Origin of the sequence: Herbidospora galbida (assembly GCF_005233835.1) — a bacterium.
Taxonomy (GTDB): Bacteria; Actinomycetota; Actinomycetes; order Streptosporangiales; family Streptosporangiaceae; genus Herbidospora; species Herbidospora galbida.
The window spans coordinates 57,672-113,805 of sequence record NZ_SZQA01000007.1 but is presented as its reverse complement, the minus strand read 5'-3'; the positions used below and the strand labels follow the sequence as shown (position 1 = coordinate 113,805).

At 71.0% G+C, this 56,134-nt stretch carries 54 protein-coding genes (1 of these 54 running past the window's edge); 20 read left to right on the top strand and 34 right to left on the bottom strand.

What is annotated here, in order from left to right; translation table 11 throughout:
* The 8 genes from FDA94_RS10105 to FDA94_RS10070 all read right to left on the bottom strand — a co-directional run bounded on the left by FDA94_RS10105 (window position 1) and on the right by FDA94_RS10070 (window position 8,918).
* The gene (locus tag FDA94_RS10105) at window positions 1-1,638 is read right to left on the bottom strand and encodes a fucose isomerase (protein ID WP_137246786.1); all 1,638 of its coding nucleotides are present in this window, start codon (window positions 1,636-1,638) and stop codon (window positions 1-3) included.
* Window positions 1,635-3,101, bottom strand: coding sequence for an FGGY-family carbohydrate kinase (locus FDA94_RS10100; RefSeq protein WP_170990873.1), 1,467 nt, complete (start codon window positions 3,099-3,101; stop codon window positions 1,635-1,637). Before FDA94_RS10100 ends, FDA94_RS10105 begins: the two co-directional genes overlap by 4 nt.
* Entirely contained in the window at window positions 3,095-4,057 is a 963-nt protein-coding gene (locus FDA94_RS10095; protein ID WP_137246785.1) for a LacI family DNA-binding transcriptional regulator, read from the bottom strand. Before FDA94_RS10095 ends, FDA94_RS10100 begins: the two co-directional genes overlap by 7 nt.
* Window positions 4,054-4,650 carry a hypothetical protein gene (locus FDA94_RS10090; protein WP_137246784.1) on the bottom strand — a complete coding sequence of 199 codons (597 nt, stop codon included), beginning with the start codon at window positions 4,648-4,650 and terminating at the stop codon, window positions 4,054-4,056. Before FDA94_RS10090 ends, FDA94_RS10095 begins: the two co-directional genes overlap by 4 nt.
* A complete protein-coding gene (locus FDA94_RS10085) occupies window positions 4,650-5,495 on the bottom strand; it encodes a carbohydrate ABC transporter permease (protein ID WP_170990872.1) in 846 nt (281 codons plus the stop codon). The genes FDA94_RS10090 and FDA94_RS10085 overlap by 1 nt, the downstream gene beginning before the upstream one ends.
* On the bottom strand, window positions 5,492-6,394 hold the full coding sequence (locus FDA94_RS10080) for a carbohydrate ABC transporter permease (RefSeq protein WP_137246782.1): 903 nt from the start codon (window positions 6,392-6,394) through the stop codon (window positions 5,492-5,494). Before FDA94_RS10080 ends, FDA94_RS10085 begins: the two co-directional genes overlap by 4 nt.
* Before the next feature lie 56 nt (window positions 6,395-6,450).
* A complete protein-coding gene (locus FDA94_RS10075; protein ID WP_137246781.1) occupies window positions 6,451-7,770 on the bottom strand; it encodes an ABC transporter substrate-binding protein in 1,320 nt (439 codons plus the stop codon).
* Window positions 7,771-7,937: 167 nt separating this feature from the next.
* Window positions 7,938-8,918, bottom strand: coding sequence for a LacI family DNA-binding transcriptional regulator (locus FDA94_RS10070; RefSeq protein ID WP_137246780.1), 981 nt, complete (start codon window positions 8,916-8,918; stop codon window positions 7,938-7,940).
* Between the two features lie 102 nt (window positions 8,919-9,020).
* Between FDA94_RS10070 and FDA94_RS10065 the strand changes: the two genes are divergently transcribed.
* The gene (locus tag FDA94_RS10065; RefSeq protein WP_212735261.1) at window positions 9,021-11,474 is read left to right on the top strand and encodes a GH116 family glycosyl hydrolase; all 2,454 of its coding nucleotides are present in this window, start codon (window positions 9,021-9,023) and stop codon (window positions 11,472-11,474) included.
* Here FDA94_RS10065 and FDA94_RS10060 read toward each other — a convergent pair.
* The 3 genes from FDA94_RS10060 to FDA94_RS10050 are packed head-to-tail and all read right to left on the bottom strand — an operon-like array spanning window position 11,447 to window position 13,623.
* Window positions 11,447-12,055 carry a hypothetical protein gene (locus tag FDA94_RS10060; RefSeq protein ID WP_137246778.1) on the bottom strand — a complete coding sequence of 203 codons (609 nt, stop codon included), beginning with the start codon at window positions 12,053-12,055 and terminating at the stop codon, window positions 11,447-11,449. The two genes, FDA94_RS10065 and FDA94_RS10060, sit on opposite strands and share 28 nt — an antisense overlap.
* On the bottom strand, window positions 12,048-12,596 hold the full coding sequence (locus FDA94_RS10055; RefSeq protein ID WP_137246777.1) for a hypothetical protein: 549 nt from the start codon (window positions 12,594-12,596) through the stop codon (window positions 12,048-12,050). The genes FDA94_RS10060 and FDA94_RS10055 overlap by 8 nt, the downstream gene beginning before the upstream one ends.
* Before the next feature lie 37 nt (window positions 12,597-12,633).
* Window positions 12,634-13,623 carry a serine hydrolase domain-containing protein gene (locus tag FDA94_RS10050; RefSeq protein ID WP_137246776.1) on the bottom strand — a complete coding sequence of 330 codons (990 nt, stop codon included), beginning with the start codon at window positions 13,621-13,623 and terminating at the stop codon, window positions 12,634-12,636.
* A gap of 62 nt (window positions 13,624-13,685) precedes the next feature.
* Here FDA94_RS10050 and FDA94_RS10045 point away from each other — a divergent pair, with 62 nt between their 5' ends.
* Complete coding sequence (locus FDA94_RS10045; protein ID WP_212735260.1) at window positions 13,686-14,138, top strand: MarR family winged helix-turn-helix transcriptional regulator; 453 nt, start codon at window positions 13,686-13,688, stop codon at window positions 14,136-14,138.
* 13 nt (window positions 14,139-14,151) lie between these two features.
* Here the strand turns inward: FDA94_RS10045 and FDA94_RS10040 are convergent, their stop codons facing one another.
* Window positions 14,152-14,757: a helix-turn-helix domain-containing protein gene (locus FDA94_RS10040; RefSeq protein ID WP_137246775.1), complete on the bottom strand. Its 606-nt coding sequence runs from the start codon at window positions 14,755-14,757 to the stop codon at window positions 14,152-14,154.
* 67 nt (window positions 14,758-14,824) lie between these two features.
* Between FDA94_RS10040 and FDA94_RS10035 the strand changes: the two genes are divergently transcribed.
* The 4 genes from FDA94_RS10035 to FDA94_RS10020 all read left to right on the top strand — a co-directional run bounded on the left by FDA94_RS10035 (window position 14,825) and on the right by FDA94_RS10020 (window position 18,255).
* Window positions 14,825-15,751: an NAD(P)/FAD-dependent oxidoreductase gene (locus tag FDA94_RS10035; protein ID WP_212735259.1), complete on the top strand. Its 927-nt coding sequence runs from the start codon at window positions 14,825-14,827 to the stop codon at window positions 15,749-15,751.
* Between the two features lie 32 nt (window positions 15,752-15,783).
* Window positions 15,784-16,572: a class I SAM-dependent methyltransferase gene (locus FDA94_RS10030; RefSeq protein WP_246059707.1), complete on the top strand. Its 789-nt coding sequence runs from the start codon at window positions 15,784-15,786 to the stop codon at window positions 16,570-16,572.
* A 142-nt stretch (window positions 16,573-16,714) separates the two neighbouring features.
* Window positions 16,715-17,185 (top strand): NUDIX domain-containing protein, encoded by a 471-nt coding sequence (locus tag FDA94_RS10025; RefSeq protein ID WP_137246773.1) that lies wholly within the window; start codon window positions 16,715-16,717, stop codon window positions 17,183-17,185.
* Between the two features lie 56 nt (window positions 17,186-17,241).
* Window positions 17,242-18,255: an alpha/beta hydrolase family protein gene (locus FDA94_RS10020; RefSeq protein WP_137246772.1), complete on the top strand. Its 1,014-nt coding sequence runs from the start codon at window positions 17,242-17,244 to the stop codon at window positions 18,253-18,255.
* On the opposite strand, the gene FDA94_RS10015 is transcribed toward FDA94_RS10020, so the two are convergent.
* The 6 genes from FDA94_RS10015 to FDA94_RS09990 all read right to left on the bottom strand — a co-directional run bounded on the left by FDA94_RS10015 (window position 18,210) and on the right by FDA94_RS09990 (window position 21,326).
* Window positions 18,210-18,473 (bottom strand): hypothetical protein, encoded by a 264-nt coding sequence (locus tag FDA94_RS10015; RefSeq protein ID WP_212735258.1) that lies wholly within the window; start codon window positions 18,471-18,473, stop codon window positions 18,210-18,212. The two genes, FDA94_RS10020 and FDA94_RS10015, sit on opposite strands and share 46 nt — an antisense overlap.
* The gene (locus FDA94_RS10010; RefSeq protein ID WP_212735257.1) at window positions 18,470-18,814 is read right to left on the bottom strand and encodes a nuclear transport factor 2 family protein; all 345 of its coding nucleotides are present in this window, start codon (window positions 18,812-18,814) and stop codon (window positions 18,470-18,472) included. Before FDA94_RS10010 ends, FDA94_RS10015 begins: the two co-directional genes overlap by 4 nt.
* Before the next feature lie 167 nt (window positions 18,815-18,981).
* Window positions 18,982-19,530 carry a hypothetical protein gene (locus tag FDA94_RS10005; protein ID WP_137246770.1) on the bottom strand — a complete coding sequence of 183 codons (549 nt, stop codon included), beginning with the start codon at window positions 19,528-19,530 and terminating at the stop codon, window positions 18,982-18,984.
* Window positions 19,527-19,865: a hypothetical protein gene (locus tag FDA94_RS10000; RefSeq protein ID WP_137246769.1), complete on the bottom strand. Its 339-nt coding sequence runs from the start codon at window positions 19,863-19,865 to the stop codon at window positions 19,527-19,529. Before FDA94_RS10000 ends, FDA94_RS10005 begins: the two co-directional genes overlap by 4 nt.
* A 70-nt stretch (window positions 19,866-19,935) precedes the next feature.
* Complete coding sequence (locus FDA94_RS09995; RefSeq protein WP_137246768.1) at window positions 19,936-20,580, bottom strand: phosphonatase-like hydrolase; 645 nt, start codon at window positions 20,578-20,580, stop codon at window positions 19,936-19,938.
* On the bottom strand, window positions 20,577-21,326 hold the full coding sequence (locus FDA94_RS09990) for a GntR family transcriptional regulator (protein ID WP_137246767.1): 750 nt from the start codon (window positions 21,324-21,326) through the stop codon (window positions 20,577-20,579). Before FDA94_RS09990 ends, FDA94_RS09995 begins: the two co-directional genes overlap by 4 nt.
* Before the next feature lie 18 nt (window positions 21,327-21,344).
* On the opposite strand from FDA94_RS09990, the gene FDA94_RS09985 reads away from it, so the two are divergent.
* Window positions 21,345-22,445, top strand: a complete 1,101-nt coding sequence (locus tag FDA94_RS09985) for a TIGR03364 family FAD-dependent oxidoreductase (protein WP_137246766.1) — start codon at window positions 21,345-21,347, stop codon at window positions 22,443-22,445.
* 26 nt (window positions 22,446-22,471) lie between these two features.
* Window positions 22,472-23,620 (top strand): sensor histidine kinase, encoded by a 1,149-nt coding sequence (locus FDA94_RS09980; RefSeq protein WP_137246765.1) that lies wholly within the window; start codon window positions 22,472-22,474, stop codon window positions 23,618-23,620.
* A gap of 47 nt (window positions 23,621-23,667) precedes the next feature.
* On the opposite strand, the gene FDA94_RS09975 is transcribed toward FDA94_RS09980, so the two are convergent.
* The 6 genes from FDA94_RS09975 to FDA94_RS09950 all read right to left on the bottom strand — a co-directional run bounded on the left by FDA94_RS09975 (window position 23,668) and on the right by FDA94_RS09950 (window position 30,612).
* The gene (locus FDA94_RS09975) at window positions 23,668-24,939 is read right to left on the bottom strand and encodes a glycosyltransferase (protein ID WP_137246764.1); all 1,272 of its coding nucleotides are present in this window, start codon (window positions 24,937-24,939) and stop codon (window positions 23,668-23,670) included.
* The gene (locus FDA94_RS09970) at window positions 24,936-27,152 is read right to left on the bottom strand and encodes a glycoside hydrolase domain-containing protein (protein WP_281286556.1); all 2,217 of its coding nucleotides are present in this window, start codon (window positions 27,150-27,152) and stop codon (window positions 24,936-24,938) included. Before FDA94_RS09970 ends, FDA94_RS09975 begins: the two co-directional genes overlap by 4 nt.
* 119 nt (window positions 27,153-27,271) lie before the next feature.
* A complete protein-coding gene (locus tag FDA94_RS09965; RefSeq protein ID WP_137246763.1) occupies window positions 27,272-28,126 on the bottom strand; it encodes an ABC transporter permease in 855 nt (284 codons plus the stop codon).
* A complete protein-coding gene (locus FDA94_RS09960) occupies window positions 28,123-29,016 on the bottom strand; it encodes an ABC transporter ATP-binding protein (protein WP_137246762.1) in 894 nt (297 codons plus the stop codon). Before FDA94_RS09960 ends, FDA94_RS09965 begins: the two co-directional genes overlap by 4 nt.
* Entirely contained in the window at window positions 29,013-30,077 is a 1,065-nt protein-coding gene (locus FDA94_RS09955) for a hypothetical protein (RefSeq protein WP_137246761.1), read from the bottom strand. The genes FDA94_RS09960 and FDA94_RS09955 overlap by 4 nt, the downstream gene beginning before the upstream one ends.
* The gene (locus tag FDA94_RS09950) at window positions 30,061-30,612 is read right to left on the bottom strand and encodes a sigma-70 family RNA polymerase sigma factor (RefSeq protein WP_212735256.1); all 552 of its coding nucleotides are present in this window, start codon (window positions 30,610-30,612) and stop codon (window positions 30,061-30,063) included. Before FDA94_RS09950 ends, FDA94_RS09955 begins: the two co-directional genes overlap by 17 nt.
* 140 nt (window positions 30,613-30,752) lie before the next feature.
* Here FDA94_RS09950 and FDA94_RS09945 point away from each other — a divergent pair, with 140 nt between their 5' ends.
* Window positions 30,753-31,304 carry a hypothetical protein gene (locus FDA94_RS09945; RefSeq protein WP_137246760.1) on the top strand — a complete coding sequence of 184 codons (552 nt, stop codon included), beginning with the start codon at window positions 30,753-30,755 and terminating at the stop codon, window positions 31,302-31,304.
* A 47-nt stretch (window positions 31,305-31,351) separates the two neighbouring features.
* Here the strand turns inward: FDA94_RS09945 and FDA94_RS09940 are convergent, their stop codons facing one another.
* The gene (locus FDA94_RS09940; protein WP_170990871.1) at window positions 31,352-32,023 is read right to left on the bottom strand and encodes a hypothetical protein; all 672 of its coding nucleotides are present in this window, start codon (window positions 32,021-32,023) and stop codon (window positions 31,352-31,354) included.
* A gap of 232 nt (window positions 32,024-32,255) precedes the next feature.
* On the opposite strand from FDA94_RS09940, the gene FDA94_RS41035 reads away from it, so the two are divergent.
* Window positions 32,256-32,390 carry a M15 family metallopeptidase gene (locus FDA94_RS41035; protein WP_281286552.1) on the top strand — a complete coding sequence of 45 codons (135 nt, stop codon included), beginning with the start codon at window positions 32,256-32,258 and terminating at the stop codon, window positions 32,388-32,390.
* 54 nt (window positions 32,391-32,444) lie between these two features.
* On the opposite strand, the gene FDA94_RS09930 is transcribed toward FDA94_RS41035, so the two are convergent.
* From FDA94_RS09930 to FDA94_RS09910, 5 genes are all read right to left on the bottom strand, one after another.
* Window positions 32,445-34,379, bottom strand: a complete 1,935-nt coding sequence (locus tag FDA94_RS09930; protein WP_137246758.1) for a Xaa-Pro dipeptidyl-peptidase — start codon at window positions 34,377-34,379, stop codon at window positions 32,445-32,447.
* Between the two features lie 113 nt (window positions 34,380-34,492).
* Window positions 34,493-35,638, bottom strand: coding sequence for an L-rhamnose isomerase (rhaI, locus tag FDA94_RS09925; RefSeq protein ID WP_246059704.1), 1,146 nt, complete (start codon window positions 35,636-35,638; stop codon window positions 34,493-34,495).
* Window positions 35,639-35,727: 89 nt separating this feature from the next.
* Window positions 35,728-36,879: an ROK family transcriptional regulator gene (locus FDA94_RS09920; RefSeq protein WP_170990870.1), complete on the bottom strand. Its 1,152-nt coding sequence runs from the start codon at window positions 36,877-36,879 to the stop codon at window positions 35,728-35,730.
* A gap of 106 nt (window positions 36,880-36,985) precedes the next feature.
* On the bottom strand, window positions 36,986-38,470 hold the full coding sequence (locus FDA94_RS09915; RefSeq protein ID WP_137246756.1) for a glycoside hydrolase family 36 protein: 1,485 nt from the start codon (window positions 38,468-38,470) through the stop codon (window positions 36,986-36,988).
* A gap of 74 nt (window positions 38,471-38,544) precedes the next feature.
* Entirely contained in the window at window positions 38,545-39,897 is a 1,353-nt protein-coding gene (locus tag FDA94_RS09910; protein ID WP_137246755.1) for an ABC transporter substrate-binding protein, read from the bottom strand.
* A 136-nt stretch (window positions 39,898-40,033) separates the two neighbouring features.
* Between FDA94_RS09910 and FDA94_RS09905 the strand changes: the two genes are divergently transcribed.
* Together FDA94_RS09905 and FDA94_RS09900 are read left to right on the top strand one after the other, a co-directional pair.
* A complete protein-coding gene (locus tag FDA94_RS09905; protein ID WP_137246754.1) occupies window positions 40,034-41,353 on the top strand; it encodes a DUF4832 domain-containing protein in 1,320 nt (439 codons plus the stop codon).
* A gap of 14 nt (window positions 41,354-41,367) precedes the next feature.
* A complete protein-coding gene (locus FDA94_RS09900; RefSeq protein WP_137246753.1) occupies window positions 41,368-42,525 on the top strand; it encodes a Gfo/Idh/MocA family protein in 1,158 nt (385 codons plus the stop codon).
* Here the strand turns inward: FDA94_RS09900 and FDA94_RS09895 are convergent.
* Window positions 42,495-43,358 (bottom strand): carbohydrate ABC transporter permease, encoded by an 864-nt coding sequence (locus tag FDA94_RS09895; protein ID WP_137246752.1) that lies wholly within the window; start codon window positions 43,356-43,358, stop codon window positions 42,495-42,497. The genes FDA94_RS09900 and FDA94_RS09895 overlap by 31 nt on opposite strands.
* A gap of 21 nt (window positions 43,359-43,379) precedes the next feature.
* A complete protein-coding gene (locus FDA94_RS09890; RefSeq protein ID WP_137246751.1) occupies window positions 43,380-44,267 on the bottom strand; it encodes a carbohydrate ABC transporter permease in 888 nt (295 codons plus the stop codon).
* Between the two features lie 213 nt (window positions 44,268-44,480).
* Here FDA94_RS09890 and FDA94_RS41030 point away from each other — a divergent pair, with 213 nt between their 5' ends.
* From FDA94_RS41030 to FDA94_RS09855, 7 genes are read left to right on the top strand one after another with little or no spacing between them, the layout of a single operon-like run.
* Window positions 44,481-46,823 (top strand): DUF4832 domain-containing protein, encoded by a 2,343-nt coding sequence (locus FDA94_RS41030; RefSeq protein WP_137246750.1) that lies wholly within the window; start codon window positions 44,481-44,483, stop codon window positions 46,821-46,823.
* A complete protein-coding gene (locus tag FDA94_RS09880; protein WP_170990869.1) occupies window positions 46,823-48,823 on the top strand; it encodes a DUF4832 domain-containing protein in 2,001 nt (666 codons plus the stop codon). Before FDA94_RS41030 ends, FDA94_RS09880 begins: the two co-directional genes overlap by 1 nt.
* Before the next feature lie 53 nt (window positions 48,824-48,876).
* Complete coding sequence (locus FDA94_RS09875; protein ID WP_137246748.1) at window positions 48,877-50,172, top strand: family 4 glycosyl hydrolase; 1,296 nt, start codon at window positions 48,877-48,879, stop codon at window positions 50,170-50,172.
* Window positions 50,169-50,966 carry a DeoR/GlpR family DNA-binding transcription regulator gene (locus FDA94_RS09870; protein ID WP_137246747.1) on the top strand — a complete coding sequence of 266 codons (798 nt, stop codon included), beginning with the start codon at window positions 50,169-50,171 and terminating at the stop codon, window positions 50,964-50,966. The genes FDA94_RS09875 and FDA94_RS09870 overlap by 4 nt, the downstream gene beginning before the upstream one ends.
* A complete protein-coding gene (locus tag FDA94_RS09865; RefSeq protein WP_137246746.1) occupies window positions 50,963-51,709 on the top strand; it encodes a class I SAM-dependent methyltransferase in 747 nt (248 codons plus the stop codon). Before FDA94_RS09870 ends, FDA94_RS09865 begins: the two co-directional genes overlap by 4 nt.
* 54 nt (window positions 51,710-51,763) lie before the next feature.
* The gene (locus tag FDA94_RS09860) at window positions 51,764-52,441 is read left to right on the top strand and encodes a GNAT family N-acetyltransferase (protein WP_137246745.1); all 678 of its coding nucleotides are present in this window, start codon (window positions 51,764-51,766) and stop codon (window positions 52,439-52,441) included.
* A 1-nt stretch (window position 52,442) separates the two neighbouring features.
* Window positions 52,443-53,402, top strand: coding sequence for a ThiF family adenylyltransferase (locus FDA94_RS09855; protein ID WP_137246744.1), 960 nt, complete (start codon window positions 52,443-52,445; stop codon window positions 53,400-53,402).
* On the opposite strand, the gene chrA is transcribed toward FDA94_RS09855, so the two are convergent.
* Both chrA and mug read right to left on the bottom strand, forming a co-directional pair.
* The gene (gene chrA / locus FDA94_RS09850; RefSeq protein WP_246059702.1) at window positions 53,403-54,542 is read right to left on the bottom strand and encodes a chromate efflux transporter; all 1,140 of its coding nucleotides are present in this window, start codon (window positions 54,540-54,542) and stop codon (window positions 53,403-53,405) included. It lies immediately after the preceding gene.
* A 113-nt stretch (window positions 54,543-54,655) separates the two neighbouring features.
* Window positions 54,656-55,201, bottom strand: a complete 546-nt coding sequence (gene mug, locus FDA94_RS09845; protein ID WP_246059701.1) for a G/U mismatch-specific DNA glycosylase — start codon at window positions 55,199-55,201, stop codon at window positions 54,656-54,658.
* A 96-nt stretch (window positions 55,202-55,297) separates the two neighbouring features.
* Here mug and FDA94_RS09840 point away from each other — a divergent pair, with 96 nt between their 5' ends.
* Window positions 55,298-56,134, top strand: the 5' portion of a protein-coding gene (locus tag FDA94_RS09840) for an alpha/beta fold hydrolase (protein WP_137246743.1). It continues 126 nt past the right edge of the window; only the first 837 of its 963 coding nucleotides appear in the window; it begins with the start codon at window positions 55,298-55,300; the stop codon falls past the right edge of the window.

The following is a 56,134-nucleotide window of genomic DNA, read 5'->3' as shown; positions in this document are numbered from 1 at the left end:
CTAACCCAGGTTCGCGTCTCCGCAGATGTGCACCTTGACGCCCAGTTCCTCGAACAGGGCCGCCTTCGCCACCAGCGCCTTGTCCGCCGTCGCCCCGTCGGGCGCGTACGCCACGTTCAGGTGGTTGGCCTTGTGCCGGGCCATGAACTGGTCGCGGCTCACCCCGTGGAAGACCGCGTGCATGATCGGCCACGCCGGGGTCGTCGCCTGGGAGCGTCGTTCGGTCTCCTCCTCGGGCAGGGAGACCGCCGAGGCGCGGCCCAGGTCGACGTGCAGTTCGCCGTCCTGGATGAAGACGCGGCTCCACACGATCTCGCCCGGCTTGCAGACGCCCTTGATGGTCGAGCCGCCCAGCGGGAAGTAGACCGGGTCCTGCCGCATGCCCACCGCGTCCGCGTAGCCGTTCTCGAAGTGGGACGGCGGGACCGAGCCCGAGATCTCGAAGACCCACACGAACCGGCCGTCGTACTCCTCGCCCCAGCGGACGTCGTGCAGGGTCGTCGCGGGGTCGAGGCCCATGGCGGTCCAGATGCGGTTGGTGACCAGCGCGTCGACGGCGACGCCCTCGTCGGCCTCGTTGAAGTGCGGGAGGGGGGCGTCCTCCCACAGCACGCGGGAGCCGTCGCGGGTGGTCACGGGCGGGCGGGAGGCGTTGTTCAGCAGGCCTTCGGCCAGGTCGGAGGCCGGGGAGAGGTCTTTGAGGCCCTGCTGGTACTGGATGCCGACCGCGTCGAGGCCGTAGTCGTCGCTGATGCGCAGCGCCGCGACGTACATCTTGTACTGCCACCTGAGCTGCGCCTCGGTCAGCTCGGTCGCCTCGTCGGTACCCAGGTCGAAGGTCATGCCCTGCGAGCGGAGCCACGCGCCGACGGCGTCGGCCTCCTCGTCGGGGGTGCGCAGCATCTCGGCCCACAGGGCGCTCTGCGACAGGCGTTCCTTGTAGATGCCGATCGGGTTCAGCAGTTCGTCGTCGATGATCGCGTTGTACATGCCCATGCAGCCCTCGTCGAAGACGCCGATGATCGCCTTGTCGGTGAGGAGCTGGCGGGCCAGGGCGACGCCGAGGTCGCGTTCCACGCTGTCGGGCAGTGTCGGCAGGTCGTGGACGTGGGAGGCGTCGTGCGGGATCGTCCCGGTCTCCACCCAGCTCTTGATGCCTGCCTTGAACCAGTCGTCCTGGAAGTCGACGCTCCAGATCGTCGAGTACGCCACTCCCATCTTCGTCATGCCGGAGTTCAGGCCCAGCAGGCCGACGAGGCCGGGCCAGGTGCCCTCGAAGTTGGCGACCGTCAGGATGGGGCCGCGGTGGGTGCGCAGCCCGGCCAGCACGTGGTGGCTGTACTGCCAGACCGCCTCGGCGACGATGAGCGGGGCGTCCGGCGGGATGGTCTTGAAGACCTCCAGGCCCATCCGCTGGCTGGAGATGAAGCCGTGCCCGGTGACGGGGTCGACGTCATTGGCGCGGACGACCGTCCAGCCGAGTTCGGCGAAGGCTGCCGTCACGTCGGCTTCCATCTGAACCTGGGTCGGCCAGCCCGCCAGGTTGGCCGACAGGCGCAGGTCGCCGCTGGCGATCAGGTACGCCGTCTTCGGCGGCGCGGCGGGGCGTTCCGTGGTGGGGGGGAAGGTGTACATCATGCTCCTCTGGAGGCAAGGCGGCGTTCCCGCGCCGCGAGGGCGTGCGCGACCTCGCGGGTGGCGGGATAGAGGTCGAGGTAGAGGGTGTAGAGCTCGTCGTAGGCCGGGTCCGGCACGGGGGTGACGGTGGCGGCCGGGGGGTTCCAGTCGGCGATGGCGGCGCCGGTGGTGGCGCGGGCCGCCAGGTAGGCGGCGCCGTAGGAGGCGCCGATGGTGGTCGTGGGGATGACCTGTGGCAGGCCGGTGACGTCGCTGACGATGCGGGTCCACAGACCGCCCTGGACGCCGCCGCCGACCGCGACCACCCGCGAGACCTCGGCGCCGGCCCCGCGCAACGCCTCGACGTTGTGCCGGACGCCGAGCGCGGTCGCCTCCAGGGCGGCCCGGTAGAGGTCGCCCCGGGTGTGGCTGAGGGTCAGGCCGGCGATGATCCCGCGGGCGTCGGGGTCCTGGACGGGGGTGCGCTCCCCCGCGAAGTAGGGCAGCATCAGCAGGCCGTGCGCGCCGGGGCCCGAGGCGTCCGCCTCGGCCAGGAGCGCCGGGTAGCCGGCTCCGGTCAGGTCGCTCAGCCAGGAGGTGATCGCGCCCGAGGTGGCCATGCCCCCGGCCAGGTTGTGGGAGCCGGCGTAGGCGCCGACCGTGCCCCACATCGAGGGGGTGCGCAGCGGGCGGTCGACCGTGGCGATGAGGAACATCGTGGTGCCGTACATCAGCATGAGGTCGCCGGGGTCGCAGGCGTCCACGCTGACGGCCTCGGTCCAGGCGTCGATCGAGCCGGTGATCACGGGGGTTCCGGCGGAGACGCCCGCCACATTCGATGTCACCGTTCCGGCGATCTCGTCGGACCAGCGCAGCCTGGGCAGGTCCAGGCCGGGGGCGACGAGCGGGGCCCATTCGGGGTCCCAGCCGGTTCCGTCGAACATCGGGGTGCACTGGCTGGCCGAGTGGTAATCGAGGACGTATTCGCCGGTCAGCCGGTAGAGCAGCCACGACGCCGGCATGAACAGGCGCCGGGCGCGGGCCCAGGTCTCCGGTTCGTGCTTGGCGACCCAGCGCAGTTTCGGGCCGACCGCCTGGGACGACAGCACCGAGCCGCAGCGGTCCAGGATGGCCGAGGAGCCGCCCAGCAGGTCGTCGAGCTCGGCGATCTCCTCCGACGCGCGGGTGTCGACGCCGTAGAGGATCGCCGGGCGCAGCGGGGCGCCGCCGGCGTCGGTCAGCAGGGCGCAGGGGCCCATGCCGCTCACGCCGACCGCCGTGATCTCGCGGCCGGTGGTCAGTTCCTCGGCCAGGGAGACGAATTCGGCCCACCAGATCTCGCCGTCCATCTCCACGTGGCCGGGGTGGGGACGCGCGACCCGGTGGTGGCGTACGGACGAGGCGAGAACGGTTCCCGAATCGTCGACCAGGACGCCCTTGCTCGACGAGGTGCCGATGTCGACACCGAAGAACAACGTCACCATCTCTCCCGGGTGTTCGTGTCGCGCAGGATGACCGTGCGCGCGGGTCCGTCGTCGCCGGCGATGCGGGCCAGCAGCAGGGCCGCCGCCGCTTCGCCGAGGTTGCGGGCGGGCAGGTCGACGACCCGCACGCCGTGCCTTTCGAGCGACGCGTAAGGAAGATCACCGAATACGGCCAGGCCGAATCGGGGCGGTTCGAGCCCGCGTTCGCGCAGGACGTCGAGCGCTCCGGCGGCCATCAGGTTGTTGGCGACCACCACGGCGTCCGGCGGCTCGTGCAGCGCGAGCAGGTCGCGCATGGCGGCCCGGCCGCCGTCGACGCGGTAGTCGGCGTAGCGGAGCAGCCGGTCGCCCGGCCAGGCGGTCGCCTGCCGCCAGCCCTCCATGCGGAGTTGCGCCGTCTCGACCGACTGCGGCCCGGTGATGCAGGCGACCCGGGAGAACCCGGCCGCCAGCAGCGCCTCGGCCGCGACCCGGCCGCCGGCCCGGTTGTCGACGGTGACCGCGTCGACGTCGGGGCGGTGCAGGCTCCGGTCGACGGCCACCACCGGAACCCCGTGCTCGATGAGTTTCTGCACGTCACTGGCTCCGTCGGCGGGCGCGATCAGCACTCCGGCCATGTGCTCGGCGAGGGCGATGTCCATGTACGTCTGCTCGCGCTCCGGGTCGTCGTCGGTGTTGCACAGCACGACCGAGTAGCCCCCGGTGCGGGCCCGGTTCTCCACGCCGCGCGCCAGCGCGGTGAAGAACGGGTTCTCCACGTCGGGGATGATCAGGGCGATGACCTCGGAATCCCGTCCGCGCAGGCGGCGCGCGGCCCGGCTGGGGGTGAAGCTCAGCTCCGCCATGGCCGCCCGCACCTTGCGTTCGGTCTCGGGCGAGACGCGGTTGCCGTTGATGACCCGGCTCACGGTGGCCGCCGACACCCCGGCATGGGCGGCCACCTGATAGATCGTCACCTTCGGGCCGGCCACGTCCGGCCCTGGAGGGTGTCGATCTCGTCGAGCAGGCCGATCGTCTGGGTGGCCGTCACGACCAGCAGCAACGGTACGACGACCACCGCGAGGACGCCGGTGGACGCGGCGGCGGCGAACCCGCCGAGCCAGTGGAGGGCCACGATCGTGAGCGCCCACAGCGGCTTGAACGCCACCAGGATCGCGCCGCCCCTGAGGGCTTTCAGGCCGGGCTTGTCGCGGAGGGTTCCGTAGGCGAGGGCGTACGGCAGCACGACCATCGCCAGCGCGCCCGCGACCACGGTGACACCGGTCAGCACCGCGCACCCGGCGACGAACAGCGCCAGCACCGGATCGAATCGCCGCAGCTCACCCAGCTTGGGCGCCTCACCGCGCGCGACCAGCGCGCAGAACCGGGCGACGGAGGTGAGCGCGAGCGACGGCGGCAGGACGGCCAGCGCGGTCATCCACGAGGGGGCGTCGACCATCCACGAGACGATCAGCGGCACCAGCGCGGCGAGGAGGAACAGCCCCGCCGTGACCGCACGCGGCAGCTCCCGCCAGAACAGCAGGACCGCGGGTTTCAGAAACGCGACCATCAGAGCTTCAGTCCGCTCGACGCGATCGACTGGACGATGTAGCGCTGGGCCGCGATGAAAACGATCAGAACGGGCACGATCGCCATCGCGATACCGGCCGCGATCGTGCCGAGCGACCCGGTCGAGAAGCGCCCGGCCAGCAGCACCAGGCCCACCGGCAGTGTCTGCTTCTCCGTGTCGGAGATCATCACCAGCGGGAGCAGCAGGTCGTTCCACCAGTACGTGAAGCAGAGGATCCCCAGGGTCGCGATCGACGGGCCCGACAACGGCAGGATGATGCGTGCGAACGTGTGGAACCGCGAGGCGCCGTCGATCTTGGCGGCCTCCTCCAGTTCGTACGGCAGCGCCATGAAGTGCTGGCGCAGCAGGAAGATGCCGAACGCGGAGAAGATGCCCGGGAAGATCAGCGCCCACAGCGAGTTGGTCATGCCGATCTTGGACATGACGAGGAACAGCGGCACGATCGTCACCTGGATCGGGATCATCAGCGACCCGATCACCACGGCGAACAGCACGCCCTTGCCCCGGAACCGCAGCCGTGCGAACGCGTAGGCGGCGGTGGAACAGGTGATGAGCTGCGCGATCGTCACGGTCCCCGACACGATGATCGAGTTCAGGAAGAACCGGAAGTACGGCACCTGCTCGGTCACCTTGCCGAAGTTGTCCAGCGTGAGGTTCTCCGCGTGGAAGGTCGGCGGCAGGCGGTAGAGCTCGGCGTCGGAGCCCGAGAAGGCTCCCCGGAAGATCCACAAAAAGGGCGCGGTGATGGCGACGGCCGCGACCACGAGGATCACGAACGTCAGGACGCGCGCGGCGACGTGCCCAACGGTCAGTCGGCTGGTCATTGGTAGTGGGTCCATCTGCGCGAGAACCAGAACTGGATGGCGGTCAGCACGACCAGGACCAGCGCGAACGTGATGCCGATCGCGGAGGCGTAGCCGAGGTCGAAGTCGCCGAAGGCGCGGTCGTAGAGGTATTCGACGATCGTGCGGCTGGAGTCACCCGGGCCGCCCTGGGTGAGCACCCGGGGTTCGGCGAAGATCTGGAAGGAGTTGATGGTGTTGATCACGACGAGGAAGAAGATGGTCGGCGAGAGCAGCGGGAAGGTGATGCGCCAGAACCTCGTCCAGGCGCCCGCGCCGTCGACGATCGCGGCCTCGCGCAGCTGCTTGGGGATCGACTGCAGGCCCGCGATGTAGACGAGGATCGAGAACCCGATCGTCTTCCACGAGTTGACCATGATCACCGAGATCGGCGCCCAGGTGGAGCTGCCGAGCCAGTCGATCCGGTCGAGGCCGGTCAGTCCGAGCAGGTAGTTGACCAGGCCGAGGTCCTTGTTGAGCAGGAACCGCCAGATCAGCGCGACCGCCGAGGCCGACACGACGAACGGGAAGAGGAAGGAGAGCCGGAAGAACGCCCTGATCCAGCGGGGCATCCTGGTCTCCAGCAGCACCGCGAGCAGCAGCCCGAGCACGACGTTGACGGCCAGGATCACCAGGGCCATGTAGGTCGTCGACCCGTAGACCCCGAGCAGCCGCTCGTCGGTGAACAGCCGCTTGAAGTTGTCGAGCCCGGCGAACGTGCCGTCGCTGAGCAGGTTCCAGTCGAAGAAACTCAGGATCAGGACGCCGACGGTCGGAGCCAGCACGAACACCAGGAACGTGAGGATCGACGGGGTGAGGAAGGCCAGCGCCGCGGCCCCGTCTCCACGGGGCCGGGTCGTCGGGTGAGTGTTGGTGGTCACAATGGTCCGCCTTGGGAGGGGAACCGGGTCCGGGTTCAGGGGCCGGACCCGGTCGCTCAGCAGGTGACGATGCCGGTCAGCTCGCCCTGCATGGCCTTCAGTCCGTCGGGGACCGTGGTCTCGCCGGCGAAGATCTGCTGCAGGTGGCGCAGGACGGTCGACTCGAACGTGCTGTACTTGGCCGGGGCCGGGTAGGGCACGAGGGTCTCGAACTTGTCGATGCTGTCGTAGTAGAGGTCGCTGTTGGCGGGCGGCACGCCGACCTGGGAGATCGTGTGGGCCACCGAGCGGCGTGAGGGGATGGAGTCGCCGGGCTTGTCGGGGGTGCCGACGTAGCCCTTCTCGATCTCGTCGCTGACCGTGAACTTCTGGTACTCCCAGGCCAGGTCGGGGTTCTGCGACGACTTCAGGATCGGGTAGCCGGCGCCGCCGAAGACGGTCTTGTACGTGTCGCCCTTCGGGTAGAGCTGGATGTCGAAGCTCTTGAACCCGGCGGGCAGGAAGGTGGCGATCGGCCACCGGCCCGCGCCGAACATGGCGATCTGCCCGTTCTGGAAGCGGGTGAAGACGTCGCTCATCGGCATCGGAGCCGGGGCGACGCCCTCCTTGATCAGGTCGTTGAGGAACGTCACGGCCTTGTTGACCTGCGGGGAGTCGGCGGTGGCCTGGCAGACGTCGTCGCTGGTCAGGTTGCCGCCGGCGTTGGCGACCCACGGCATGATGCCGGGGAAGATCTCGTTGCTGGCCCAGGTGAAGCCGTATTGGTCGTTGGTGCCGTCGCCGTTGGTGTCGGCGCTCAGTTTCTTGGCGGTCGCCTTGAAGTCGTCCCAGGTCCAGTCGGCCTTGGGCGGTTCGACGCCGGCCTTCTTGAAGACGTCGGTGTTGTAGTAGACGACCATGTCGTTCCAGCCGTAGCTCAGGGTGATCACGTCGCCCTTGACGGTGAAGCCGTCGATGAGGCCCTGGGCGATGTCGTCGGTGATGGCCTTGGCCCCGGCGTCCTTCTCCAGGTATTCGTTGATCGGTTTCACGAGCTTGTTGCTGTGGACGAACTGGGCGCCCTCACCGGAGATCACCATCAGGTCGGGCTTCTTGCCCGAGGCGATCAGCGTGGCGACGTTCGCGTAGTAGGTTCCCCAGTTCTCCCCGGTCACGGGGGTGAGGGTGACCTTGACGTCGGGGTGGGCCTTCGTGAAGGCGTCGGCGGTGGCCTTGTTGCCGCTCTCGGCGGCCGGGCCGTAGTTCCAGTAGACGATTTCCAGAGCTTTGGCACCGGTCGACGTCGTTTCCGAGTCGCTTCCGCAACCCGCAAGAGCCGTCGCCGCCAGGGCGGCGGTCGCGCAGGCCAGCGCGACCTTGCGGCGGGGGATGTTCATAGGCCTGCGTCCTTTTTCCTTGGGGCAGATTCACCACGCGAGCCACGACCGGCCTGCGTCAGGTGTGGCGTGCGCCACATGAAAGTGCAAGAAATCGATTTCGTCAAGCACTCCGCGAAACGTACCCCATGAAGCCCCTGATCAGGCAAGTAACGGGATGGTATCGATTACAGCGATAACGGCGGCCGGGCGATCTCGGCCCGCAGCACGACCGTGCGCAGCGGCTGGGTGTCGCCGCCGATGCGCTCCAGCAGCATCGTCGCGGCGGTCCGCCCCAAGTGGCGGGCCGGCAGCCGGACCTGCACCACGCTCGACGGCGGCGGCAGCAGGTAGGGCAGTTCGCCGAGCACGGCGACGCCGAAGTCCTCGGGGTCGATGCCCGCCTCGTGGAGGGCCTGAAGTGCGCCGATGGCCATCAGGTTGTTGGTGGTGACCACGGCGTCGGGCGGCTGGACCAGGTCGAGCAGGGCGTTCATCGCGGCCCGGCCGCCGTCGACGCGGAAGTTGGCGTGCTGCAGGAAGCCGTCGCGCACGAGGGTCTTGCGGGCCGTGACGACCTGCTTCCAGCCCAGGTAACGATCTTCGGTCTCCTCGATCCCGGCCGGGCCCGCGATGCAGGCGATGCGCCGGAAACCGGCCTCCACCAGGGCGGTCGTGGCGGCGATGCCGGCCGCCCGGTTGTCGATCTTCACGGCGTCGACCGGATAGGGCGTGGTGCGGTCGACGGCCACGACGGGCCGGCCGAGGGAGGCGATGGCGCCCAGGTCGACCTCGTCGGAGGCGGGCGAGAGGATCACGCCGGCCATGTGCTCGGAGGCGGCGATCTGCAGGTAGCGCAGCTCTTTGGCCGGGTCGTCGTCGGTGTTGCAGAGCACGACGGAGAACCCCGACTCCTGGGCGCGGTCTTCGACGCCGCGGGCCAGGGCGGTGAAGAACGGGTTCTCGATGTCGGGCACCAGCAGGCAGATGATCTCGGAGCTCTGCTTGCGCAACCGGCGCGCGGTCTTGTTGGGGGTGAAACCGAGCTGCTGGGCGGCGTCGCGGACGAGGCGCTGCTTCTCCTCGGAGACGGTGTTGCCGTTGAAAACCCGGGAAACCGTCGCGGGAGAGACCCCGGCGAGCGCCGCAACCTCGTAAATCGTCGCCATAGCGCCACACCATACCCGCGCTTGACACCCCTGATGAGCTCGTCTAGCGTGCCTGAAATCGATTTCAAGACCAACGAAATCCAACCTGGAAAGGCGGGGGCCGTGAAGCGGTACTCCGGGGAGGCCCGGCGCGCGGTCGCGTTCCCTCTCGGCGGCTTCGGCACCGGACATGTGGCGCTGGCCGGAGACGGGGCCTTGCGGCAGTGGCAGCTCGGCGGGGTGCCCAACCATCGGGGCTTCCTGCCCGACAGCTTCTTCGCGCTGCGGGTCTCCTCGACCGAGCCGCCGGACGACGTGGTGCGCCTGCTGCGGAGCGCCCCGGTGCCGCCGTCGCCCGATCCGGCCCCCAACGTCTCCGACGCCGAGGTGCCCGACCTGGGGGGACTTCCTTCCTGGCCGACGGTGGAGGCCACCGAGTTCCGGGCCGCCTACCCGTTCGCCGAGATCGACTATCTGGACTCCGGGCTCCCGGTGGCGGTGTCGCTGTCGGCGTTCACTCCGTTCGTGCCGCTCGACGCCGACGCGAGTTCGCTGCCGCTGGTGCGCTACCGGTTCACGGTGACCAACACGAGCGCCGAGTTCCGGCACGGGTTCCTGCTCGGGACGCTCCAGAACGGCGTCGGCTGGGACGGCGTGACCCCTGTCGACGGGACCAGGGGCCCCGGTTACGGCGGGAACGTGAATCGCCTGCTCAGAAGGCCGGGGCAGACCGGCGTCCTGATGGACAACCCGACGCTCCGGGAGACCGACGAGGGTTACGGCGAGATGCTGCTGTGGACGGACGCCCCCGCCCTGGCGCTCCCCCGTGCGACCAGCGCCGAGGCGCTGCTGCGTTTCGCGGAGACGGTGAAACTGGTGACGCCGGTGCAGCTCGGGGACTTCTCCGACGCCGCGCTGCGGGCGGCGCTGGCCGACGGGGCCTCACCGATGAGGGCGCCTGCGGGGCCGAGCCCGGCCGGGTTCACCTGGGACGCCGGGCTGGCCGCCGCCTTCGCGCTCGCGCCCGGTGAAACGACGACGATCGACGTCGTGCACGCCTGGTGGTTCCCCAACCGGTTCGCCGACTTCGACCGGTTCGGGCCGACTCCTTCCTATGCGGGAAGCCGGTTCTGGGTGGGCAACCACTACGCGACGCGGTTCGGGGGCGCGGTCGACGTGCTCGACGCCTATCTCGCCGACCGCGATCACCTCGACACGGCCTCCCGGAGCTGGGCGTCGGCGGTCGCCGACAGCGACCTGCCCTCGGTGTTGAAAGACGTGATCTCGGCTCAGGGGACTCTCATCAGGTCGCCGTCGCTGTTCCGGACCGCCGACGGGCGGGCCTACGGGTTCGAGGGGGCGCTGGGGGCGTCCACCCGGAACTGGAACGGGGACGTGGGCGGGTCGTGCCCGCTGAACTGCAACCACGTCTTCAACTACGAGCAGGCGCTGGCCCGGCTGTTCCCCTCGCTCGGGCGGGACATGCGGGAGACCGAGTTCGCCGTCCAGGCCCCCGACGGGTCGATCCCGCATCGGGTCGCGTTGCCGCTCTACCTGCCGCAGTACCACGACGTCGCCATCGGCGGGCCGGTCCGGCCGGCGCTCGACGGGATGCTGGGGGCGGTGCTCAAGACGTACAGGTCGGTTCTGGACGGTTCGGGCCTCGGCTGGCTCCGCGAGCAGTGGCCCGCGCTGCGACGGCTGATGGAGCACGTGACCCGCACCTGGGATCCGGACGGAACCGGCATCCTGCGCGGCGACCAGCCCTGCACCTACGACATCAGCCTGCACGGACCGAACATGTTCGTCGGCGGGCTGTGGCTGGCGGCGCTGCGGGCGATGGAGGAGATGGCCCGGCTCGTGGAACCCGCGCTGGCCGCCGGTTTCGCGACACTGTTCACGCTCGGACGGGACGGCTACGACGCGTTGCTGTGGACGGGCGAGTACTACGGCCAGCCCGACACCGGCGAGGAGCACGACTTCGGCCGGGGCTGCCTGTCCGACCAGCTGCTCGGCCAGTGGTGGGCGCACCAGCTCAACCTGGGCTACATCCTGCCCGCCGACCGGGTCAGGACGGCGCTCGCCTCGATCGTCCGCTACAACCTGAAGACCGGTTTCGAGCCCCACGGCTACCGCTCGTTCGCCGACGGGGCCGAGACCGGACTGGTCGTGTGCACCTGGCCGCACGGCGGCCGGCCCGCCGTGCCCCTGCGCTACTGCGACGAGGTCTGGACCGGCGTGGAGTATCAGGTCGCGGCCGGCTGTCTGTACGAAGGCCTGACGGACGAGGCCTTCCGCATCCTCGACGGCCTCCGGGGACGGTACGACGGGACGCGCCGCAACCCGTTCAACGAGATCGAGTGTGGCGACCACTACGTGCGCGCGATGGCCGGATGGTCGCTGCTCGACGCCTACACGGGTTTCCGGCGCGACCCCGCGACCGGGCAGGTCACGGCCTCACGGCCAGGCAGGTTCCCGGTGGTCGCGGGGACGGCGTGGGGGGTGCTGACCGTGTCTCCGGACGGGGAGGCGTCGGTCGAGGCACTGGGTCAGGGAGCCGCGAGCGGGATCGTGTAGAGCGCCCGGGTGTCCCCCACCCACTCCTGATCGACGGCGCGGCCCGTCACCGCCACGATGAGCCGGAGGTGGACCTCCAGCCAGTAACGCGGCAGGCCCTCCGGCTCGGTCATCGATCCCCAGCGTGAGATCTCCGGCATCTCCGGCAGCGTGATCCGCGCCATGTGGGGCTCGATCCACGACCCGGGTTCGGGCACGAGCAGGTCGCCGAAACCGGGTCTGCGGTCGAGGGTGCCGGTCGTCGCGCCGTCGCCGTGGACGAGCGGGTCGACCCCGCTGTCACGGGTGGTGAAGTGGAGGAAGCGCAGGCCGCTCGCCGTCAGGTTCCCGGTCTCCAGCGGCGGGCCGCTGATGGTGAGGACGTGCACCCAGCCCTCGGCGTGGCGGCCGATCCAGACCCGCTCGGTGAGACTCATCGGCCGGTAGTGGGCCATGGCGGTGGCCAGGTCGCAGTCGTGCCGGGAGCCGGGGTCGGCGCCCAGCACGGCGGCGACCTTCTCCGGGTTGCCGCATTCGACCCAGGTGCCGGAGAACCCGCTGCCCAGGCCCGCCTCGCGGAGCAGGTCCCACTGGTCAGCCATGCGGCCACGCCCCTTCGGGGATCCGGCAGAGCAGGCCCGGCGTGGCGAACCAGTCGTCGTCGATGAACCTGCCGGTCTGGTTCGCGATCGAGGCGAGGTGGAAGTTCATGAATCCGGCGAGTTCGTCGGAGCCGATGTCCCCGGCCCCGTGGTCGGTGGCGAAGTCGAACCACTCCGTCGGCCACTCGTGCCACTCGCCCTGGTGGATGTAGGACTGCTCGTCCTCCCACTCGCCGTTCACGCAACTGAAGTGAAAGCCGAGTCCGTCCATCGGGAGCATCCGGTACAGCGACTGTCCCGACAGGGCGTACAGCTTCACCCAGCCGGGGCGGTGGTCGGAGACCCAGACGAGGTGCTCCTCGCCGAAGGGCTGAAACCAGCGCTTGGCCTGGTTCAGGTCGCAGGCCAGCGTCTCCTCCGCCCTCAGCCCGTCGGCCACGGAACGATAGCCGGGCGCCTCGACCCACGCGCATTCGAACATCTCGGTCAGGCCGCGTTCCTCGAAACACGCCCATTGGTCGAATCTGTTGCGGCCTGACATCGCACTCCCGATTCATCCGAAAAGAACGATCTTGACCCTACCGGTACAGCGCTTCGATGAGCGCGGGCCAGCGCGGATCGGGCCCCGCCGGGGTCAGCAGGGTGCGGCTCGGGGTGAACGCGAAGGCGAAGCCCTCGTCGGGGTCGGCGAAGGCCAGCGCTCCCCCGGAACCGCTGTGCCCGAAGGCGCGCGGGTTCGGGGAGAAGGGCCGGGTCGGGTTGGCGAGCATGAACCCCAGCCCGAACCGCGTCTCCGAACCGAGCACCTCGTCGTGGCCCTCGCTCCGGGGTTCGATCATCTCGGCCAGCTTGGGCGAGGTCAGCAGCTCGCCGTAGAGCGTGGCGAGAGCGCGCGCATGAGCGTGGACGTTGGCGGCCGGGATCTCCGCCGCCCGCCACCGGGCGGTGTTGGGCAGCCCGGGGGTGAGCTGCTCGGCGGGGTTCGCGAACGCCTTCACGGTGAGCTCGGTCGCCGACAGCCGCGGCAGCGGCCCGTGCGACTCGGGCGGCAGCACGTCCCTGACCGGCGTGTTCGCGGCCAGCCCGACACTGAGGCCGTCGATGCCCAGATCCCGGACGAGCTCCCTCACGGTCCGCCCCGTCGCCCGCCGCAGCACCTCGCCGACCAGCCAGCCGAACGTGACGGCGTGGTAGCCGTGCCGCTCCCCCGGCGGCCACCACGGGTGCTCGGCGGCGAGCGCCTCGGTCATGGCCGTCCAGTCGAACAGCGCCCCGTCGGGCAGGTCGCGGCGGACGGCGGGCAGGCCCGCGCGGTGGGAGAGCAGGTCGGCGACCGTGCAGTCGGTGCTGAACTCCGGCCACCATTCGCGCACGGGACGGTCGAGACCGGTCAGATGACGGTGGGCGAGCGCGGCGACCACCCCCTTCCCGACGGAGAAGACGTTCACCACGTCGTCACGGGACCAGTCGCCGGCCCACTCGTCGACGACGAGCTCGCCGTCGCGGTGGACGGCCAGCGCCGCTCCCCCGGGACCTGCGGCGACGATCCGCTTGAAGAGGTCTCTCATGATCTGCCCACTTTCTTCAACCCTGGTTGTGCAACCTTGGTTGAGTATCAGAGGATGCGGGCGTGCCGTCAAGAGATCTCACGCTCCTGTTCACCGCCCTCGCCGCCGCCTGCGACGAACGGGTGCGGGCCCGGATGGCCGAGGCGGGCCATCCGGAGGTGCGCTCGGTGCACGGCTACGTCTTCCAGCACCTGCTCACGGGGCCCGTCCGGATCACCGAGCTGGCCGGGCTGCTGGGGATGACGCCACAGGGGGCGTCCAAGGTCGCGGCCGAGATGGAGCGGATCGGCTACGTCACCCGGCGGGTGTCAGGCGACGACCAGCGGGTCCGCGCCCTCGAACTGACCGCGCGCGGTCGCGAGGCCATCGAGGCAGGCCGCGCGGCCCGCGCGTCGGTGACCGAGGACCTGCTCGCCGGCCTGCCCGATCCCGAAGCTCTCTTCGACGCGCTGGACGCCCTGTCAGAGCAGACGGGAGCGCTGCGCGACCTCATGGCCCGGCGGCTGCGCCCCTGACGACGGCCCCCGCTCACTCGAAGCGGTCTGTTCCCCGGGCCTTCTTCGGCCGCGCCCGCAGGTGCATGCGTTCACCTTGGGTGCCGAACAGGCTCAGGAACTCGACCGGTTCGTCGCCTGCCACCCCGAACCAGTGGGGCACCCGCGTGTCGAACTCCGCCGCCTCACCCGGCTCCAGGATCACGTCATGCTCGCCGAGGATGACGCGCATCCGCCCGTTGAGGATGTAGAGCCATTCGTACCCTTCGTGCGTCTTCAGCTCAGGTTCGGAGCTCCGGTCGCCGGGGGCCAGAATGATCTTGTACGCCTGAATGCCGCCCGCCCGCCTGGTCAGCGGCAACATGGTCAGGCCGTTGCGGAACGTCGGCCGCAGATGGACCCGCGGATCACCGGTCGCCGGGGCGTCGACGAGCTCGTCGAGGGTGACCCCGTGGGCGCGGGCCAGCGGCAGCAGCTGTTCGAGCGTGGGCCGCCGCGCGCCCGACTCGAGCCGCGACAGGGTGCTGACCGAGATCCCGGTCGCCTCCGCGAGCGCCGCCAGGGTGGTCTCCCGCTCCTTGCGCAGCGCCCTCAGCCGGGGGCCGACCGCGTCGAGAGCCTGGCCGATGTCGTCCGTCACATCTGCGAGTTTGCCATATCGGCAAACAAGTTTGCGCATCCGCCGTACTGTCCCGCACAGTGACGGCATGCGAGAAACCTATGACGTAGTGGTGGTCGGCGGCGGCCCGGCCGGGCTCAACGGGGCCCTCATGCTGGCCCGCTCCCGCCGATCGGTCCTGGTCGTCGACGCCGGCGAGCCGCGCAACGCGCCCGCGGAGGCAGTCCACGGCCTGTTCGCCCACGACGGCACCCCGCCGGCCGAACTCCTGGCCAAGGGAAGAGCCGAAGTCGAGCGGTACGGCGGCCACCTCACCACCGGGTCGGTCGTCGGCGTGACACCCGGGTTCACCGTGACCCTGGCCGACGGAAGGCAGGTCGGCGCACGCCGCCTGCTGGTCACGACCGGTCTGACCGACGTGCTCCCCGAGATCGAGGGCCTGCGGGAACGGTGGGGGCGCGACGCCGTCCACTGCCCGTACTGCCACGGCTGGGAGATCCGCGACCGCGCGATCGGCATCCTGGCCACCAGCCCCATGGGCCTCCACCAGGCGATGATGTTCCGCCAGCTCAGCGACGACGTGACCCTCTTCACCGCCGAACCGCCCTCGGCGGAGCAGGCCGCCGAGCTGAGCGCCCGCGGCATCCGGGTGGTGCCCGGCGAGGTCGAGGCACTGGAGATCGCCGACGACCGGATCACGGGTGTCCGCCTGAAGGACGGCACGGTCGTGCCTCTAGACGCCGTGGTGGTCGGTACCCGGCTGAAGGCGCGGGTGGGGTTCCTGGAGCCGCTCGGGCTCAAGGCGGTTCCGCATCCGGGCGGCTTCGGCGAGCACATCCCGGCCGCGCCGGACGGCCAGACCGACGTGCCCGGCGTGTGGGTGGCGGGCAACGTCACCGACCTGATGGCCCAGGTGGGCGCGTCGGCGTCGGCGGGGGCGCTGGCGGGCGCCCGCATCAACGGCGACCTGATCGCGGAGGAGACGCGACAGGCGGTATTGGCGGCGACGTCATGAAAAATCAGGACACCGACCGACCCGAGGCGACCATGAACACCGCAGCACAGCACAACACGGACGGCGAGCACGGACACAAGTCCGGCGAGCAGCGCGCGCATGACCGTGAGAGCAACCAGGAACACGACCACCGGCACGCGCAGGGTCAGCAGCACGGGCATGAGCACAGCAAGAAGCACGACCGCGACGACCGGCGCATGCAAGACCACGGCCACGAGGCCGGTCGCGGGCATGGCGCGCATCCCGATCACGACGAGGTGTTCGATCGGGACTTCTGGGAGAACAAGTACCGGACCTCCGACCCCGCCGCCCTGCGGCACGAGCCCAACCCCTACCTGCTCGACGTCGCCGAATCGCTCACCCCGGGCCGGGTCCTCGACGCCGGATGCGGGCCGGGCGCCGAGGCGGTCTGGCTGGCGCGCCGGGGATGGGAGGTGACGGCGATCGACATCTCCTCGGTGGCCCTCGACCACGCCCGCAACCTCGCGGAGGAGGAAGGTCCCGACGTCGCGGGCAGGATCACCTGGCAGCAGGCCGATCTCACCGCCTGGACCGCCCCCGCCGAGGGATACGACCTGGTCTGCACCAACTACGTCCACGCGCTGGAGGATGTCGTGCCCCAGTTGGCGGCGGCGGTCCGGCCCGGTGGCACGCTGCTGGTCGTCGACCACTTCGACATCCTGGCCGTGCTCGATCCGGCCGAGTGGCGGCCCATCCCGCTGGTGGCGAGCCCGCGCGTGGTCCCCGCGTTCGACGGCACCGAGACGGTCCTCGACGACCGCGTGATGGCAGCGGTCAAGATCGCCCCCGACACGCCCTGACGCCCACGCGGCGCAAGCTCTCGTCCATAAGGGCGGGGGTCGCATGAGCGGTGCCACTCGTCGCCGTTCAGCAGGTGGTCGAGCGTGGAGTGCGGCGCGGCGGCCTCCGGGGGCGGGTGCCGGGGTGGTGTAGAACGGAACGATGGCAGCCTTGAGAAGTCTGGCGGCGACCGTCTGGCGGGCGATCGGGGGCGCGGTGCAGTGGCGCCTGCTCTGGTTGTCGCAGGCGACGTTCATGGTCGGGGTGGTGGGCGTCATCCGTGACGACGACGGGCGGGTCCTGCTGCTGAAACACCGTTTCTGGCCCGAGGGCCGCCAGTGGGGCCTGCCGACCGGCTACGCCAAGCGCGGCGAGACGTTCGAGGACACCGTCGTCCGCGAAGTCATGGAGGAGACGGGGCTGAAGGCCCGGGTCAACCGGCTGGTGCGGGTCGAGAGCGGGTTCCGGTTGCGGGTCGAGATCGCCTACGAGGGCGAACTGCTCGGCGGGACGCTGGCGCTCGACCCGACCGAGATCCTGGAGGCGGGCTGGTTCCCCGCCGAAGCGATGCCCGAGGAACTGATGCCGGGCCACCGTCTTCTGGTCGCGGCGACCTCCGCCGGAAGTCGGTAGCGCCGGTTGACCTTCCGCGCTGACGCCGGGTGGCGGCGGCGCGGAACGGTGGGGCGATGAACATCCTCACCGTCGGCGCGCTGGTGGCCGGCCTCGTCACCGCTCCCACGCCCGCTCTGCCCGCCCCCACCGGACCTCACCCGGTCGGCGCGCTCTCGCTCCATCTCATGGACAAGTCACGCTCAGATCCTTGGGTGCCCGCGTCCGGTCCGCGACAGCTCATGGTGACGGTCTGGTATCCGGCACTGTCCTCGAAGGGCAAGCGGTTCCGGTACGTCACCACGGCCGAATCGGCCAACATCCTGGCCCGTGTCCCGGGGGCAGACGACATCCCGCCCGGAGTGCTGGCCACGACCCGCACCCATGCCCGGTCGGGCGCGCCGATGGTCCGGCGCACCCTGCCCCTCGTGGTGCTGTCGCCCGGCTTCTCCTTCCCCCGGGCCACCCTGACGTCGCTCGGCGAAGACCTGGCCAGCCGCGGTTACCTCGTGGCGGCGGTCGAGCACACCTACGAGTCGGTCGGCACGACCTTCCCCGACGGGCACACGACGACCTGCGTGGTCTGCGAGCGCCAGCAGACGAAGGAACTCGGCGCGCAGGTCTCGGCCGGAAGAGTCAGGGATCTGACGTTCGTCATCGACCAGCTGAAGAAGCGGTTCCGCGTCGGCGGCGTCGCCGTCGCGGGCCACTCGATGGGCGGCAACGCCGCCGTCCACACGCTGGCCGCGCGCCCGTCGATCCGCGCCGCCGTGAACTTCGACGGCAGCCTCCTGCCCGACGCGCCGCCGCTGGACCGGCCGGTCCTGCTGATGGGCGCCGTCCGGATCGACGCGACCTGGCCGCCCGTCCAGGCGAAGCCGAAGACGTGGCTGGAGGTGACGGGCACCGACCACTCGTCGTTCACCGACTACGCGCTGCTCCGGGGGCAGGTGGGCCTGCCGTCCCAGCCGCTCGACGGCACGCGGGCGATCGAGATCACCCGGGCGTACACGGCGTGGTTCCTCGACCGGCACCTGCGCGGCCGTCAGACGCCCGAACCGGAGTTCCCCGAGGTCCGCAGGCGCGCCTGAACCCCGTGATCGGCGAGGACGTCGCGGAGCAGGGCGCGGCAGGCGGCGTCCTCGTCGCGGAAGACGCGCAGGCCGGACTTCTGGCCGCGCTCGCTGTAGTAGACGTGCCAGCCGTCAGAGGCTTCGACGAGACAGTAGCGTTCGTCGAGGTCACGTCCGATGGAGTGGACGTCGATGCCCAGAGACGCGAGATGGGCGGCGAGTTCGGTGGCGGTCATGCGAGGGTCCCCTGGTGATAGCGCGCGACCCAGCCGTCGGCGGTCCGCGTCCAGACGGTCGACCGGCGGCTGACCCGCCCGGCCTGGTCGAGCAGGTAGGTCACGAGCCACGTGTCGCCTTCGAGCCGGCGCGCGGTGAACTCCGTGATCGTCCACGGGTCGTCGTGGGGACGGGAGTGCCGCTCGGCCAGCGTGCTGAGCACGAACTCCCGCGAGTAGAGCCGTCCGGAGGCTCCGACCTCGAAGAAGTCGACGGCCATCATGACCTCGAAGAACGCGCGGTCAGCCCCGGCGGGCGCCCGGTGGAAGATCGGTTCGAGCGCGCGAAGTTCCTCCTCCACCAGATCACCTCAGACCGTAGATCAGCACTTATGACCACGCTAACGGCGACGGGGTGATGCGGGTCGACGCTCCGGGAGCGTGGTTCGTCGGCTGTCTGATCCTGTGGGTGGCTTTCTTTCCCCTCTATCTGACAGCGACGAACCGGAACCCGTTCAGGTGAGCACGGTCAGGAGTTCCTGACCATCCGCTCTCCTCCGAGCGACAGCAGCAGGAACATGTCGAACTCGTGGACGTCGCCCTTGTCCAGCCGGCGGATCGCCTCGACGGCCGTCCTCGCCCTGCTCACATGGCTGAGGGTGGCCGCCCGGACCGCGACGTAGCCGGGGTCGTAGTCCGCGACGTGCCGGAGCGCCTGGAGTTCCCCGAACGAGTCCGAGACCAGGACGAGGTCAGGGTCGACGCGGCCGTTCACGCTGAGCAGCCCCGTCACCGCCTCGGGCGCACTCTTCCTGGCCGCGATCGCTGTCACCCATCGGGCGGTCTGTCGGAAGTTGCCGTGGGCGTACCAGCGGCTGATGGTGTGCCGGTGATCGTCCCGGCCCCTTCCGACCGCGCGCCGCGTGCCCTGGCCGACGAGTTCGTGGAACACGGCGTAGTAGGCGGTCGAGGTGGCCCGCCGCAGATGCGCCGGGCGGGGGCGCCCCGGGCCGACGGACCGGCCCGCGATCTGGTCGGCGAGGTCGAGGTAGTCGTCTGCCCTGATGATCCGCCTCACGCGTCGTCCGTTCCGGCCTCGTCGTCGCCGTCTTCGACGAGGTCCCTCTCGGCCCAGTCCTGCCGGGTGTAGAACCTGGTGAAGACGTAGTGGTCGAGCCCGTGTTCGGCCGCCAGCCTGTTGCTGCTCAGGCTCAGGGCGTGGCACATCATGGGGTCCCAGCCGTCGTCGCCCACGCCGTCCATGACGATGTGGGCCCACAGGCCGTCTTCGCCCTCGGAGTCCACCATGGGCTCCAGCGTGACCTGGGTGATCCCGAGGTCGCCGGGGATCTCCGATGTGCGGATGGCCTCTGCCAAGTCGGTCAGGGTCTCCGTCCACTTGTCTGCGCTCATGAGGCGCATTGTTCTCGTCTGCATACGTCTAGTAGACCAGCTGCGTGGCCTCCTTGTCCTCTGTATGCCGTCAATTGGGCAGCACGAGATCCGGGATCTGCGCCACCCCCGCCAACAGGTGGGTGTGCGCGGCCGCACCCAGACCGGCCGCGTCCTGCGCCCCCGTCAGCACGCCAACCACGATCGCGGCCCCCGCGTTGGCGCCCGCCTCCAGGTCTCTGACCGTGTCGCCGGCGATGAGGACTCTGCGGACGTCGGTCACCCCCGTCGCCTCCATCGCGCGGAAGATCATGTAAGGGGCGGGGCGGCCCGCCGGGACGTCATCCACGCAGATCACCGCGTCGAAGAAGCCGGTCCAGCCCACCGACTCCAGCAGGCCCGTCGTCACCTCGCGGTCGAAGCCCGTCGTCAGGGCCACCTTCACTCCCCCGGCCCGCAGCCGGGTCACCGCTTCCGCCACTCCGGGCAGCGGATAGGGCGGCTTGGACGCGTACAGGGCCGCCAGCCTCGCGCGAAAGTCCCGGTAGGCCGCCTCCGAGGGCTCGCCCAGCAGGGCCGCGATGGCCTCGCGTTTGCCGGCGCCCATCCAGCGGTGCACCTCCTCCGTCGTGGGGGTGGCGCCGGCGGTGCGGACGGCGGCCTCCAGGGCCTCGTACACGCAGCCGTGTTCCTCGATGGTCGTTCCGGCGACGTCCAGGACGACGAGTTCGATCATGACACCTGTCCTCGGGTGCGCAGCAGGGCCGGTCTGGCCTGCTGGGAGTTCTCGATCGTGAAGGAGACGACGTCGGGCCGGTAGCGGTCGTCGGAGTACTCGATCGGCTCACCGGCGGCCGACGTGGTGTGGCGGCGTTCGCGGAGCAGGGCCGTCCCGGGAGGGATGTCGAGCAGGTCCGCGTCGACGGGGTCGGCGCCGACGGCGTCGATGACGTGGCGGGCGCGGGCCAGGTCGACGCCCTGGGCGGTCAGGAAGGCGAAGATCGAGCCCGAGTCGCAGTCGTGGTCGAACAGCAGGCGGCCGACCGGCCAGACGAACGTGGTGCGTTCGACCATCACCGGCACGCCGTCGAGCAGGCGCAGCCGCAGCAGTTCGACGACCGGGTCGCCCTCGGGCAGCGACAGCGCCCCGGCCGTCTCGGGTGAGGCGGCGCGGCGGGCGATCTCCAGGGTGCGCTGGCCCGGAGTGCGGCCCAGCTCCCGGGCCCAGCGGGAGAAGGACAGGAACGTCTCGAACGGCTGGCTGACCGCCGTCGAGCGGACCACCGGCGGTTTGCCCTGGCCGCCGCCGATCAGGCCCTCCGCGCGCAGGGCGGCCAGCGCCTGCCGGACGGGGGCCCGCGACGCGCCCCACTGCTCGCACAGCTGCGACTCCGACGGCAGCGCCGCGCCGATCGGCAGGTCGTTGCCGGCGATGCGGCGGCGGAGGTCGGCCGCGATGCGCTGGTGCAGGGGCTCGTCCATGTGGCTACCCTACTTGTTATGACAAGTCGGGTGGACCTGGTGGTCGTGGGCGCGGGCATCGTGGGGCTGGCGCACGCGGTGGAGGCGGTGCGCCGGGGGCTGTCGGTCGCCGTCGTCGAACGGGACGGGCACGCGACCGGCGCGTCGGTCCGCAACTTCGGCCACGGGTGCGTGACCGCGCAGGCCGGGGCGGCGCTCGACTACGCGCTGGAGGCCCGGTCCACCTGGGTGCGGCTGGCCCGCGAGGCCGGGTTCTGGCTGCGCGAGTCGGGCACGGTGCTGGTCGCGCGGCACGACGACGAGACGGCCGTGCTGGAGGAGTTCGCCCGCGAGCGCGGCGACCAGGTCGTGCCGCTCACTTCCCGGGAGGTGGCCGACCGGACCGGGATCCGGAGCCTCGGCGGGGCGTGGTTCCCCATGGACGTCCGGGTCGACCCCCGCGAGGCCGCGCCCGCCGTCGCCCGGTGGCTGGCCGGACAGGGAGTGAGCTTCCACTGGGAGACCGCCGTCCACACGGTCGAGCCCGGTCGGGTCGGCACCTCACGGGGACCGCTGGAGGCCGGCGCCGTGGTGGTCTGCGTCGGGCACGACGTCGACCGGCACTTCCCCGGGCTCTCTTCCCTGTACGGCCTGCGCCGCTGCGCCCTCCACATGCTGCGGGTCGCCGACCCCTGCCAGAGGGAGATCGCTCCGGCGGTGCTGACCGGGTTCTCGATGCTCCGCTACGACGGCTTCGCGGCGCTGCCGGGCCTGAAGGCGGTCCGGGCCCGGCTGGAGGCCGAGAGCGCGCCGCTCGTGGACGCGGGCCTGAACCTGATGTTCACCCAGCGGCCCGGCGGCGATCTCACCATCGGCGACACCCACCACTACGCGACGACGCTCGACCCCTTCAACGCCGAGGAGCTCGACCGCCTCGTGCTCCGCGAGACGGCCCGCCTGCTCGGAGTGCCCCGCCTGGAGGTGCGCGAACGCTGGCGCGGCGTCTACGCCTCGGCCGGTCGGCCCTTCCTCGACGTCTCCCCCATGCCGGGCGTGCGGGTCGTCTCGGTGACCTCCGGCATCGGCATGACGACCGCGTTCGGGCTCGCCCCCCGCGTGCTGGACGAACTGCTCATCTGAGACGAAGCGCACACTACGCTCATCTCGTGCACGCTACCCGGCTGAACGCCGCCGACGGCCTGGTGGCCACGGCGGTCGGGCTGTTCGCCCTCATCGAGGAGCTGACCGGCGGAACCGAGCTGGCCGAGCGGCCGGTCCCGGCGCTGTGGGTGGCCGGCGGGATCGCCACGGCGATCCTGGTGCTGTTCCGCCGCGTCGCCCCGATCTGGACCATGGCGGTCTACACGGTCGTGTCCGGCGCGGTCTTCGTGCTCACCCTGGAGGACGCCGCCGCCTGGCAGTGGCTGACCGAGCTGGTCTTCCTGTTCACGGTCCTCAGCCAGGCCCGGCTGCGCAGCGGGCAGGCCCTGTTCGGGGTGGCGGCCACGGTCGTCTTCGTCGCCACCATGGGCCTGACCTACGGCGGCGCCGAGTTCGCCGAGTACGCCATCGCGGCCGGCATGTCGGCCATCGCGGGCGGCGCCGGGGTCGGCGTGCGGCGCTACCAGGTGCTGGCCCGCCGCGCCGAACAGCGCACCGACGCCGTGGTGGCGCGCAGCGAGCAACTGGTGCGGGAGGCCGTCGCCGAGGAGCAGGCCCGGCTGGCCCGCGAGCTGCACGACATCGTCGCCAGCAGCGTCAGCATGATGGTGATGCAGGCGGGCGGCCTGCGCCGCCGGCTCCCCGCCGAGCTGGGCCCGGAGCGTGATGCGCTGACCCAGATCGAGGCGACCGGCCGGGGCGCGGTCGAGGAGCTCCAGCGCATGCTCCACCTGCTGCGCGGCCCCGCCCCCGACAGCCGGCTCCCGCAGCCGGGCCTGGCCCGCGTCGGCGATCTGGTCGACCAGTCGCGGACGGCCGGGCTCGACGTGACCGTCGAGGTGACCGGCGACCCCCGGCCGCTGCCGGCGGGCCTCGACCTGTCGGCCTACCGGATCGTCCAGGAGGCGCTGACCAACACCCTGAAGCACGCCGGGCCGACCCGGGTGACGGTCACGATCGACCACGGTCCGGGCGAACTGCGCCTCGACGTCACCGACGACGGGCCCCGCGACGGCTTCCGGCCCGCGCCGCACGTCCCGGGCGGCCACGGCCTGATCGGCATGCGCGAACGGGCCGCCCTCTTCCACGGCTCCCTCGACGCCGGCCCGGCGAAGAGCGGCTTCACGGTGCGGGCGGTCCTGCCGCTGAAATAGCCCGGCCCGGACGGCAAGTGATCCGTCCGGGCCGGTGTCGATCGCGATCAGGCGCTCCGGCGGAGGGCCGTCTCCGGGAACAGGTCGTCGAAGACGGCCGCGCGGTCGAACTGCATGGCCCACTCGCGGGCCCGCAGTTCCATCTCGCGGCGTTCGGTTCCGTTCATGTCGAGCACGACCCGGTCTATCGCCGCCGCGATGCCGGTGACGTCGCCCTGGTCGACGATGATCGCCGCGTCGCCGACCGCCTCGAGGGTTCCGCCGGTGTCGGTGGTGATGATCGGGCCGCCGCCCGCCAGCATCTTCTCGGCGAGGGCGATCCCGAACGTCTCGACGAAGTCGGGCTCGGGTTTGGTCGGCAGCACGTAGGCCGCGCTCCCTCGCATGAGCAGGGGCTTCTCGTTGTCGTCGACGTCGGTGAGGACGACGACGTGCTCGTCGGCCGCCGCGATCGCCTGGACCTGGGCCAGCGCGGTGCCCGTGCCGGCGATCACGAGTTTGACCTTCTCCCGGCTGCGGGCCTGCCGGTAGGCGGCCAGCAGGTCGAAGATGCCCTTCGCGGGGGTGACCCGGGACAGGAACAGCAGGTAGCCGTCGCGTTCCAGGCCTCGGTGCGCGAGGGCGGCGTCGACCAGCGCCGGGTCGGGGTCGAGGAAGGCCGAGGAGTCGATCGGCGGGTAGCTGACCGTCACCCGGCGGCGGCACTGTTCGGCGAACGTGGTGCCGACGTGGGCGTCGACCTGCTCGGCCGCGTCGATGATCTCGTCGCGGGTGTAGTCGGACACGGCCACGACCTCGTCGTTGGCCAGGAACGTCGTGAACAGCGCCGTCGCGGCCCCGAAGTGGTTGTCGCGCAGGCAGTTGCGGATGACGTTGGTGACGTCGGAGCCGACGGCCTTCACGATGGTCCGGACGTCAGGGTTGAACCCCGCCGCCCTGGCCGCGTTGACGGCGTCGAGCACGACGTTGGCGTGCGGGACGATGTACATCGACAGGCAGGTCGTCGGCACCGGCTCGGCCAGCAGCTCGACCAGACGCCCGGTCAGGCCGGCCAGGTGACGGCCGTCGGGCACCCGGTAGTCACCGACCGGTTCGGGCCGTTCGACGGTGATGCCGGGGCTGTACGGCAGCAGCCGGTCGAGCGGCTTCAACGGCAGCCCGGCGGCCTGGAGGGCCGCGATGGGCCAGGTCAGCAGCCTGACGTCGTCATATCCACGGGTAAGGGCCACCTCGGCGAGGTTGCGGGCCTCGCCGGAATGGCCGCAGATGACCGGGTCGGCCCTGACCACGATCACAAGGCGGCGACGGGGGTGGGTCATCGAGTCTCCTCCGATAGCGCAGGGGAATCGGACAGGGACGGCGGGCGGACACCCCGCCCCCATCCCGATGGCTCGGGGCCGAGTCGCAGGTGCAGTCTGCCGCCCCGATGGACGGTCGCGGCAGTCAGGTGGGCCGCATCCAGTGGACGGCCGTTGAGGGTGGCCGACTGGACGTATTGGACCGGGGGCTCATGCTCGGCGCCGTCGGAGCTGATCGGCGCCTCTCTGAGGCCGCTGGTCTCGATGACGAACTCGCCTTCTCTTACCCGCAGCGCGGCCCGTTCGAACGCGGGCGCGTTGATGAGGAAGAGGTTCTGCCCGGCCACCGGGAAGAGCCCGAGCGAGGCCCAGATGTACCAGGAGCTCAGGCCGCCGGAGTCGTCGTTGCCGGGCAGGCCGCCGGGGCCGGTGCCGAACTGCCACGTGAGCGCGGAGTGGACGACCTCGGCGGTGCGATCGGGACGGCCCGCGTAGTGGTAGGCCCACGGGGCCTCCATGTCGGGCTCGTTGTTGAGGCCCTCGAACCGGTTGAGGGCGTAGCCGGCGGCCATCTCGACCGGCTGCGGGCGCCGGCCGGCCTGCTTGACCGGGGCGGCGCCGTAGCCGAAGAACCGGTCGAGCTTGTCGATGAAGCCGGCGTCGCCGCCCGCCAGCGCGATGCGGGCGGCCATGTCGTGCAGCAGCCGGAACGAGTAGTTCCACTTGCCGCCCTCGTAGAACTCCGAGTCGCGCAGCAGGCCGGTGCCGGGGTCGAAGGCGTTGACCCAGCCGTGGGCGCGGCGGGCCAGGTCGTCGGCGAGCCTGGTGTCGTTGAGCGCGCGGGCCAGCTGGGCGGTCAGGTGGTGGCCGTAGGCCAGGTCGAGGGTGTGCGTGATCGGGTGGACGACGCCGTGCTCGAAGAAGTCCTCGCCGTACATGCGGCGCAGGTCGTCGGCCATGTGGACGAGCGCCCAGCTCCACTCGATGCCGTCGAGGTCGAGGGCGTGGGCGTCGGCGAGCGCGGTGTGGGCCAGCGCGCTGCCCTGGCGGAAGAACCGGTCGGCGCCGCGGGCCATGCGGTAGCCGATCGGGAAGTTGCCCTCTTCCTCGCAGACCCGGATCAGCGATTCGAGCAGGCCGGAGGCGCGGTCGGGGGCGATGGCCATGAGCAGCGGGAGCTGGGTCTTGTAGATGTCCCACATCGTGCAGACGTCGAAGGCGTAGGGCCCGTTGCTCGGCCAGAACGGGCTCTCGTCGTCGACGATGCACGGCTTGATCAGCGAGTGGTAGAGCGCGGTGGCGTAGACGGTCTGGCGGGCCGGGGTGCCGCCGTCGACCTTGACCCGGTCGAGGTGGTCGGCCCAGCGGGCGCGGGTGCGCAGCTTCACGATCTCGAAGGAGGGCTGGCCGAGGCCGCACTCGCGCTCCAGGTTCCGCTTGGCCTGGTCGCAGCCGCGCAGCGAGAAGCCCATGCGGACCTCGATCGTCTGCCCGGCCCGCGTGGGGCCCATGTAGAGCATGCCGAAGGGGCGCAGCGTGGTGTGCCGGATGCTGTCGAAGTCGAGCCGGGTGCCGCCGTCGATGAGCCGGCGGTCGTACCAGAGCATCTGCCGCCAGCCGGGGGCGTCGACGTCGACGTACACCGACAGGGGCACGCCCTCCATGACCACGGTGCCCTGCACCTGGCCGTGGCCGATGTTCTCGACCTGCGCCCGCAGCGGGACGGTGCGGCCGAGGTCGATGGCGAGCCCGCCACAGGACAGGTCGACGACCACGCGGGCGCTGCTGTGCTGCGGGAAGGTGTAGCGGTGGACGGCCACCTTCTGGCCGACCGTGACCTCGCACCGGATGCCGGTGTCGAGGGTGGCGGCGTAGTAGCCGGGCGAGGCCTCCTCGTCGGCCAGCGACCACGACTGGCCGAGGTCGTCGAGGGGCTGCACCATCGGGGTGACCCGCACGTAGTTGTAGTACTTGCGGATCGCGCCGGTGCCCGACTGCTGGAAGTGGGTGAACCCGCTGGCCTGGAGACGGTCGAACATCTCCTCGGGCACGCCTTCGGTGTTCTTGGCGTAACGACCGTAACCGGTCGGGTAGGCACCGGAGTAGGCACAGGCCGAGACCATGCCGAGGGGTGAGGTGGCCCCGGGGTGGGTGTTGCCCACCTGCGGTTTCGGCCACCACCACGTGGCGGCCAGGCCGCCCGCCGGGGGCAGGTCGGTGGCCGCGGTGCCGATGAAGGGATCAACGTTGTCGAGAATGCAGAGACACTATCCGGCCCCGGACCGGACGTAGGTTTCGGCGAGGTGAAATCCTTCGTTCACCTCCGCAAAAAGTCCCTGTGACCTGCGCGGGTTCACAGATCGCGGCGTCTGAGCAGCAGGGCGGCCAGGCCCAGCACCACGGCGGTCCAGGTGATCGTCCACGCCAGGTAGGCCCACGTGAGCGGGGCGTCGCTCAGGAAGGGGAAGCCTCCCTTGACGGCCGGGCCGCCGAATCCCAGCAGCGCGGCCGGGTCCTGGAAGGCGTACATCGCGCCGCGCCACAGCCCGTCGGTCGGGAGCAGGACCTGGGAGACCGTCCCGACGGCCGCGACGCTGTCGTTGCCGAGGCCGCGGCCCACTCCCCCGACCACGCCCGCGATCCAGGTCGCGCCGAACAGGCCGACGGCGACCACGCCGGAGGCCATCGGCGAGATCAGCGTGGAGAACAGCAGGCCCAGGGTGAGCAGGACGGCCGTCTGGAAGGCGAGCAGCGCCAGGCCGGTGACCGGGTCGGAGGGCCAGTAGCCCGTGGTGGCGTAGACGATCACGAACTGGGCCAGCCCGGCCAGGGCGATGAAGCCGCCGCCGAAGGCGACCAGGCCGAGCCACTTGCCGACCAGGACGGTCGAGCGCCTGATCGGGCGGGCCAAAATCGCCAGGGCGGTGCCCGACTCCACCTCGCCGGCGACGGTCGGGCCGGCGAGGAAGGCGGTGCCGAGGGCGGCGATCAGGCTGAGGCCGAACATGACCAGGTTGAGGAGCTGGGAGGCGATGAGCCGCAGTTCGCCGGTGGTCAGCTGGGCGCCGTCGAACTCCTTGGTCACGAGGGTGTGGAAACCCCACGCCGACAGGGCCAGCAGCACGACCGTGAGCACGGCCAGCGCCCGCAGCACCTTGCGGCGCGCGGCCTCGCGGAGAGTGAGGGCGGCGAAGGTGAGGACGATCATCGTTCACTTCCGAGGATGTCGAGCAGGCGGTCTTCCAGGCTGACGCGGCCGGGTTCGACCGAGTGGATCCGCACGCCGAGCGTGACGAGGTCGGCCACGAGGTCGGGGATCAGGTCGATCTCCAGATCGACGACGGTGAACAGGTCGCCGTCACGGTTCACCGGCCCGGCCCGCCGCAGGCGTTCCTCCGCTTCGGAGGTGACCTTCTCCAGCCGGAGGCGCACCTCCCGGCCCCCGAGCAGCTCGGCGAGGGTGCCCGAGGCGGCGACCCGGCCACGGTCGAGGATGACGACGCGGTCGCAGACCCGTTCGACCTCGCCGATCAGGTGGGAGTTGAGCAGCACGGCCACGCCGCGCTCCTTCAGCGACAGCAGGATGTCGCGTACGTCGGCCCGGCCCACGGGGTCGAGCGCGCTGGTCGGCTCGTCGAGCACCACGAACTCGGGGCGGGCGACGAGCGCGACGGCCAGGCCGAGGCGCTGCTGCATACCCTTGGAGAACCCGCCCACGCGGTCGCCCGCCCGGTCGGCGAGGCCGACCAGGCCGAGGGTGTCGCGGCGATCCCGCTCCGGCACGTCGGCCCCGGCGAGCCTGACGTGCAGGTCCAGGACCTCCTTCGCGCTGAGCCAGGGCTGGTAGCGGAACAGTTCCGGCAGGTAGCCGACCCTGGCGCGGGCCCGCGGATCGGCGACCGGCCGTCCGAGGAGCATGACCTCGCCCGCGTCGGGGCGGACCAGCCCGAGCATCATCTTGATGACGGTGGTCTTGCCGGCGCCGTTCGGGCCGAGCAGTCCCAGCACCTCGCCGCGGGCGACCGAGAACGAGACCCCGTCGACGGCGGTCCGTTTCCGGTAGCGTTTGCGCAGGCCGGAGGCCCAGACGGCGTTCATCGCAGCTCCCGGGCGACGCTCAGGACCTCGTCGGCGGTGAGCGAACCTGCGACCGCGTTGACCACACCGTCCGCCACCCAGACGACCCCGACCATGGAGCCGCTCTGGACGAGCGTGGCGGGGTGTCCGCCGACGTCGGTGACGGAGGTCTGCTTCTCCTCGACGGCGGAGAACAGCGGCAGGGTGCCCTCGCCGGAGAAACCGCGCAGCTGGGCCGCGACGTCGTCGGGGATGAAGGTCAGCGACGTCAGGTAGTCGCGGACGGTCGTGAAGGGGACGCCCGCCGAGTAGACCGAGGGCGCGGTGATCCGGGCGACGACCAGGGCGGGGATCTCGTGGTCCGACGCCCACACCGCCGCCAGGCCCGGCCCGGCCGACAGCCGGAACCGGCTGCCGTCGAGCCCCGGCGGCACCGGCGGGGCGGTCGCGCCCGCCTTCGCGGCGGTCCGCGCGGTCGTGTCGGCGCGGAAGGTGAACGTGCCGCCGGCCTTGGCGACGACGAAGTAGGAGGGCTCGCCGCCCACCCCGCGCGGGAGTTCGGCCACCGCCGGAAGGGTCAGGCCCGAGGCCTCCTGGGCGGCGGCGACGCCCTGCGCGCGGCGTACCGAGATCTCGTCGGTGATGACGAGGTCGCCGAACTCGTCGAGTTCGGGGATCTTGGCCAGTTCGGCCTGCGGCGCGGTGACCGGTGCGACCCGCTCGGCCTGGAAGATCTGCAGCCAGTCGGCGGCGGCGGCCGCCCCCGCGCCGGTCACCAGGACGGCCGCCCCGGCGATGGCGACGACGGGACTGCGCAGGCGGGAGCGCCAGCGGCTCAGGACGGTCGCCCTCCCCGCCGGCGCCCGGGTGGAGAAGCGGGTCCACGCCTGGTCGACGTCCGCCTCGGCGTCCACCTCGGCGTCGGCGTGCAAGACGGTGGCGGCGAAGGCGGCGTCGTCCCGGGCCACGTTCAGTCCTTCCTGGCAGGCGGGGCAGTGGGCGATGTGGTCGCGGTCGGCGTCGGCGACCCCGTCCGGCTCGTCGAGGAGCCGGCGCAGCGTGCCGTCAGTCGGATGGCGCATGACGGTTCAACTCCTTGCGCAGAGCGGACTCGGCCCGTCGCACGATCGTGCCGACGCTGCCGGGAGACAGATCGAGGGCGGCGGCGACCTCGGCGTAGCTGAGGCCGCTGTGCCGCAGGACCAGGGCGACCGCCTGGCGGCGCGGCAGCCGCGCGAGGGCCTCGCGGACGCGGCGGCGTTCGTCGCGGGTGACGACGGCGTCGGCGATGTCGGGGGCGACGGTCTCGCCGGTGGCGTTCTCCTCGCGGGCGGTCCGTCTGCGGCCCGACCGGAGGTGGTTCAGCGCGGTGTGCGCGGCGGCCACCGACAGCCAGCCGGTCGCCTCCCCGGCGGGCACCGTGGAGCGGCCGAACGCGAGGAAGACCTCCTGGGCGACGTCCTCCGCCTCGTCCCGCGACCCGAGCACGCGGGCGGCCACCGCGACGACGCGCGGATAGGCGGCCCGGAACACCTGCTCCAGGTCGGCCCGGACCGGCGGATCGGACCCCACGGCGACGCCCCTCCCGACCAGCACGTTCTCCTGTACGACGTTCACATTGGTAGAGCACCGCCGAAAGCTCACTTGTGACACGCGACAACCGGTTCCCCTGCCGCTTCCAAGAACGTCTCCACCGGCTCCCAAGCGACGTGCGCCAGAGTTCCCGTCGAAGCGAACGAAAACGGGGAGAGATCACGATGTTCAAGAAGGCCCTGTCCGCGGCGGTCGCCGCCGTGACCCTGGCGTCCGCCGCCCCGGCCGCCGCCGAAACGTACACCATCAGAGTGCTGGGAGGGCACATCGGCACCGTCAAGGAGTCGAACAGCACCTTCTTCTGCCCGGAGCACCAGATGCTGGTCGGCCGGGCGCACACCGGCGACGAGAACGGCACCACGACGTACTACTGCGGCCAGATCTACGTCAACGACGTCCGCGTCGAGGTGCTCCCGGAGCGCTACTGGGTGCGCGTGAACGAGCCGAACAGCGTGTACACCGTGCCCGAGGGCCACGCGCTCACCGGCCGCTACCACTATGGCGACGAGAAGGGATACACGGTCTACTACGCGCAGGTGATGCGGTGGCAGGGCAAGCACCTGCGCATCGTCGGCCGCCACTGGACGGCCGACATGAAGGAGAGCAAGCACACCTCGCTCTCGCCCACGGGCGAGATCATGACGGGCCGCTACCACTACGGCGACGAGAACGGCCGCACGGCCTACGAGTACGCCAGGGTCGTCGTCGACGGCTGAGCCCGCGACCCCGGCGAAACGGGGTCACGGGCTCGGAGGTGAACCGGTCAGAAGGTCTCGCAGCGGCCCTCGACGTTGACGTTCGCGCCGCGGAGCGGGCGGGCCACGTCGGCGCCCTCGCACTCGGCCTGCGCGGCCGGGGTGAAGCCCTCATCGTTGAGGTTCGGCAGGCCGGCCGGGCGGTCGTACACGACCGTGGCGGCGAGCCTGCCGACGGCGTTCACGTCGAACAGGGCGGCGCGGCCCTGGCAGGTGTCGTCGCAGACGACCCAGAGCTTCTTGAGCTCGGCGTCGTAGGTGAGCTCCATGACGCCGGGGAAGCCGCTGGCGATCGTGGCGACCCGGGTGAACGCGGTGCCGTTCTGGTCGAGGGCGTAGGCGTATACGCCGCCGGTGCCCTCGACGCCGACGAGGAACAGGCCGTCGCCGTGGTTCGGGTAGTCGGACGGCTTGTAGGCCGCGCCGGTGCGCTCGTCGGCGAAGCCCTTCGACGTCAGGTAGGAGTCGGGCACCCACGCGATGGCCTCGAGGCCGAGGTTGGCGCCGACCGCGGGGAGGTCGGCCGTGAGGACCCACTCCTTGGTGGCGGTCAGCGTGCCGTCCGCGCCGGCCGGGTCGAAGCGGAGGACGGCCGGGCGGCTGACGCCGCTGACGCCGTTGTCGCGCTCGGTCGAGACGAACACGCCGCCCGCGACGCCGGCCGGGGGTGAGCGTGACACCTTCGGCGTCGGGGTCGCCGAGGCCGGTCGGGAACTTCAGGGGGTGGGTCTCGGCGGGCGTCCAGACCTGGCCGTTCTTCTCCAGGCGGTAGAGGGTGCCGGGGCCGGCGTCGCCGGAGGGCTGGTAGTACAAGGCCGCTCATGTTGCCGCCGAGCACGCCCGCGCCGTCGGCGGTCGCGACGTCGGCGCCGCCGGGCCACGGGGTGCCGGTCGGGGTGGTGGCGCCGCCGGGTGCTCGGCACGGCCCTCACCGAGGCGGGCCTGGTCAACTATCCGACGGAGTGGTGGCACTGGTCGTACGGCGACCGCTACTGGGCCCACGTCACGGGGGCCGGGACGGCCCGCTACGGATCGGCCCGCAACTGAAAAGGGGACGGCCCGGCGGCACGAAGCCGCCGGGCCGTCGCCGGGTGGTGCGGTCTACCAGAAGCGGTATTCCGGAGCCGGCCACTCGGGCTCGGCGGGGGCGACCCACGGAGCGGCGCGGCGGGCGCGGACGTCGGCCTCGGTGATGGTCTCACCGGGGGCCAGGACGAGCGGGATGCGGACGCGGCTGCGCTGCAGGTCGACGGTGACCTTGGCGCCGGTGGCCGGCTCGCCGCTGTAGGTCGAGTCGGTGCCGGCGATGATCAGGCCGATGCGGTGCCCGGCCTTGAACTTGTAGTCCTGCGGCAGGGTCAGCCACTTGACCTCGCCGTAGGAGCCCACGGCGAGCGGGTTCGACGCGCTGATCGAGTCGCGGTTCTGCACGTCGATCCAGCCGCGGGCGACGATCTCCAGGGGGGCGGTCGTCATGTTGGTCGCGACGTCGAAGTAGCAGCCGTCGTCGGCGGCGGTCGACTCGCCGTAGCAGCTCTGCGTGGTCAGGTTGCGGATGCCCTGGTTGGTGCGCCAGGCGATCCGCTCGTCGGTGCCGAAGTCCACGAGGAGCGCGGTGAGGTTGGAGGTCGGCTTGTCGAGCTTCACCTGGAGGCTGATCTCGGGCGTGCCGGACATCCGGATGTCCTTGGACAGCTCGCTGGTGGTGAAGGCGATGCGGCCGGCGGCCGGGGTGGTGATGTTGGCGACCATCGCGTTCTCCGACTGACGCACGTCGGTGAAGGTCGCGGTCTCACCGTTCTGGGCCTGGACGAGACCGAGGGTGCCGTCGGCGGCCGGGCGGAACAGGTGGTTCTGGGCGGCGGGCTCGGGCCAGTCGCGCAGGGTGATCCACTCGGTCCGGCCGGTCTGGACGTCGGCGCGCGGCTGCTTCATGACGTCGTTGCCGACGCCGACGAGCCAGTAGTCGAACCAGGCGTGCAGGGTGTCGACCCAGCGGTCACGCTGGCCCTCGAAGTCGAACGGGTCGACGTGCTGGGTCTGGCCGACCCAGATCTTGCGCGGCACGCCCTGCTTGGCCAGCGCGTCCCACCAGACGGAGAAGTTGTCCGGCTTGACGTTCAGGTCGTTGACGGTGTGCACGACGAAGACCGAGGCCTTGACCTTGGAGACGTCGCCGAGGGTGCCGGCGATGTAGTCGCGCTCGGCCCAGTAGGGGTTGTAGTTGCCGGTGTCGTCGCCGTCGTTGGCGTCGGCGTAGGCCCGCACCGCGGCGCACTTGGCGTCCGGGTCGGTGTCGACGGCGTTGCCGAGGTACGACTGGTAGTTGAAGTTGTAGATCACGCCGTTCATGCGCTGGTACTTGTACCAGGAGCTGATCGCCGAGATCGGGACGATGGTCTCCAGGCCCTCGACGCCGGTCGCCGCGACGCCGTTGGCCAGGGTGCCGTCGTACGACTTGCCGATCATGCCGGCCTTGCCGGTGCTCCAGTCGGCGACGGCCGGGGTGACGCCGTCGAGCTTCGTGGCGGTGGCGCGGCCGTTCAGCCAGTCGATGACGGCCTTGCCGCCCAGGATGTCGGCCTTGCCGCCGACGTCGGGGCAGCCGGTCGACCGGGTGGTGCCGATCATGTCGACGGCGAGGAAGGCGTAGCCGCGCGGCACGAAGTAGTTGTCGTACCAGAGCGGGAACTTCACGATGTTCCCGTCGGCGTCGTAGACCTTGCGCTCGGCCTCGTTGCCGCGGCCGGAGTTGTCGTAATAGGGGCTCTCGTCGATGATCGACGCGACCTTGAGCCCGGGGCCCGACTCCTTGGGGCGGATGATGTCGACCCGCACGCGGTCGAGGACTCCGTCGGAGTCACTGTCGACGGTCGACTCGACGAGGACCGACTCGCGGATCGCGTCGGCGTAGGAGAAGACGGGCTGGGTGCGCCCGTTCTCCACGGAAATGGCGGGGGCGGCACTCGCCTGGACGGGCGTGGCGATGGCCACGACCAGTCCGACGGCGACGAGGGCGGCTCGCAACGGTGGCACGAAGAGCCTCCAGAGACTCGGGAAGTACCCCAAATCTCCTTGAAAACTCTCATAACAGACAAGATCAGGTTACGGCTTTGACACCACCTCGTACTGGATGTGTGACATGGCACTCAGGCTTCCCAGCCTGCCTGCCGGCCGCCGATCCGGTCGGCCGCGATGCGCTCGGCGTAGCCGGAGGCGGCGTAGGCCGCCATGGGGTCGGGGGCCAGGCCGGCTTCCTCGCGGAACCCGGCCAGCAGGGGGCGCACGTCGGTGCCGTACGCGTCCATGAACACCCCGTGGGCCCCGAGCACGTCACCCTCGCGCTGCGCCCGCGCCAGGGCGTCGCGGTCGACGAGCAGCGCCTTGGCCGCCGCCTCCTGGACGTTCATCACCGACCTGATCTGGCCCGGGATCTTCGGCTCGATGTTGTGGCACTGGTCGAGCATGAAGGCCACGCCGCCGTCGAGACCGCCGCCGCGCACGACCTCGTACATGATCCTGAAGAGCTGGAACGGGTCGGCCGCGCCGGCCATCAGGTCGTCGTCGGCATAGAAGCGGGAGTTGAGGTCGAAGCCGCCGAGCTTCCCCTCTCTCAGCAGGAACGCCACGATGAACTCGATGTTGGTGCCCGGCGCGTGGTGCCCGGTGTCGACCACCACCCGCGCCTTCGGCCCGAGCCGCAGGCAGTGGGCGTAGGCGGTGCCCCAGTCGGGCACGTCGGTGGCGTAGAAGGCGGGCTCGAACAGCTTGTACTCCAGCACCAGCCGCTGATGGTCGCCGAGCCGGGCGTAGACGGCGTCGAGGGCCTCGGCGAGCCGGTCCTGCCGGGCGCGGATGTCGTCCTGCCCCGGGTAGTTGGTGCCGTCGGAGAACCAGAGTTTCAGCACCTCGGAGCCGGTGGCGTCCATGACGTCGACGCAGTCGAGCAGGTGCCGTAGCGCCTTGCGGCGGACCGCCGGATCGGGGTTGGTGACGCTGCCGAGCATGTAGTCGTCGTCCTGGAAGACGTTGCTGTTGATCGCCCCGATCGCCACGCCGTTCGCGCGGGCGTGCCCGGCCAGGTCCGAGTAGGACTCCACCCGGTCCCAGGGGATGTGCAGGGCGACGGTCGGGGCGGCGCCGGTGAAGCGGTGGACCTGGGCGGCGTCGGCGATCTTCTCGTAGGGGTCGCGGGGCACCCCCTTCCGCGTGAACACCTTGAACCGGGTGCCCGAGTTGCCGTAGGCCCAGGAAGGCGTCTCGATGCGCAGCGCCCGCAGTCCAGCCGTCACCACTGTCGACCACCTCACCGCAAAAACGTTTCAATCCTGCTCGGACGCTAGAACAGGCGTGGGAGGTCGTCAACGTCGGCGGGAAGGGCTTGTCACGTTTTAAGGGGCGCGGGCATCCCGTCGGCGAAGAGCTGGGCGTCGATCTGGTCGAGCGCGATCCGCAGCGCCCCGAGCGCCACGCTGTCGGCGCCGAGGCTCGACGCCCTGACCTCCGGCACCCGCAGGCAGAGCCGCTCCAGTTCGTCGACCAGGGGGTCGATGATCAGGTCGGCCGACCGCGAGTAGCCGCCGCCGAGCACCACGACCTGCGGGTCGAGCGTCAGCACGAGCGCCGCCGTCCCGACCGCGAGGTCTTTCACGTAGCGCCGCAGCGTGGTCAGGGCGTCGCGGTCGCCCTCGCGGGCGCGTTCGAAGACCCAGGCCGCCTTGTCGTCGGGGTGGACGTCGGCGGGCATGCCGGGGCAGTTCTCCAGGCGGGAGGGGGCCGACAACCAGCGGAGCGTCTTCAGCGCGCCGATCTCCCCGGCCGCGCCCCCGAATCCCCGCCGCAGGGTGCCGTCGATGATGAGGCCGGCGCCGATGCGCATGCCCGCCTGCAGGTAGACGATGTCGTCGGCGTCCTGGGCGGCGCCCTGCCAGCGTTCGGCCACGGCGGCCAGCTTGCAGTCGTTCTCGACCGAGATCGGGCAGCCGAAGCGGGCCGCCAGGTGGTCGGCCGGGGAGACGCTCGCCCAGCCGGGCAGCGGGGTGAACAACGAGGTCCGGCCCGAGGCGTCGACCGGGCCGGTCACGCCGACCGTGATCGCCCAGATCTGGTCGGGTTCGAGCCCGGCCTCAGTCAGGCAGTCGGTGATGGCGGCGTCGAGGACCGCGAGCCGTTCGGCCGGGTCGGCGTCGGGGTCGACGGGCATGCGGCGGCTGCGCAGCACCTCTCCTTCGAGGTTCGACAGCAGCACGAGTATCTTGTGCGCGCCGATGTCGACCCCGAAGACGTGCCCCGCGTCGGCGTTGAAGCGGTAACGGCGGGCCGGGCGGCCGACGGTGCTGCCGTCGGGTTCGACGACCTTCACCCATCCGTCGGTCACCAGGCCGCGCACGACGACGTCGGTGCCCGGACGCGACAGGCCGGTGCGGCCCGCCAGCTCGGTGACGGTGGCGGGCGGCTGACCCCGCATCGCCCGGACGATGCTGAGCGAGTTGAGCTCGCGGAGCCTGCTGACATCGGCTCCGGCCGCTTCGACCACCCTTGCCCCCTATGCGAGATGCGGGCGGCCGAAGGCCGAGCGTGGCTCGCGTCGTGAATCTGCCTGAATAATTACGCTTTGAGAAAGCATAATTCTACCGGTCGCCTCACGAGATCGGATACTGCTGGCCGGGACTCAGCGCCCCGGTGAAGTCGACCTCGCGGCCGTCGACGGTGAACCGGTAGCGGCTTTCCTGGACGATCTCCGGCCGGTCGGTCAGATAGGCGCGGAGGCGTTCCAGCTCGGCGGGGTTGAGCCACGAGGGCGGGTCGGAGACCGCCCGGAAGCCGCAGATCGCGGCAAGGTCCTGCAGCCAGGCCATCTGGGTGTCGGTCAGCAGGTTCAGGCGGCTGCGGAAGTAGACGACGTCCGGGTCGACCTGGAGCAGCGGCGCGTGCCACAGCCGGTGGAGGGTGTTCACGACGGCGTTGTAGGCCATCGCGTCGGAGGGGTCGTCGGTGGCGTAGTTGGCCCACATCGGGGCGACGTCGGGGCCGCTGCGCATGCCGTCGACCAGCCCGAGCGAGGGCAGCAGCAGGCCCCCGCTGCCGAGCAGGTAGACCTCCGGTCCGGCCGCCTCGCGGATCAGCCGGAGCCCGTCGCGGTAGGCCCGCTCCCGCGCCGCCCCCGAGTGCCGGACCCCGGGCACCGCCCCCGCGTTGATGAAGTCGAGCTTGAGATAGGTGAAGCCCCACTCGTGCACCACCCGGTGGATCAGGGCCCGTAGGTGCTCCTGGACGCCGGGGTGGGTGAGGTCGAGCGCCCAGTAGGCGGAACCCCAGTTGTGCCCGGCCTCGACGGGGTTCCCCGCGGCGTCGCGGAGCAGGAACTCCGGGTCGGGCTCGGCGCCGGGCAGCGCGATGAACGGCGCCAGCCAGAGCCCCGGCCGCATCCCCGCCGCGCCGATCCGCCCGGCCAGCGCCGCCATGCCCGAGGGGAACTTGTCGTTGGGCTCCCAGTCTCCGACGATCCGCTGCCACCCGTCGTCGACCTGGACGACGTCGTAGGGCAGCCCGGCGAGCCCGGCGAGGTCCTTGCCGAGCTGCTCCTCGGTGATGCCCTCGTAGTAGGCGTACCAGGTGCACCAGACGTTGCCCGCCCGCCGGTCGCTGCTGCCCAGCCGCCCGGCCAGCTCCCGGGCGTAGGAGGCGAAGACCTCCCGCTCGGGCCCGTACGCCAGGAACCACGGCGCGCCGTCCTCCTCGCACCACCCGGCGAGGGTGTCGTGGTCGGCGGCCAGCCTCGGAGTGCCGAGGCCGAGCGAGCCGAGCAGCAGCACCTGCCCGTCGGCCCCCTGCAGCGCCGCCACCGCCGAGGAGTGGTGGCGGGCCGGGTCGTCCCAGACGGTGTCGTCGGCCGTCAGGCGGCGTTCGGGGTTGGCGATCCGCAGCGGGGGTTCGCTGAGCCGGCGCCACCCGCACGGGCTCCACGAGTTCTGCCCGTGCCGGTAGAAGAGGGCGTCGTCGAGACCGTGCAGGACCGCCACCCGCCCCGGCGGCAGGATCAGGCCGCCGGCGACGGGCTCGACGGGCGCTGAACCGCTCGGTTCGACCGCGAAGACGCGGCCCGCCAGGTCGACGAGTTGGGGCATGTCTCTCCTCACTGGAAGCGGAATCCGCCTTTGGGGCAGGCCCGGCGGGACCGGGTGGCCCCGCCGGGGAAGGTTCAGACGAACAGGGCGTTGACCTGCTGGTTGGCCTTGGTCAGCGCGTCGGCGGGGCTGATCTGGCCGAGGATCACCGACTGCAGGGCGTCCTGCACGATCTGGCTGATCTCGGTGCCGTGGTCGGTGATCGGCAGCAGGAAGGTGCCGCCGGGGGTCTTGGTGTAGTCGACGTACACCTGCACGTCGCGGCCCTTGGCCTTGTGGGCGGCCAGCGCGCGGTCGGTGGCGGTCTTGACGGCGGGGAAGACCACGGCCTTGTCGCCGACCGTGTTCTGGCAGTCGGCCGAGCCGAGGTACTTCACCCACTTCCAGGCGGCGTCCTTGTGCTCGGTGCCGGCCCAGATCGCGTCCGACAGGCCGTTGATGGCGCTCTTGCGGGTGCCCGACGGGCCGACCGGGAGCGGGGCCAGCGCGAACTTCTGCTGGGCGCCCTCGCCGAGGTAGGTGTTGATGGTCCAGGAACCGGCGATGGTCAGCGCGGCCTTGCCGGAGTTCATCACGGCGTCGATGCCGAGCGTCGACTGCTTGTCGAACTTCGGCGCGAAGCCCTTGTCGGTCAGCGCCTTGTACCAGCCGATGGTCTCGATCAGCTTGGGGTCGTCGTACTTGTACTGGGTGCCCCACGGATTCTTGTCGAGGTAGACGAACCCGTTGGCGGCGGCGAGCTCGCCCCAGCCGTTCTGGCCCTGGGAGCCGTCGTTCCACTCCGGCAGGTAGCCGTAGACGGCGACGTCGTCCTTGTCGAAGGCGGGGTCGAGACCGTTCCGCCCCTTCGAGTCGACGGTGAGCTTGGCGATGACCTGCTCGAACGTGCCGCCGTCCTGCGGGTTCCAGGTGAGGTTGGCCAGTTCGGCGGGGTCGACGCCGGCCTTGGCGAGCAGGTCGCTGTTGTAGACGACCGCCTCGGTGTCCCAGTCCTTGGGCAGGCCGTAGCGCTTGCCGTCCTTGGTCCACAGGTCGGCGAGGCCGTCCTGGTACTGGCTCAGGTCGACCTTGTCGGCGTCGACGTAGGGCTGGATGTCGAGGATCTGCCGGCTGGTGACGAACTGCGGATAGTAGGAGACCTGGTTGGTCCAGACGTCGGGGGCGTCGCCGGCCGCGAGCTGGGTGGTCAGGTTCTGCCAGTACTGCGCCCACGCGGTCTGGGTGATCTTGACGGTGATGCCGGGGTTGGCGGCGGCGAAGGCGTCGGCGCAGGCCTGGTAGGCGGCCTGCTGGTTGTCGTCCCAGAGCCAGTAGTCGAGGGTGACCTGCCCGCCACCGCTCCCCGGCTCCTCGCCCGCGCCGCCGCAGCCGGTGAGCGCCAGTAACCCGCACAGCAGGGCCGCGCCGACCCGCTTCCTGTCGATCATCGAGGTACCTCTTCCTGGGGGGATGTGGCCGAGGGGCCAGAAAAGTTCCCTCTTGCCTTGGTGGCTCTCCCGAATAATGATGTGGCGCATCGAAAATTTGTCAAGGCTGACTCATAAGTCACTCGATGGAGGCCCGATGGTCCTTCGACCTGCCCGGATGCTCATGGCCGCCCTGGTCACGGCCGTCCTGCTGACCGCACCGGCCCAGGCCCACCCCGGCTGGCGGCCCCTCGCCGCCGGCCAGGAACCCGCCGCCAACCCCCTCAAGGGCTTCATCCCGTACGCCGACGCCTACGCGACGTTCCCGCACTCGATGGAGTGGTTCTACCTGCCGCTCAACGCGGTGATGACCGGCCCTCACCGATTCGACTGGCGGGCCCTCGACGAGGGGCTCGACGCCATCGCGGCCCGGGGACACCAGACCGCGTTCCGCTTCTACCTCGACTATCCCGCCCGGCCGAGCGGCATCCCGCAGTTCCTGCTCGACCAGGGTCTGCTCACCCGGCCGTACGACGACTTCGGCAACGCCGGCCTGAGCGTGTCCCCCGACTACGACGACCCGCGCCTGGTCGCCGCGCTCGACGCGTTCATCGCCGCGCTCGGCCGCCGCTACGACGGCGACCCCCGGATCGGGTTCGTGCAGCTCGGCCTGCTGGGCTTCTGGGGCGAGTGGCACACCTGGCCGCACAACGGCGACCCGGGCACCGAGAACTGGTTCGCCTCCCCGGCGCAGCAGCAGCGGGTGCTGCGCGCCTACGACGCGGCCTTCGACGAGACCCGGCTGATGGTCCGCTACCCGGGCGCCGACAACGCGGCGCTCGACATGGGCTACCACGACGACTCGTTCGTCTTCTCGACGCTGCCCGGTCCGGGGTGGCACTTCATGGACCTGATGAACCAGGCCGGGACGGCCGACAAGTGGAAGACCGACACCGTCGCCGGGGAGCTGCGGCCCGAGCTGCAGGGCTGCCTGTTCTCCGGCGGCTGCGAGGGCGACTTCGCCGGGAGCGTCGCGCAGACCCACGCGACGTGGCTGCTCAACCACTACGCCTTCAGCCCGGGATACACGGGCGCGGCCTACGACACCGCGCTGGCCGCCGCGAAGTCGCTGGGCTACTCGCTGCGGGTGACCGAGGCGCGGATCGGGGGCTCGGAGGTGTCCGTCCGGATCGCGAACGACGGCGTCGCCCCGTTCGCCTACGACTGGCCGGTCGAGGTGGCCGCCGTCAGGAACGGCCGGATCGCCAGGACGTGGACCACGTCCTGGAAACTGACCCGCGTCCTGCCCGGCGCCCCGGTCGAGCTGAGCACCCGGCTGCACGGCCTGAAGAAGGGCGATCACACGCTGGTCATGCGGGTCGCCAACCCGCTGCGGAACGGGCTGCCGCTGCGCTTCGCCAACGCCGGTCAGGACGCGACCCTGGACGGCTGGCTTACCCTGGGCCGAACCCACTGATATGAGGACAAACCGTGCATGACCTCCGCCTGGGCGTGATCGGCGCCGGACAGCGATCCACTCTCGCCGCGACCGCCCACCGCCCAGGCCGGGGGTGCCGGATCACCGCCGTGTGCGACACCGACCCGGCGGCGCTGACCCGGCTCCCCGCGGAGCGGACCTTCACCGACTACCGCGACCTCCTGGAGGACGACGTCGACGCCGTCCTCGTCGCCACCCCCGACGACACCCACGCCGAGATCGCGATCGCCGCGCTGCGCGCGGGTAAGGCCGTCTACCTGGAGAAACCGCTCGCCATCACGATCGGCGACTGCGACGAGGTGCTCCGCACGGCGGCCGAGACCGGGACCCGCCTCTACCTGGGCCACAACATGCGGCACATGGGCGTGGTCCGGCTGATGCGCGAGGTCATCGCGCGCGGGGAGATCGGCGTACCGAAGACGATCTGGGTGCGGCACTTCGTCGGGCGCGGCGGCGAGTACTACTTCAAGGACTGGCACGCCGACCGCCGCCGCACCACGGGCCTGCTCCTGCAGAAGGCCGCCCACGACCTCGACGTGATCCACTGGCTCGCCGGCGGCTACACCGAACGCGTCAGCGCCTTCGGCGACCTCATGGTGTACGGCGCCCTCGACCGCCGCCCGGCGGGCACGCCCCCGGCCGAGGGCTGGCTCCGCGACTGGCCCTGGCCGCCGTCGGCGTCGACGGGCCTGCACCACCTGATCGACGTCGAGGACGTGTCGGTCATGAACATGCGCCTCGACAACGGCGTCATCGCCGCCTACCAGCAGTGCCACTTCAGCCCCGACTACTGGCGCAACTACACCGTCATCGGCACCCACGGCCGCCTGGAGAACCTCGGCGACGGGCCCGGCTCGGTCGTCCAGGTCTGGAACAGCGGGCAGTCGGCCTACCGGGAGCCCGACGTGACGTACGCGGTCCCCGAGGCGACGGGCGGCCACGGCGGCGCGGACGAGGCGATCATCGAGGAGTTCCTCCGGTTCGCCCGGCACGGCGGCCCCACCGACACCTCGCCGGTGGCGGCCCGGATGAGCGTCGCGGCCGGCTACCTCGCCACCCTGTCGCTACGCGAGGGCGGCACGCCGTTCGACGTGCCGCCGCTCGACGCCGCGACGCTGAGCTACTTCATGCCGGAGAAGTTGAGCGACTGAACCAGCCGCCGGCCGAGGAAGACGAGCAGCAGCAGGACCGGGACGACCGACAGCACCGACCCCGCCATGAGACCGGTCCAGTCGGGCGCCCGGTTCGGCGACTGCTGCAGGAACACCCCCAGGCCGACGGTGAGCACGCGGGTCTCCTCGGCCTTGCCGACGAGCAGCGGCCACAGGTAGTCCTTCCAGCTCCACACGATCGTCGTCAGCCCGATCGTGATGAGCGGCCCGCGGCTCATCGGCAGCACGATCCGCCAGAACATCCCCCACTTGCCGATGCCCTCCAGCGTCGCGGCCTCCTCGACGTCGCGCGGGATCGACAGGAAGAACTGCCGCAGGAAGAACACCGCGAACGGCGTCATGAGCAGGCTCGGCAGCACCAGCCCGGGGAAGGTGTTGACCAGGTCGAGCTGCTTGACCAGCACGAAGTTGGGCAGCAGCGTGAAGATCGGCGGCACCATCAGCGCCGCCACGATGACCCCGAACACCAGGTCGCGCCCCGGGAACCGCAGCCGCGCGAAGGCGTAGCCGGCCATCGCGCAGCACAGCGTCTGCACGATCGCGATCAGGCCGCTGTAGACGAGCGAGTTCGCCGTGTAGAGCAGGAAGTCGATCTCGGCGCCCGACCCGCCCGCCGCCCTGGCCTCCTCGGAGGAGACCAGGCCCAGCACGCGGGTGAAGTTGATCAGGGTCGGGTTCGACGGCCACAGCGCGGTCGAGTCGCGGAACAGGTCGGCGGCCGGGGTGAGCGCCGTCCGGATCATCCAGTAGAAGGGGAAGACGGTCACGACGAGCGCCGCGACCAGGGCGAGCCAGGAGGCGCGCTTCAGCATGGGGGACTCTCCTTAGCCCGGTCAGCCCAGGTCCGACCGGGACGCGCGCAGCATCCGCATCTGCAGGGCGGTCAGCACGCCGAGGACCAGCACGAGGACCATCGCCACGGCGGCGGCGTAGCCCATGTGGAAGTAGGTGAAGGCCTGCTGGAAGATGTAGTAGTAGATGACGCGGGCCTCCGGGATCGGCGCCTTGCCGCCGTAGACGACCGCGACGGTGTCGAAGATCTGGAACGACCCGATGAGCGACACGACCAGCACCAGCGCGATGATCGGCCGCAGCAGCGGCAGCGTGATCGACCGGAACATCCGCACCTCTCCCGCGCCGTCGATGGCCGCGCTCTCGTAGAGCCCCTGCGGGATCTGCAGCATCCCGGCGTACAGCAGCAGCGCCGTGTATCCCGTGTACGCCCAGCTGTTGACCAGCGCGACCAGCGGCATCGCCCACGTGGGTGAGTTGAACGACAGCGTCGTGTCGATGCCGACCACGCCCAGCAGGTGGTTGACGAAGCCCAGGTCGGGGTCGAGCAGCCAGGCCCACAGCAGGCCGATGGTCACGTTCGGCACCAGCCACGGCACGAGCAGCGCCGCGCGCAGCACGACCGACCGGGTCAGCCGGTGCATCAGCGCGGCCAGGCCCAGCGCGATCAGGGTCTGGGAGCCGATGTTCACCACGACGTAGTAGGCGGTGACCTTGAGGGCGTTCCAGAACTGCGCGTCGCCGACCAGCTCGCGGTAGTTGTCGGCGCCGACGTAGGCCGGGTCGTTGAGCAGGCTGTAGTCGGTGAAGGAGTACCAGACCCCGCGGACCGTCGGATAGGCGTAGAAGATCAGGAAACCGACGATCACCGGCACCAGGAACAACCAGCCGGCCACCCGGTCGTCGCGCTTCCTCAGAACCGCCTGCATGCGCGCTCCCGTCTTTCGGGCAGATTCACGGCGCGAGCCACGACCGGCCTTCGGCCGTCCGCGTCTCTTCTCAACCCGCCATCGCAGTAATGATGTAGGCTAGCGAAAATTTGTCAAGAGCTAATCATAAGTACCTCACGGAGGGTTGCGATATCGAAGATTCCTGTTTGTAATTCGTTACGTCCAGGTTTCGATGTGAAAACCGAGGCCCCCATGAAGCGTTGGCTCGCCGCCCTGACCGCCCTCACGACCCTGCTCCTGGGCCAGGCCCTCCCCGCCGAGGCCGCCGCCGGCCCGCCGCCCCGGCCGCCCGCCGGCCCGGCCCCCGACACCTCGCTGACCACGCACACCTACACGTACGCCAACACGCCGGTCGGCCAGCCCCTCAAGGGGTTCGCGCCCTACCTGTTCCCCGGCGACGACTACGGCGCGAAGTTCCCGGGCGGCGTCCTGTGGAGCTACTTCGCGCTCAACGAGGTCATGAAGGACCCGTCGAGCTGCTCGGTCTTCGACTGGACGGTCTTCGAGAAGGCCCTCGACGAGGCCGCCGTCTGGGGCCGCCAACTCGCCTTCCGCTTCTACGTCGAGTATCCCGGCGGCACCGGCTCCCACCCGGGCAACGGCATCCCGCCCTGCCTCAACGGCAAGGCGACGCTGCGCACCAACGGGTTCTGGGGCACCGTCAGCCCCGACTACGACGACCCCGACGTCGTCGCCGCGTTCGTCAGCTTCATCAACGCCTTCGCGGCCCGCTACGACGACGACCCCCGGGCCGGTTTCATGTCACTGGGCCTGGTCGGCCTGTGGGGCGAGTGGCACACGTGGCCGTACGACCGCGACACCGCCGACGGCTACCCGAACCTGATGCCGAGCGACACCACGATCCGGACCCTCATCAACGCCTACGACGCCGCCTTCGACAACCTCCAGCTGGAGGTCCGCTACCCCGGCCTGGCGGGCGCCGAGTCGGCCGGCATCGGGTTCCACGACGACTCGTGGCCCTACAAGGAGTGGCGCGGCAACCAGCTCAAGAGCATGACGCTGCCCCGGTCGATGAACGGCTGGGACGACGCCTTCACCCAGATCATGCTGGACACCGGCACCGAGAACCGGTGGACCGAGCAGTCGATCGGCGGCGAGGCCCGGCCCGAGATCCAGGGCTCGCTGTACGCCGACTATCCCGCCGGCGGCGGCCAGGTCGACGACGTGCTCGCGGCCACCGAGCTCACCCACATCTCGTGGATGATCAACCAGACCGGGGCGGGCGGCTACAGCCCGACCGACCCGAAGGTCGCGGCCGGGGTCCGCAAGATGGGCTACAACCTGCACATCCCGCAGGCCAACTTCAACGCCACCGCGGGTTCGACGTTCAAGGTCGGGGTGACCGTCCAGAACGACGGGGTGGCCCCGTTCTACTACCCGTGGACGTTCGTGCTCGGGCTGCGGAACGCCGCGGGCACCGTGGTGAAGACGTGGGACACGAACTGGGACATCCGGACGGTGCAGCCGCTCCGGATCCGCGCCTTCCCCGACTGGAACACCTCCGAGTACCTCGACTTCGGCCGCCCGGTGAACTTCTCGGCGAACCTGAGCACGTCGGGGGTGCCCGCCGGGTCGTACTCGCTGGTGCTGCGGGTGCGGAATCCGCTGGAGGCGGTCACCCAGACCGTGCTGCGCAACCGGCCGGCCTCGGTGCGGCTGTCCGACTACACGATCGACCGCTGGCGGCCCGCCTATCCCCTGTCGTTCGCCAACGCCAACCAGGGGACCGACGGCTGGGTCAATCTGGGCTCGGTGAGCACCGGCGGCGGCACCTGCACCGGCGACTGCACCGCGCCGACCGCCCCGGCGCTGACCTCGACGGGCAAGACCTCCTCATCGGTGTCGCTGGCGTGGAGCGGGGCGACCGACAACGTCGGGGTCACCGGTTACCAGGTCTACCGGGGCGGCACGCAGGTCGGCTCCGTCACCGGGACGACGTACACCGACAGCGGGCTGTCCGCCTCGACGAGCTACGCCTACACGGTGCGAGCGCGGGACGCCGCCGGCAACCTGTCGCCCGCGAGCAACACGGTCACCGTCGTCACCGACGCGGGCGCCTCCACGGGCCTGGTCCTGGACGACTTCGACGGCAGCCCGGCGTATCCCTCTCAGAACGACCTGGGCAAGTGGACCGGGGGCAACTGCTTCCTCGACGGCGGCGGCTCCGGCGTCGTCAGCAGTGGCGCGCTGAACCTCCGCTACGACAACTGCGGCTGGTTCGGCAGCGACGTGGGCGTCGACCTGACGTCCAAGACGCACCTGGTCGTCCGGATCAGGGGCGCCTCCGGCGGCGAGCAGACCCACTTCAACCTCGGCCTCGGCGGCTCGACCAAGCTCTTCGCCGACTACACGCTCGACGGCGGCGGGCACCCGGTCATCACCACCGCCTACCAGGACATCCGCATCCCGATGGCCGCCAACGGCATCAGCCGCAACTCGCCGAGCCAGCTCGCCATGGGCTTCTGGTACGGCGGGAACTCCACCGTCAGCATCGACGAGATCCGGTTCGAATGATGTCACGCAGACTGAGCGCCGTGGTCGCGGCGGCCGCCCTGGTGGTGACCGGGCTGGTCGTCGGCACCGCCGAGGCGCAGACCCGCACCTACCCGGCCGACTTCGCCACCGTCATCGCCAACCCCGAGCGCGGCTTCCACAACCGCTACGAGATCATCGACGATCCCGCCGTCAACGACTACGTCAACGCGGCCACCATCCCCGGCTTCAACCCCGACCTTCTCGACCGCACCTTCGCCCGGGCCAGGCAGAACGGCAACACCCTGGTCCACAGCTACCTGCACCTCGACAAGTACGCCGGGACCGACACCCTCCCGCAGGCCCTGCTCGACAACCTGGCGAGCGGCCTCGCGGCGGTCCGCGCGGCCGGCCTGAAGATCGTGCTGCGCCCGGCCTACACCTGGGACGGCTGGGCCTCCGTGCCCGAGGCGCGGATCCTCGGCCACATCACCCAGGTCGGCGCGGTGCTGACCGCCCACGCCGATGTGGTGGCGCACCTGGAGACCGGCTATCTGGGCGCGTGGGGCGAGTGGCACACGGGCAGCTACTCCGACCCGTTCAACCACGACCAGTACGCCACCCGCCTCCGCATCGTCACCAGGGTCCTGGAGACGACCCCGGCGACGATCCCGCTGGCCATGCGCTATCCGATCTTCATCAAGGAGATGCTGGACGCGCCCACGCTCACCCAGGCGCAGAAGGACCGGATCGGCTTCCACAACGACTGCTTCCTGGCCGACTACAACGACATGGGGACCTACGACAACAACTCGTGGATGGGCTGGTTCGACATCGAAGTGAAGAAGCAGTGGATGTACGACCGCATGACGTCCACCGGCTTCAACACCATCACCGGCGGCGAGACCTGCAACTCCGACGGCTACAACGACGCGGCCGGGGTCAACGTCCAGACCGAGATGTCCAAGCTGAACTTCACCGAGATCAACGAGGACTACGCGGCGGTCAACACGAACAAGTGGAAGGCCGCCAACCTGGCGGCGTCGGGGGACGACCCGGCCGAGACGGCGTTCACGCGGCTCAAGCGCAAGATGGGCTACCGGCTCCGGCTGGTCGACGCGAACTTCTCCGACTCGGTCCAGCCCGGCGGGCAGCTCACCTTCTCGGCCACCCTGGGCAACGACGGGTGGGCCGGGCCGGTCAAGCAGCGCCCGGTGTTCCTGGTGCTCGACGACGGCGCCCGGCGGTACGACCTCGCCGTCCCCGGCCTCGACCCGCGCCGCTGGACGCCGGGCACGCACTCGCTGGCGACCCAGACGGTGACCGTGCCGTCGAACGTGGTGCCGGGGACCTACCGGCTGGCCCTGTGGCTGCCCGACCAGGCCACCGGGCTGCGGTCGCGGGCCGGCTACTCGATCAGGTTCGCCAACACGGGGACCTGGCACGCGGCGGGTGGCTACAACGTGCTGGCCACGAGCTTCACCGTCGGCCAGTGCGCCCCCAACTGCCCGTCACCCTCGCCCTCCCCTTCACCCTGCCCCAGTCCGTCGCCTTCTCCGTCGCCGTCGCCGTCGCCCTCCCCCACTCCCACGGGGCTGGTGCTCGACGACTTCAACGGGAGTCCGGCCTGGCCGTCGCAGAACGACCTGGGCAAGTGGACCGGCGCCAACTGCTTCCTCGACGGCGGCGGCTCCGGCGTCGTCACCAGTGGCGCACTGAACCTCCGCTACGACAACTGCGGCTGGTTCGGCAGTGACGTCGGGGTCGACCTGACGTCCAAGACCCACCTGGTGATCCGGATCAGGGGCGCCTCCGGCGGCGAGCAGACCCACTTCAACCTCGGCCTCGGCGGCTCGACCAAGCTCTTCGCCGACTACACGCTCGACGGCGGCGGGCATCCGGTCGTCACGACGGCGTACACGGACATCCGCCTCCCGATGGCCGCCAACGGGATCAACCGCAACTCCCCCAGCCAGCTGACCATGGGCTTCTGGTACGGCGGCGGTTCCACCGTCACCATCGACGAGATCCGCTTCGAATGAGAGCGCGCGGCCACCGTCTCCGGGCGGTGGCCGCCCGTCGCAGGAGGTCTCGGATGGCAAAGATCGTCATCACCGGAGCCGGCAACGTCGAACTCACCCGCAAGATCCTCTCGGATCTGTTCTCCTGTACGGACCTCGCCGGCGCCCTCCATATCGCCCTGCACGACGTCGACCCCGGCCGCCTCGCCACCGCCGAGGCGCTGGCCCGCCGGCTCGACTCCGAGACCGGCGCGCACGCCCGCATCGACGCCGCGACCACCCGGCCCGCCCTGCTCGACGGCGCCGACTTCGTGATCTGCCAGTTCGACGTCGGCGGTTACGACGCCCTCCTCCGCGACCTGGAGATCCCCCGCCGGTACGGCCTCCGCCAGACCCTGGGCGACACGATCGGCGTCGGCGGCGTCTTCCGCGCGCTGCGCGCCATCCCCGAGATGGTCACCCTGGCCGCCGACATGGCCCGGCGGTGCCCGGACGCCTGGCTGCTCACCTACACCGACCCGATGGCCGCGCTCTGCTGGGCCGTCACCGCCGGCACCCCGCTGCGGAACGTCGCGGGCCTGTGCCACGCGGTCCGCGACACCCACGCCCTGCTCGCCGACCTGGTCGGCCGCGAGCTGGAGGAGATCGACTTCCGCACGGCCGGAGTCACCCACCAGGCCTTCGTGCTGCGGTTCGAGAGCGGGGGCCGCTCGCTCTACCCCGACCTCGACCCCCTGATCGCCGGTGACCACGACGTCCGGAGCGAGATCTACCGCCGCTTCGGCTACTACCCGACCGAGTCGAGCGAGCACGCCGCGGAGTACGTGCCGTGGTTCCTGCCGCACGAGAGCGAGGTCAAGCGGCTCGGCCTGCCCGTCGACGAGGCGCTGCGGCGCAGCGCCCGCAAGCTCGACTCCTACGAACGGCTGCGCGGCTCGCTCGCCGCCGGGGAGCCGATGCTGGCGCGGTGGAAACACTTCGAGATGGCCTCCGAGGTGATCCACTCGATGCTCACCGGGATGCCGCGCGAGGTCTACCTGACCCTGCCGAACCACGGGCTCATCGACAACCTGCCGGCGGACGCCTGCGTGGAGGTCCCGGCGCGGGTGGACGGCGCGGGCATCCGCCCGGTGCCGATCGGCGCGCTGCCGGTCCAGCTGGCGGCGTTGAACCGGACCTACCTCAATGTGGTTGAGTTGACCGTGACCGCGGCCCTGGAGGAGAGACGATCGGCGGTGTACCAAGCGGCGATGATCGATCCCACCACCTCCGCCACCCTGCCCCTGGCGGCCATCGAAGAGCTGTGCGACGAGCTGATCGACGCCCACGGCGCGCTGCTGCCGCCCGGCATCCGGGGCGGACGCCGATGACCGACGTGGCGGACGTCGCCGCGGACACCCGCCGGGAGCGCATCGTCTCGATGGTGCTGGAGCACGAGTTCGTCCGGGTGACCGACCTGGCCGGGCTCTTCGGCGTCACCAGCGTGACCATCCGCGCCGACCTGGAACTCCTCGACCGGCAGGGCTCGCTGCGCCGCGTGCGGGGCGGCGCGATCCCGGCCAAACCGGCCCGCGCCGCCGAACCGTCGTTCGAGGTGTCGCTGGGCAGCGCCGCGGTCGAGAAGACCCGCCTCGCCCGCCACGCCGCCGCCCTGGTCGTCAGCGGCGAGAGCCTGGTCATCGACGCCGGCACCACCACGACGTTCCTGGCCAGGGCGCTGGTCGCCCGACCCGAGCTGACCGACGTCGTCGTCTTCACCAACAGCCTGCGCGTGGCGGTCGAACTGGAGCCCGCGATCCCCCGCATCACCGTGCTGCTCACCGGTGGAACGCTACGACCGGCCACCCACGCCCTGGTCGACCCGATGGGGGCGCTGATGCTCGAACGCATCAACGCCGACACGGTGTTCCTGGCCTGCCACGGGGTCGACGCGGCGTCCGGGATCACCGGCGTGAACCTGCTGGAGGCCGAGATGAAGCGCAAGATGCTCGGCGCCTCGCGCCGGCACGTGGTCGTGGCCGACTCCTCGAAACTGGGCCGCACGGGGCTGGCCCCGATCTGCGCCCTGCCGGAGGCCGACCTCCTGATCACCGGCCGCGAGGCCGACCCGCAGGTCGTCGCCGCGCTGCGCGACGGAGGACTCACGGTGGACCTGGCTCCATGAAAGACGCGAACTTCGGGCATCCGCGCCTGGCCGCCGTCTACGACCCGCTCGATCCGGACCGCGGCGATCTCGACGCGTACGTCGCGATGGCGGAGGAGTTCGGCGCGCGGTCCGTGCTGGACGTCGGGTGCGGGACGGGCGTGTTCGCGCTGCTACTCGCAGCGCGCGGGCTGACGGTCACCGGGATCGACCCCGCGCGGGCCTCCGTCGACGTCGCGCGCGGCAAGCCGGGCGCCGAACGGGTGCGCTGGCTCGACGGCGACGCCGGGGACCTGCCGCCCCTGCGGGTCGACCTGGTGACGATGACGGGGAACGTCGCCCAGGCGATCGCCGATCCGGAGGCGTGGCGCACGACGCTGCGCGGCGCGTACGGGGCGCTGCGGCCCGGCGGGCGGCTCGTCTTCGAGACGCGCGATCCGGCGCGGCGCGTGTGGGAGGAGTGGGCGAGGTGGTCGCGCGAGACCACCTACCGCGTGACCAACATCCCGGGCGTCGGCCGCGTCGAGACCTGGGCCGAGCTGACCGACGTGAGCCTGCCGCTGGTGAGCTTCCGGGGCACGCACGTCTTCGCCTCCGACGGGGAGGTGCTGATCTCGGAGTCGACGCTCCGCTTCCGCGAACGCGCCGAGATCGAGCGCGACCTGCGTGAGCACGGCTTCGTCGTCGAGGACGTCCGCGGCGCGCCCGACCGGCCGGGCCACGAGTTCGTGTTCGTGGCGCGGCGCGGCGCGATAACCACCTGAATGTCCCGGTAGCGCTATCGCCCCCTGCCGGGCCGACCGGCGAGCCTGGTGGTCATGAGGGGGATCTTCTTCCGGCGGCCCGAGGTCCGCGAGCTCGCGGCCGCGTCCACCGAATGGGCCGGGCGTCGCGGCCTGCGCCTGCGCCTGAACGACGACCTGCACGGCTGGGCCGGCGCCGTCGGCGCGGCCATGGGGGCCGACGGCGTCAACCCGACCTTCGACCCCGCCCGCAGCCGGATCGCCCCCGGCTCGGCCTTCCATCTCGCGGCGCTCGACGAGAGCGGCGACGTCGTCGCGTGCGGCGCGGGCCGCCTGTTCGTGACCCGTGACTTCGCCGCGCTGGTCGAGTCGCTCGCCCTGTGGTTCGACCCGGTCCCGCCCGAGATGGCGGCCGGGATCGAGCCGGCCACGCCCGTGCCCGCGCTGTCGGGCCGGATCGCCCACGTGGGCGGGCTGTGGGTGCATCCCCGGCTGCGCGGCTCGGGCCTGTCGCTGACGCTGGCGCGGCTGATCCGCGCGACGGCGCTCGACCTGTTCGACGCCGACTGGGACACCTGGGTCGCCTTCCAGGACGCCGCGTCCAGGTCCACCTACGGCGCCGCCACGACGGTCCTGTGCGTCGACGGCTTCTTCCCGCCGCGCGGCCGCGCCGAGCGGGTCTTCCTCAGCTACGCGACCGGCGCCCAGGTTTTGGACGTCGTGCGCGACACCGTCGGCTACACGGCGGTGTGACGTGGACGACTGGCGCCCCTCCCTGCTCACCGGCCCAGAGGCGAAGGACCTGCTCGACTCCGGAGCGGTCCGCCGCGTCCACGACCCCCTCGACGAGCCCGCCGGCTACGGGACGTGGGTCTGGTACCCGTGGTCGGGAGTGCTGGTGCGGACCCACCCGGCCGAGGAGTTCCGGCGGCTGCGCACCGACCGCAACCGCGACAAGATCACCCCCGAGGAGCAGCGGCGGCTCGGCGCGGCCCGCATCGGCGTGGTCGGCCTGTCGGTCGGCAACGGCACCGTCGTCACCCTGACGATGGAGGGCGTCGGAGGGTCGTACAGGATCGCCGACTTCGACCGGCTCGACCTGACCAACCTCAACCGCGTCCGGGCCGGGCTGCCCGACCTGGGCCTGGAGAAGACCGTCGTGACCGCCCGGCAGATGTACGAGATCGACCCCCACCTCGACGTCGAGCCCTTCGCCGAGGGCATCACCCCGGCCAACGTCGACGCGTTCCTCGACGGCCTCGACCTGGTCGTCGAGGAGTGCGACGACCTTTACGCCAAGGTGGCCGTCCGGGAACGGGCCCGCGCCCGCCGCATCCCGGTGCTGATGAGCACCAGCGACCGCGGCATGCTCGACGTCGAACGGTTCGACCTCGAACCCGGCCGCCCGATCTTCCACGGCCTCCTCGGCGAGGTCAGGGCCGACGACCTGATCGGGCTCGAACCCAAGGACAAGATCCGGTACGTCCTGGCGATGTTCGACGAGGGGTCGCTCAGTCCCCGGATGAAGGCGTCCCTGCCGGAGGTCGGCCGGAGTCTCAACAGCTGGCCCCAGCTCGCCTCGGACGTCGCGATGGGCGCGGGCGCCGTCACCGACACGGCCCGCCGCCTCCTGCTCGGCGAGCCGGTCGCCTCGGGCCGCTACCACCTCGATCCGGCCGTTCTGGTGACGGAGGCGACCCGGCTGCACGGCTGATCACGTGAGCAGGGCGTGGGCCAGGCCGATCGCCGCCCCGGCGGCGATGTACCAGGCGTTGTTGAGCCTGGTCGTCCAGAGCAGCACCAGGGTGACCACCGCGATGGCGGCCGTCAGCGGGTCGACGATCGCGGTCACGCCGAGCTGCCAGGAGACCCCGGCCATGAGGGCCAGCGCGGCGGCGTTGAGCCCGTCGAGGAGGGCGGAGGTCCAGTCGGCGGAGCGGAGCCGGTCGGTGAGCCGGGTGAGCAGGCCGACGAACAGGAACGACGGCAGGAAGATGGCCACGGTGGCCAGGAACGCGCCGACGGGCCCGGCGACGAGGTAGCCGATGAAGGTCGCGGTGGTGAAGACGGGCCCGGGGGTCACCTGGCCGATGGAGACGGCGTCGGCGAGCTGCTGCGAGGTGATCCAGCCGAGCCGCTCGACGAAGTCGCCGCGCAGGAAGGCGAGCAGGACGTAGCCGCTGCCGTACAGGACCGAACCGATCTTCAGCATGGTCAGGAACAGCTGCGTGAGCTGCCCGCCGGTCGGGTCGGGGAAGACCGGCAGCCCGCCGACCATCGGACCGAGGAAGGGCACGGCCGGCAGCCCCCGGCGGACCGACCGGACGGCGGCGGCCAGCACCGCGCCCGAGGCGAGGATCAGCAGCTCGTTGACGCCGAGGAAGTAGGCGGCCAGGGCCGCGACCGCCAGGGCGGCGAGCCAGCCGTTCTTGATGGCGGTCCGCATCAGGCCGACCAGGGCGTGCGCGATGATCGCGATCACGGCCGGGACGACCCCGTAGAGAACGCCCTCGATTTCGGGGGTGTCGCCGTAGGTGACGTACACCCAGGCCAGGGCGGTGACCATGAGCGCGGCCGGCACGATGAAACAGACCCCGGCGACGACCAGCCCCCGCCAACGGCCCCGGTCGTAGCCGAGGTGGATGGCCAGCTCGGTGGAGTTGGGGCCCGGGATGAGGTTGGTCGCGCCCATCAGGTCGACGAACCGCTGGTCGGTCACCCAGCCCCGGCGGCGGACCAGCTCGTCGCGCATCATCGCGATGTGCGCGGCCGGGCCGCCGAAGGCGATGACGCCCAGCTTGAGGAAGACGCCCATCACCTCGCGCAGCCGGTGACGGCCGTCATCGTGGCTCACGTGGGCTCCCCGTTCTCGTCGACGGGATCGATTATGTCGACGGACGGCGACCACCCGGACCAGCGCCTGCCGGACGGCGGCCAGACAGGGTGCAGGCCCGGACGAAGGGGAGGTCAGGGGTCATGTTCCGACGGTAGGCCTGTACGTGGGTACCGGATGCGAGCCGCCAGCCGGAAGCGGGTGAACTCGGCGGCGAGCTCCTCTGGCGGGTAGTGGGCGTTGAGCCCGCTGGGGTTGGGCAGGACCCACACCCGCGCCCCGGCGAGGCGGACGGGCTGCGGGCCGATCGCCGCACCCGCCGCCCCGAAGGCCAGGCGGTAGCCGGTGACGCCCAGCAGGGCCAGCCAGCGAGGGCGCAGGGGTGCCATCCGGGCGACCAGGTCCCGGCCGCCTTCCACGTACTCCTCGACGGAGAGGTCGGCGGCCTTGGCCGTCGGCCTGCGGACGATGGTGGTGAGCCCGAGGCCGAGGGGCAGCAGGTCGCGTTCGTCCTCGGGGCGCAGCAGCCGGGGCGTGAACCCGGAGCGGTGGAGCGCGGGCCACATGCGGTTTCCCGGGGTCGCGAAGCTGTGCCCCCGCGCGGCCGAGGTGAGCCCGGGGTTGATGCCGACGAACACGACGTCCAGGTCCTCGGCGAGGACGTCGGGAAGAGGGTTCACGCGGTAAGTCGAGGGCGGCGTGTCCCCGCTCCCATCAGCGTTTCCGGCTGCACCCTTTGAAGGTAACCCCCATGGCTGACCGATTGTGGAGGGCCGATGACGATCACCCATCGCCTGGTCGAGACCGCCGCCGGCCGCGTCCACCTCGTGGAGCAGGGGTCGGGGCCGCTGGTGCTGCTCGTGCACGGGTTCCCCGAGTCGTGGTACTCGTGGCGGCGCCAACTCCCGGCGCTGGCCCAAGCCGGTTACCGGGCCGTCGCCGTCGACGTGCGCGGCTACGGCCGGTCGTCCAAGCCCGACGACGTGGCGGCGTACCGGATGCTGGAGCTGGTCGAGGACAACGTCGCCGTGGTGCGCGCCCTGGGCGAGCGGACGGCGGTGATCGTGGGGCACGACTGGGGTTCGGTCATCGCCGCCGACTCGGCCCTCCTCAGGCCCGACGTCTTCCGCGCGGTCGGGCTGCTGAGCGTCCCCTACGCGCCGCGCGGCGGGCCTCGGCCCAGCGAGGTCTTCGCGGGCATGGGCGGCGACGACGAGTTCTACGTCAGTTACTTCCAGGAACCCGGCCGGGCCGAGGCCGAGATCGAGCCGGACGTCCGGGGCTGGCTCGCCGGCGTCTACGCCGCCCTGTCGGCCGACACCATGCCGCGCGGCGACGCCCCGGACCCCCACTTCGTCTCCCCGGGCGGCGCGCTGCGCGACCGCTTCCCCGTCGGCCGGCTTCCCGCCTGGCTGAGCGAGGACGACCTGGACGTCTACGCGGCGGAGTTCGAGCGCACCGGCCTGCGCGGGGCGCTCAACCGCTACCGGAACATGGACCGCGACTGGGAGGACCTCGCCCACGTCGACGGCGCCCCCATCACGCAGCCGTCGCTGTTCGCCGGCGGTGCCCTCGACGCCTCCACGATGTGGATGGCCGACGCCGTCGAGGCC

Coding starts and splice junctions, on each gene's coding strand:
- FDA94_RS10105 (WP_137246786.1), bottom strand. CDS start 1,638: ATGATGTACACCTTCCCCCCCACCACGGAACGCCCCGCCGCGCCGCCG.
- FDA94_RS10100 (WP_170990873.1), bottom strand. CDS start 3,101: ATGGTGACGTTGTTCTTCGGTGTCGACATCGGCACCTCGTCGAGCAAG.
- FDA94_RS10090 (WP_137246784.1), bottom strand. CDS start 4,650: ATGGTCGCGTTTCTGAAACCCGCGGTCCTGCTGTTCTGGCGGGAGCTG.
- FDA94_RS10085 (WP_170990872.1), bottom strand. CDS start 5,495: ATGACCAGCCGACTGACCGTTGGGCACGTCGCCGCGCGCGTCCTGACG.
- FDA94_RS10075 (WP_137246781.1), bottom strand. CDS start 7,770: ATGAACATCCCCCGCCGCAAGGTCGCGCTGGCCTGCGCGACCGCCGCC.
- FDA94_RS10070 (WP_137246780.1), bottom strand. CDS start 8,918: ATGGCGACGATTTACGAGGTTGCGGCGCTCGCCGGGGTCTCTCCCGCG.
- FDA94_RS10060 (WP_137246778.1), bottom strand. CDS start 12,055: ATGGCTGACCAGTGGGACCTGCTCCGCGAGGCGGGCCTGGGCAGCGGG.
- FDA94_RS10055 (WP_137246777.1), bottom strand. CDS start 12,596: ATGTCAGGCCGCAACAGATTCGACCAATGGGCGTGTTTCGAGGAACGC.
- FDA94_RS10050 (WP_137246776.1), bottom strand. CDS start 13,623: ATGAGAGACCTCTTCAAGCGGATCGTCGCCGCAGGTCCCGGGGGAGCG.
- FDA94_RS10035 (WP_212735259.1), top strand. CDS start 14,825: ATGCGAGAAACCTATGACGTAGTGGTGGTCGGCGGCGGCCCGGCCGGG.
- FDA94_RS10030 (WP_246059707.1), top strand. CDS start 15,784: ATGAACACCGCAGCACAGCACAACACGGACGGCGAGCACGGACACAAG.
- FDA94_RS10025 (WP_137246773.1), top strand. CDS start 16,715: ATGGCAGCCTTGAGAAGTCTGGCGGCGACCGTCTGGCGGGCGATCGGG.
- FDA94_RS10020 (WP_137246772.1), top strand. CDS start 17,242: ATGAACATCCTCACCGTCGGCGCGCTGGTGGCCGGCCTCGTCACCGCT.
- FDA94_RS10015 (WP_212735258.1), bottom strand. CDS start 18,473: ATGACCGCCACCGAACTCGCCGCCCATCTCGCGTCTCTGGGCATCGAC.
- FDA94_RS10000 (WP_137246769.1), bottom strand. CDS start 19,865: ATGAGCGCAGACAAGTGGACGGAGACCCTGACCGACTTGGCAGAGGCC.
- FDA94_RS09995 (WP_137246768.1), bottom strand. CDS start 20,580: ATGATCGAACTCGTCGTCCTGGACGTCGCCGGAACGACCATCGAGGAA.
- FDA94_RS09990 (WP_137246767.1), bottom strand. CDS start 21,326: ATGGACGAGCCCCTGCACCAGCGCATCGCGGCCGACCTCCGCCGCCGC.
- FDA94_RS09985 (WP_137246766.1), top strand. CDS start 21,345: ATGACAAGTCGGGTGGACCTGGTGGTCGTGGGCGCGGGCATCGTGGGG.
- FDA94_RS09975 (WP_137246764.1), bottom strand. CDS start 24,939: ATGACCCACCCCCGTCGCCGCCTTGTGATCGTGGTCAGGGCCGACCCG.
- FDA94_RS09965 (WP_137246763.1), bottom strand. CDS start 28,126: ATGATCGTCCTCACCTTCGCCGCCCTCACTCTCCGCGAGGCCGCGCGC.
- FDA94_RS09960 (WP_137246762.1), bottom strand. CDS start 29,016: ATGAACGCCGTCTGGGCCTCCGGCCTGCGCAAACGCTACCGGAAACGG.
- FDA94_RS09955 (WP_137246761.1), bottom strand. CDS start 30,077: ATGCGCCATCCGACTGACGGCACGCTGCGCCGGCTCCTCGACGAGCCG.
- FDA94_RS09945 (WP_137246760.1), top strand. CDS start 30,753: ATGTTCAAGAAGGCCCTGTCCGCGGCGGTCGCCGCCGTGACCCTGGCG.
- FDA94_RS09915 (WP_137246756.1), bottom strand. CDS start 38,470: ATGCCCCAACTCGTCGACCTGGCGGGCCGCGTCTTCGCGGTCGAACCG.
- FDA94_RS09910 (WP_137246755.1), bottom strand. CDS start 39,897: ATGATCGACAGGAAGCGGGTCGGCGCGGCCCTGCTGTGCGGGTTACTG.
- FDA94_RS09905 (WP_137246754.1), top strand. CDS start 40,034: ATGGTCCTTCGACCTGCCCGGATGCTCATGGCCGCCCTGGTCACGGCC.
- FDA94_RS09895 (WP_137246752.1), bottom strand. CDS start 43,358: ATGCTGAAGCGCGCCTCCTGGCTCGCCCTGGTCGCGGCGCTCGTCGTG.
- FDA94_RS09890 (WP_137246751.1), bottom strand. CDS start 44,267: ATGCAGGCGGTTCTGAGGAAGCGCGACGACCGGGTGGCCGGCTGGTTG.
- FDA94_RS41030 (WP_137246750.1), top strand. CDS start 44,481: ATGAAGCGTTGGCTCGCCGCCCTGACCGCCCTCACGACCCTGCTCCTG.
- FDA94_RS09880 (WP_170990869.1), top strand. CDS start 46,823: ATGTCACGCAGACTGAGCGCCGTGGTCGCGGCGGCCGCCCTGGTGGTG.
- FDA94_RS09875 (WP_137246748.1), top strand. CDS start 48,877: ATGGCAAAGATCGTCATCACCGGAGCCGGCAACGTCGAACTCACCCGC.
- FDA94_RS09870 (WP_137246747.1), top strand. CDS start 50,169: ATGACCGACGTGGCGGACGTCGCCGCGGACACCCGCCGGGAGCGCATC.
- FDA94_RS09865 (WP_137246746.1), top strand. CDS start 50,963: ATGAAAGACGCGAACTTCGGGCATCCGCGCCTGGCCGCCGTCTACGAC.
- FDA94_RS09860 (WP_137246745.1), top strand. CDS start 51,764: ATGAGGGGGATCTTCTTCCGGCGGCCCGAGGTCCGCGAGCTCGCGGCC.